Raw genomic sequence first — 53,277 nt, 5'->3', positions numbered from 1 at the left:
TATTCTTAGTAAGAAAAATAGCCCATTAAAAGACCATTGTCCGTATAAAATCTTCCTTGTCCACTTTCCTTCCTTGTCTTCGGTAGTCTTGCCTTCACAGATCATATTAAAAACCTACCCTTGTAAGGAAGGGGGTGGGGTGAAACAATAGTTGATACACTAATCATGACTTATCAAACATCCTCTAAGCGATGTTGGTTGGAAGAATTATTACCATAAAAAAGCAGATTATGTTTTGGCACTCAAGGCCAATCATCCCACCTTTTTCCATGATCCTACCTTATGCTGGTTGCAACCCTGATCAAACCTGCTGTATTTCTAATCATTAAGGTGTGTCAAATAGCGAAAGTTGACCCTGTTTTTTGAGTCTCCAACTGTCTTCCCCTATACGTTCGGCGATATCTTCCAATACACTTAAAATAGTTTGATTTTCCGGTGTATTTCCGTTTTTCAACAATGGTAACAGATGCAGAACTATTGTATCAAAACCTGGATGATTATTTTCTCGTTCCATTCTTCTTAGATAACTAATTAAATAGTATTTAATTCTCAGTTTTACATCAATATGTGACTGGAATTTTGTATCTTTCTTCAAAGTAAATAGTTCAGGTTTTTCGTCATAGTCAAAATTACCTATTAAAATCGGCGTTAAATCTGAATACTCTTTTTTTAACAAATCTAAGAAACCTAACTCTAAACCTTTAATAATTAGTTCATCGTTAATTTGCTCCAATGAAGCCCCATCATTTTTAGCAATAATTCCTTCAATAGTTTCAATGACAATTTCTGCAATATCCATTCCTAAATTAGCTTTCATGATAGTTCTAGGACTACGAACTTTGCGGAAATTAATTATTAATTGTCCTGACAAAACTGTAAAAGGATTTTGTCTTTTCTTAAAACTTGTCTGTCCATTTTTTTGCGGTACTGCTCCAATATATTCAAATCCGCACTTTTCCGCAGTATCAATAATTAAATGCCAAAATTCAGGATCTTTATGGGCGAATACAAATGATAACCAACGGTCAAATTTTAACACTCTATACATTTCTTTAATGCTAGCGGCTATCAGGTTATTATATTCATCTTTAGTTTTTTTATGTTCTCCTCCTTCAATTGCTTCTTGTTCATAGTCTTTTTCTGTGACTTTTAAATCTAGCCACCCATTCCACATGACCGATAAGTCTAAATAGGGTATTTTTTTACCATAGGGAGGGTCAGTGTATATATAATCTACACTTTCAGAAGCAATAAAACTTAAATCTGTGGCTGAATGTTTAATAATTTTTGCATGAGAAATGGTTTTTTCATTAATGTAATATTCCATCTCTTTTTTAGCTGATACTATTTTTTGAAATCGCAGTTCAAAATATTTGATAATATCAAGGTCTAAGGGTTTAGGTGCAATTCTATAGCGATAATAAACAAACAGAGAACAATTACCACCGGGACGAACAAGACGATTTGAAGTATGATATGTGAGATTTAGTCTAGTTATGAGTCCAGAAAACATTAACATCAATGAATCTTTAATGTTTTTGTCTTTCTCTTTTTGAATAATTGACTTTAATAAACCTAGCTGTGCTAAGTGTTTATCACTAAATAACTGTTCTACTGTTTCGACATCTGAACCTTTAGGTAATTTTAAACCTTGAGGATAGGGGTATTTTATCAATGCTTTCTTTATTTCAGTTTCTGTAGTGGGTTCTTTTTTTTGATATTCTTTTTTAACTCTTTCAAAAGCTGCTGAAAGTTCATTAAAATCTACAGGAGCAATTAAGGAATTAACGATAAAGACCGCCATAGGATTAATATCTATGCTAATGGCTTTTCTGTTATTCATTAAAGCTTCAATTGCTGTTACACCACTACCCCCAAAAGGATCAAGAATTAAATCTCCAGGTTGACTAAAATTTTTTATATATTCAGCTACTACATTCCAAGCTTGTTTAGTAAAATATCCATGAACGCCAAAATGTCTTCTTGCAGCTCGTTTGGTTACGGGAATTTCTGCTAATAAAGGACGGGTGTTATAATTAAAATTACCTTGATGTTTAACTGTAGCTGTAGTATTTTCATAACTAAAGTTTTTGCCAGATTGAAAGCTATTATGTGAAAGATATTGATTTAATTTTTCCCAATAAAATTCAATTTCATCAAGGGCAAAAAATAGAATAGGTATGTCAGTTTCGGGAGTTTTAAATAGAGAAAATTCTACGCCATTACAAAGAGCAAAATAATTAGTCCTAATTTCCGGGTGGATAGCATAACTATAAACTTGCTCTATATGCTCACATGATTTGATATTTTGATTGGGTGATTTTGCATCAAGCACCCAAGCAAATTTATTTTCTAACTTCAAAACATAATCAGGAATAAGATTTACCGGGCGTTTTTTACTACCAATTTTTAAAAAAGGATGTTGTAATGTTTTACTACGAACTATATTTATTTCCCTATAACCAAGTGCTTTTAAAATCGGCAAAATAATTACTTCCCTAACACTATCTTCTTTAAAATCTGGGTCGGATTTGAGACGATGAAAGTTCAATTCCGCAAAAAGATTCTGCATTTTGATGTTTCCTCCTCTATCAGGGTAGATGAAATTTTGGATTGCTATACTTCTAAAATTTAAATAGAAGTTATGCTGGATTTTAGCAGCATTCAATTTCTAATTTGAACTCCCCTCCTGGCTCGCAGCGGAGGGGGTGGGGTCCAATGACCCTAACCAATTAAGCGAACTTGAGAGAGCGTAAACTTTCCACAGTAGAAATAACCTGCTGTGCGACTATATCCATCTGTTCAGCAGTATTAAATCGTCCCATCCCAAACCGCAGGGAAGCATAAGCTAATTTTTCCGAGTGTCCCAAAGCTGTCAGCACATGGGAGGGTGCTGTACTGGTGGAGGAACAAGCAGAACCAGAAGAAACCGCCATGACTGGTTGTAACCCTAACAATAACGCCGCACCATCTACCCCCTCAATACTAATATTCAAATTTCCCCCTAGTCGCTGGGTGGGATGTCCGTTGAGGTGAATCCCCGATAACTGTGAGAGCTGTTCCCATAACCTTTGTCGGAGTTCCCCTAGGCGTTGATTTTCTGTTGCTTGGGAGGCGATCGCTATTTCCACAGCTTTACTAAAACCGACAATTTGCGGTGTATATAAAGTTCCCGAACGCATCCCCCGCTCATGTCCACCGCCATGTAGTTGCGGTGCGAGTTTAACTCTAGGGTTACGTCTGCGGACATATAAAGCCCCAATCCCCTTGGGTCCATATACTTTATGTGCGGTCAGGGACATCAAATCAACTTTCATCCCCTGGACATCCAAGGGAATTTTACCAATAGCTTGGGCTGCATCTGTATGAAAAATGATATTTCTTTCCCTACAAATTTCCCCAATTTCTGCCAAGGGTTGTAATACGCCTATTTCGTTATTAGCCGCCATGACTGATACTAAAATTGTATCAGGACGCAAGGCCTTTTCTAACTCAGTTAAATCAATTAAACCATCTGGCTGGACTGGGAGAATGGTAATATCAAATCCCAAAGATTTTAAATAATTACAAGGGTCAAGCACCGCACTATGTTCTGTCGCTACGGTGACAATATGCTGACCCTGTTGAAAGTAAGCCTCAGCTACACCTTTAATGGCTAAATTGTTGGCTTCTGTAGCACCACTGGTAAATACGATTTCTTCGGGTGTAGCATTAATAGCTGTGGCTAAAATTTCCCGTGCTTGTTTGACAGCTGCTTGCGCTTCCCAACCGTAAACATGACTAATACTAGATGGATTGCCAAAGTGTTCTGTAAAATAGGGCATCATGGCTGCTAATACCCGTTCATCTACAGGTGTAGTAGCGTGACAATCAAGATATATAGGACGGATAGACATAAACTAACTGCTTTGACTGAGTTTTTTTCAATAGTTATAATTTTGTCATCTCCTCCTCCTTGGTTAATCCCAAGATCCCCGACTTCTGATGTATACGCTCGCTGAGTTGGGAGTTGATCAAAGAAGTCGGGGATCTCAAACAAGATTTCCTCCTTGGTTAATCCCAAGATCCCCGACTTCTGGTGTATACGCTCGCTGAGTTGGGAGTTGATCAAAGAAGTCGGGGATCTCAAAGCGCTAATTCCCGTAACTTAGTTAATACTGCTTGTCCATGACCTTTAGTTTTAACATTGGGCCAAGTATAAGCAATTATCCCATCTGGTGAGATGAGAAATGTTGACCGGGCTACACCCATATATTCTTTACCCATGAATTTCTTTAACCGCCAAGCGCCATAGGCTTCTATGGCCTGGTGTTCAGGGTCACTTAACAAGGTAATAGCTAAATTATGTTTGTCAATAAACTTACAATGAGCTTTTGTGGAATCTGGACTTACACCTAATATTTTACCTCCCAGTTGGCTGAACTCGGCAGACAATTCCGTAAAGTCCTTGGCTTCGGTGGTACAGCCAGGGGTATCATCTTTGGGGTAAAAATATAATATAACCCATTGACCGGGAAAATCACCCAGGCTAACGGTATGATTATCTTGGTCAGGGATGGAGAAATTAGGCGCGAGTTGTCCGGTTTGGGGAATGTCACTCATTATGTATTTTAGATAGCCATCTGATCAAAATTTTACCTGTATGAGGGGAGGTGAGAAATAGCCACAGGGAATTTTTTCATCTTCTGTGACAATATCTTAGTAAGTGGCTTTGGCGAAAAGAGCGCCTGAGCGTCAGATTTTCCACCCAACTTAAACACCACCATCATCAACAATGCCATCTGAATTTAACTTTTTCCAACAGTGGTATCCCCTCTCACCAGTAGAAGATATTGACCCTCAACGACCAACACCAGTCACTCTGTTAGGAATTCGTTTAGTTATCTGGAAGCCTAAGTCATCTGAGACTTACCGGGTATTTTTAGACCAATGTCCCCACCGCCTCGCTCCTTTGAGTGAAGGACGTGTTGAGGAGAAAACTGGTAATTTAATGTGTAGTTATCATGGTTGGGAATTTGATTCTCAAGGGGTGTGTACTCACATTCCCCAAGCGGAAAACCCAGAAATTGTGACTAAAAATCAAAATAATTACTGTGTAATTTCACTACCAGTTCGCCAGGCTAATGATTTACTTTGGGTTTGGCCTGATGGGAACTCAGCAGCACAAGCAGCCAATACGCCCTTACCCCTGTCACCTCAAATAGATGCTAATAAAGGGTTTGTGTGGTCGTCTTATGTGCGGGATTTAGAATATGATTGGCAAACTTTAGTGGAAAATGTCGCAGATCCTAGTCATGTCCCTTTTACTCATCATGGGGTACAGGGTAAAAGAGAAAATGCCGTACCCATATCTATGGAGGTTGTACAATCCACTTCAAAGTTAATTGAAACAGTGATTAATAGAGGTATGAAAACTACAATCACCTTTGTACCTCCTTGTCGTTTGGAGTATGCCATTACTTTAGGGGACTCTGGGGAGAAAAAACTGGGACTTGTCACCTACTGCATTCCTGTATCTCCGGGTAAGTCCAGAGTTGTCGCCCAATTTACCCGCAACTTTGCCAAAACACTCCACCATATTATACCGCGGTGGTGGACTCATGTCAACACCCGTAATCTGGTACTGGATGGAGATATGATTATTTTACACCAGCAAGAAAAGTTTCTGCAAGACAAACAAGCATCTGCAAGCTGGAAGAGTATCTATAAACTAGCTACAGGTGCAGACCGTTTGGTAATTGAGTTTCGTAATTGGTTTGATCAGTATTGTGGCGGTCAGCTACCTTGGGAAGAAGTAGGAATTAGGATCGCACCTACCCCCATTAATGATCAGCGTGCTGTATTACTTGATCGCTATTCACAACACACTCGGCATTGTCGCAGTTGTCGTAACGCTCTTAAGGTTATACAACGCTTACAAGTGGGATTATTAGTATATAGTATAACTACTATTGCTGGAGTTGCTTTACTTCCTGATGCTTTGAGAATTAAGTTAGGTTTGCCCTTAGTAATCACAGCAGCATTAAGTATGGGAGCTTACTCCTGGCTGAAATTCCAGTTAGTGCCTCAGTTCTACTTTGTAGACTATATCCATCCCCAAAAGCAATAGTTGACCGTAATTATATATAAACTTAACATATGCGACGTGATTTTAGTAACCGCGATGAGTTAATAGCCTACCTGGGGGAACAATTCCCCCATGCAGCCCAAAGGGATGGTCATGTGAGTGAAACCGTGGGAGGGCGTAAAGCTGCACAGAAATTACTAAAACAAGTAAACCCGGTAACCTACGCGAAAACACGTAATTTTTTAAATGGGGCTGTCACCAGACTTTCACCCTATATTCGTTATGGAGTGTTAAGCTTGGGCGAGGTGCGGGATTATGTGTTAGCAAAAGTACAAGACCCCAAAGATGCGACTAAGCTAATTAATGAATTGGCTTGGCGTGACTATTGGCAGAGATTGTATATGAAACTAGGCGATCGCATATGGGAAGACCAAGAAGAATATAAAACTGGGTACACCCCAACAGACTACGCCCCCAACTTACCAGCAGACATCAGCCAAAGCCAAACAGGAATGGTGTGTATAGATAGCTTTAGCCAGGAATTACGCTCAACCGGCTACTTACACAACCATATGCGGATGTGGCTAGCCGCTTATATTGTCCATTGGCGGCGCATTCGTTGGCAAGCCGGAGCCGAATGGTTTTTACAACACTTGTTAGATGGTGACCCAGCTAGTAATAATATGTCATGGCAATGGGTAGCCAGCACCTTTAGCCATAAACCCTATTTTTTCAACCGTGAAAACTTAGAACGCTATACCAAAGGTGTTTATTGTCGCCAGTGTAACCTTCATGGTCATTGTGACTTGGAAGGTAGCTATGAACAATTAGAAAAGAGACTGTTTCCCCGGAGTAAATTTACCAAAAACCCCAATAGTCAAAGTTGGCAACAAGGCAAAAGAAGTAAAAAATGAGTCAAACAATAGTTTGGGTACATGGGGACTCACTGAGTTCACAAACCGGAGCATTACAACAATACCCCCATGCTCCAGCCATCTGGGTATGGGATGATGCCTTAATTGAAGAATGGCAAATCAGCCTCAAACGGATCACATTTATTTATGAATGCCTATTAGAGCTCCCAGTCACCATTCGCCGTGGTAACGTAGCCCAAGAAATTGTAGCATTTGCCCAAGAACATCATGCCGATGTAGTAGCCACAGCAGCCAGTCCCAGCCCCAGATTTAAGCATATTTGCCACCAAATAGAAACATCATTAAATTTAGAAGTCTGGGAAACCGAACCATTCTTAGAATACGATGGCTATATAGACCTGAAAAGATTCTCCCGGTATTGGAAAGTAGCAGAACAACAGCTTTTTGAGTGAACTTAGCCTTTGCGCCCCTTTGCGCCGGACTTTGCGCCCCTTTGCGTTTAAATATTTGCCCCCTCAGAAAAAATGCCAAAAACACTTGCTGAAGCTCAAAATCTACTTTCCGACCTCATCACCCGCTACTCATACCGAGTAGACTATTTACTGATTCGCCTAGAGCAAGCAGAAGGAACCGACATTTTGTTGCGCGGAGACAAAATAGAAACCCTCAGCGAAAGCATTTCTATAGGCGGACATATTCGAGCTTGTTATAAAGGTGGCTGGGGATTCAGTAGTTTTAATGAGTTAGGGACAATTAAAGAACGCATGGAAGAAGCGATCGCAGCGGCTCAGATGATAGGTGATGAACAAACTATACTAGCCCCCATTGAAGCAGTACAAGCAGTATACCAGCTACCCCTGACCGGGAGTGACCCCCGTCAAATTCCCATTGGGCAGAAAAAAGAACTGTGCGATCGCTATACTGATGTATTAAAAAGCTTTGATCATCGCATTACCAACACTTCAGTCCGCTATGCTGACAGCGCGCAAAAAGTGATTATTGCTACCTCTGAAGGAACTCTGATCGAGCAATCTTGGGTAGATATGGAAATGCGGTTTTCCGCCACAGCCAGAAACGGCGCTACCGTGCAAACAGGCAGGGAAACTACCGGTTCTCGCCAGGCTTACGAAGATTTAACTGCTTTCGATGAACAAGTTAAAAGTGCCGCCCAAAGAGCTGTTGCTGCCTTAACTCTACCATCAGTAAAAGCCAATACCTACACAGTGGTCATTGACCCAGTGCTGACAGGTTTATTTGTTCACGAAGCCTTTGGACATCTTTCTGAAGCCGATATGGCTTACGAAAACCCAGACCTATTGGAAGTCATGAGCATGGGACGGCGGTTTGGGCCAGAAGAACTACAAATTTTTGATGGTGCCGCTCCCCTAGGGCATCGTGGTAGCTATTTGTATGATGATGAAGGTACACCTAGTACAACTACGCAACTGATTCAAGATGGTATTTTGGTAGGACGTTTACATTCTCGTGAAACCGCCGGCAAGTTAGAAGAAGCCCCCACCGGTAATGCTCGTTGTCTTAATTATCAGTTTAACCCCATTGTGCGGATGACTAACACCTGGATTGCCCGGGGAAAAACCCCAGTTGCAGATTTATTTACTGATCTCAAACAAGGTGTATATGCCCGTAACTGGCTAGGTGGTATGACCAACGGGGAAATGTTCACCTTTACTGCCGGAGAAGCGTGGATGATTAGAAACGGTAAACTAGCCGAACCCGTCAGGGATGTGACACTTTCGGGTAACGTTTTCCAAACCCTGGCGGATATTGAATCCGTGGGTGATGACTTTTATTGGGATGAGTCTGGTGGTTGCGGTAAAGGTGGACAGAATGGCTTACCTGTTGGTTGTGGTGGTCCGAGTCTGCGAATTCGTGATGTGGTAGTTGGAGGGGAAACCTGAAGCTCCACCTCCGCTAAACTCGCCACTGTTAATTTGATTCTTCTAAATTTGATTCTTCTAAATTAGAGTTCGTTCTTTCCTCTCGCACTTGGCGCAACTGTTGTATTAATTTTTCACTAGATTCTAGAGTGGAAGACAGCGAACTATTATTAGGTTCGGGTGTAGTCTTGGCAGTAACAGCCTGTGCAGGTGCTGACTGCTCATTGGGGACTCGCAGTTCCGGTAATGGTTTGACGGTAGTTGCAGCAGTGTTACCGTCTTTTTTGAAACTGAGATTGAATGGATAAATGCTGACTTGTTGATCTCCTCGAGGAGACTTAGTAGCAAAATATTCTCTGGCCTTTGATTGCAACTCAGTAGAAACTAATCCCTTGGGGAATTTAATATCTAAAACCTGCCCTTCAGTACCCACCACTAAGAAACCCCACACTCTGCCTTCAAGCCGGGGCTGATTGACGGCAATGGTGTCGCGGATAACTGGTTTTTGTTGGGAATTGGGGTAGTCTTGCTGAATTTCCTCTCTGATATCCTGATGTGAGTTCAAGTGGGCGATCGCGCCTCGCGCAGTGCCGGAGTCCATCGTTCCCCGGGCTGCATTTACTTTCTCGACAGGGGTCTCTGGTTTTGTGTCCCTAGATTCCGACTGCAAGGGAGTGCTTTGATGACTCGGTTGCTCAGGTTGTTGTCGGCTTTCCTGAAGACGAGCTATGAGGGCTTGATTTCGACGACTTTCACCGGCATTATTCACTGCTGCGGTGGTAGGGCGGGTATTTGGTAAATCCCCTGGTACTGGAGATGGAGTTAGTTTTGGCAATCCTTCTACAGGTATTGGTTTCACTGCCACTTGTATTTCGCTGTGATTAAAAGTTCGCGTAGAAGGGGTGAATTTTTGAGCGGCAGCATTAAAATTAGAGGTAAATCGATATTGCTCTCCAGGAACCTCAGATTCAACCCTAGGGGCTGGTATAGGTGTAGCAGTCCTCTGGGGCGAGGAAACATTCCGATTAGGAGGAGGAACAACCTGATAATTCAGTGTTGTCCTCATTGGCGGCAAGACAGGTTGGGTATAAGCAGATGATGGTAACGGCGGTCTACTTCTAGGCATATCCAGATTCGGAGGCGGAAGTGGCGGTCTTGGAGGTAGTGACCATTCTGCAGGTAGTGACGGTAGGGATGTTTCAGGCGGTATTTTGGGATTTTCTGGCAGACGCGCTTGATCAGCTTGGCTTAATTCCAAGATACCAACTGATTTGGCTACTTCTGATGGTTGAGATGAATTAGAATCTACAGGCATCAATGGTACAATCAACGCAATAGCACCGTGGATGCCAAGAGAGGCTATTACTGCTATCCCAGTTGGTCGGCTGAGAATTTCCGGTATATTTTTTAGCAGGGAGACGTAGGACATAGCTGTTATCGTTCACTCGGCTGGGTTGCGGTTGACTAGCAAAGCAATTTTATCTTAACTACAAGAGATGCATCCTGCTCAAAATCATGACTTCCTATGCCGGGACTCAAAATGTCGCAATAGGGTGGTTTTCAAGTTTCTAACTTTTCCATGAGACCGGGGACAATCACCATTATTGAACTGCAATTTTTATGAGGAGTTGCACAATATGGACACTGAATCTAAGGTAGTTGCCACTGGTCGCTATGGCATCAGGCTAAATATATAACTATATCTATTGCAGTTGCTGCTCTGATTAGCCAACTATCTTAGCTTGATTTACGTTCTTTTGGCAGGGGAATTTATAAATTACGCCTAGGCTTTGTCATTATACCACATTAAGCCAAGGGTACTTCCTCCACCTCCGGTAAAGTTTCCAGAGACAGGCGAGTTGAAGGGCTACCACCGGATAAACGCTTTAATAAGTTGGGTCTGGGGTCGTGTAACAAGTATATAATGCGATCGCCTACTAACCATTCTTGACTAGCTGGCACTACCTGTAGACGGTTTTCTCTTTCCAGCAACAACGGAATCAAATCTCCGCTCTTAATCTTGTCTTGGATACGCTCTTGTTGTTTGGTAAATTCGGGAGCATTGAGTGTAGTTGTCCCCAACTTCACTCTGCCATCGTTGAGATACTCATTCCAAGTCTTAATGGCTAACTCCGTGCTAAAAGCTTGGTTAACCTTGTGACTAGAACTAGAATTAGCTTGGGGTTTCCGGGGAAACACTGCCAAAACACGCGGCGGGCTAAATTCTTCAGCCGCCCGTTGAGCCAAGACAAAGTTCACCTCACCATTATTGGTCATAGCCAGGAAAGTTCCCACAGAAGCCAGTCCAGCTTCCTCCAAAACAGAAACATCCAATCCACTGCTAGAAATCACCGGAATATCTTCCGCCGCTGCTTTGGCACAACGTTCTTGGTCAGTATCAATCATGACTACTTTTTCTCCCCGTTCATGAAAGAAACGCGCAACCAACAAGCTCAAGGGATTACAACCCACAATCACCGCCCCTGTGGCATCCTTAGAGGTGATACGCAGCCATTTAGCAATTGTTCCGGCTGTTAACCCTTGGCAAACCACCGTCATGATAATTGTCAAGAACACCAGAGCTTTGATAGCATCACCACCATTAATACCCCGCTGTGTCAACGCAATGGCAAACAAAGACGCCACAGAAGCACTGACAATACCCCTAGGAGCCACCCAACTTAAAAATACTTTCTGTCGCCAATTCAGGTTACTGTTCCAAGTACAGCAAAGAATGTTAACGGGGCGAACCACGAACATAAGCACTAAAACAGTCAATACACTGCCCCAACCCAAAGCAAACACACTGGCAATGGAAAGGTCTGCCGCCAGGAGAATAAATAGCACCGACACCCCCAGAATTGTCAGCTGACCTTTAAAGCTGCGTAATAGACGCTCTTCTGGCACTGAGGAGTTAGCAAATACCGCACCAGCGATGACCGTAGTCATAATTCCTGATTCACTCCTAATCGTCTGTGCCAAGGTAAATAGACCCCACAGAATCGCCAGCACCACTAGGTTTTTTAACTCTGATGAGAGAAAATTAGCGCGTTTGAAAATCAAGCTCATCAAGTAGCCCCCGGCTCCACCAATTGCCGCACCAATTCCCAGACGCATCAGTAAGCCGATGATGGCATTTATGGGGTCAGCATCGCCGTTAGTAATGGTGTCGAGGACGACGAATGCCAGAATAGCCCCTACAGGGTCGATTAAAACTCCTTCTCCTTCTAAAATAGTTGCCACTTGACGATCTACGTTGATTTGTTTGAGCAGGGGACTGATGACAGTTGGCCCTGTGACTACAATGATGGAGCCGTAGAGAAAGGCTATATTCCAAGGAAATTCCCCCAGCCAGTGGGCTGCCATACTACCGCCAATTAATGTAATCAGTGTTCCCAGGGTGACCAGCAATTGTAGGCTAACTGACACTCTCCCCAGTTCCTCTATATCCAAATTGAGTCCGCCTTCAAATAAAATTATTGCCGTTGCTAGGGCAACAATCACTTCCAGACCAGCACCAAGGACATGAGGATGCAACAATCCCAGCCCATCGGAGCCTAGCAGAATGCCTAGTAGTAATAACAAGACAATACTCGGTAAGCGGAAGTATGCAGCCAAGACCTGGGCGGTAATGCCTGCAACAACCACGCTGACCATTTGTAGGGTGATTTCAAAAGATGCTTCCATGTTGTAGATTTTGAGCTATGTATTTCAAAATCTTTTGTAAAGAATGGTAAATATTACTTCTACAGCGTACAACATCCCATCCTTTGTCCCCAGCGAAATCCAGAGTTTTTTCATACTTAGTCGTCTATCTGACTTGAATGGCTGACTGCTAGGGCAAAAATTCCACAGTCCTCTAGTTAGTATCAAACACTGGTGAAAAATCAACAGCTACATTCATCGCTGCTCATCCTATGGCTTTGTGTTCTGGATGCACAAACTCCAATATCAGCTATGTATTGTCGTCCATCTTAGCCGGGAAAATTTTTTTTGCAAAACCTATTGACATCCACTAGAAAAGTAATTAGTATATATAAAGTCTGAGTCTTAAGCCCCCATCGTCTAGAGGCCTAGGACACCTCCCTTTCACGGAGGCGACGGGGATTCGAATTCCCCTGGGGGTATTCCACAAATATAAACCAAAATAATCTTGTTGATATTTAATCAGCCTTTTCTGCGAAAAGGCTGATTATTTTTGAGGCAGAAAAATACTGAATGAATGCTCAGGGTCTATTCAGCAGTTTGCCATAACTCCTCTACACGCTGGTGAATAGCTAAAAGATTTAACCGCAAATCATCGCTGAGGCGACGTTCCAGGATTGTGATTGGCATCGTTAGTTTGGGGCAAACTTGAATGGTATAACACAAGGTAGTTCCAAATTCCTCACCCCGGGAATCAGGCTCTAAACACCAGATACCAGAAAAGTCCTTAAAATCTCCCTCTACCATCGAGAAATTAATCTGTTTAGGGAACTGTTCTTCCAAATCCAAAACCACACGGGCGCAAAAATTGAACTTGAGTAAGCGCACAGAGCCGATTTGTTCTAGTCGAATACCACCGTGAGGATGCTCTAACAAGCAACTTTGAGCCAGATTGGGAATGAATTCAGACAAGGCTTCATAGTCTGTTAGCACTTTCCAAATCCGTTCAACAGGGTGAGGAATTTGGATCTTAGCCGCAATTTTTCGCTTTCTTTCGGCTATTTTCTCAATTTTAACTGCCACCTCTGGTAAAGTAACTGGCTCAACAGCCAAATTGTTTTCTAGACCTGTTTCATCTCCAGCAGGGCACAGAGCAAGGTTTTCTCGGATTTTTGATTTTTCAGTCACTTTCGGAATTTGGTTGGCTTTGATCGGGAAATTTGGCCACATTCAGGATGAAACAAATTTCCCACAAGAGGGAAATTTGATCTGGGAAGACACTCTCAACGGCGATCGCCCCATTCCACACAAAGTCATGGGACTCACCAGCTTTAAGGATAAGACAATTTTAACAAAATATGTGCCCATGAAATTTATGCTCTTATTCTGAATGCAGCCTCCCGGAAATGGGCTGCATCCACGGAAATTTCCCACTAAGTGGCTAAACTTTCTACACTCAAGGGAACCATATCACCATTTCTAGTTAGTCCTAAAAACATCGATTCTTGGGGATGAATTAATTGACCCGTCAGTACACAATGTTCTTCTTTCTCAGCTGTAGCAGGTACACTAGCTCGAATATCGGAGCGGGAAAATCCTGGTTTCCACTCACCTGATTTTTGTTGTACATAGTTCCAGAGGATCTCTCTAATCAAGGCTTGATATCCCTGGTTATGGGCTATTTCTTTAAGTTTATCTTTGAGTTCCCTTTCTAGGCGGATACTGGTAACTTCCATTTCAGTAGTGGGAGTGCGAGCGATCGCATGCATAACTTTTGCTCCTTCCATTTGTGGACAGTCTAGTAATACAAGTGTAGTATCTTTAGAGAAATGTTAAAATAGATAAAAGCTGTTAAAGTAGTGTACTTATCTTTCACACCACTCCCTTGTCACAACCAATCAACATTAATGAGTCAGTAATAATACATCACAAGCTGGATTTAGGGACACTGACAGGGGGATCTTGAGCGTCTACTTTAGGAAGATACAGGTGAGATAATATATTGAATTTTCCAGATCATACCTGCAACCAAAACACAGCTAAATTGGTTTGAAGTTCGTCTACCTCAAGATTGATTAACGGACAAATATAGACCAATATAAATCAAATAAATTCAAATAAATTCAAATAAATTCAAATAAATTTCATTCTCCGGGTTGATACAAGTGTGAGTGATTTACTCATAAAATAGTACTGAGACATAAAAAAGGAGAATTTACTAAGTAAGTCAAGCTATTTCATAACGTAACCAATCAAAGAGCACATATTAATAAATAAAGCCTTTTTCAGGCTCATGAAGTACACACCAATTCCCTATTCCCTATTCCCTGTTCCCTCAAACTAAAAAAATTGTACCTCACGAGCATGGGAAATGCTATAAATAATTTCACACCCATTCTTTACTACTAAAGGTATTCATTGCTCATTAGTATGTGCAACCATCACGGTGTTAAAGCTGTTATTGAGGATTGAAGATGAAGAATTATCATGTGATTTTATCCATTTTACACCCAGTGCGTTTTATAATTGTGGCTTCTGCCTGTGTCCTGCTATTTTTCTCCAGCGCCTCAGCTGCTTTTGCCATCAGTAGTTATCAAAGTGATCCTCAAGAAGGCCCGACACAGCTTCTGGAAACGCAACGCCAAACTGACGAGGTAGCTAAATCCAAACCATTGGGACTCAAAGAAACTCAAGAAAAGTCAATCAAAGGACTCAATGAAGTTCAGGGAGACGCTGACATAGACAAGATGAAGACCCCTGAAAATTCACAGAGTTCAACTTCAGTAGAACAGAATGTTAAGAACCTTCTGGAAAAAGTGACAGGTAATTAGAAATACATTAGCGTTTGTACCCCGGTTGTTTGAATTAATCGGGGGTTTTAAATATGAATTTTTTATCTGTTTGTCTACTTACCATGTAGAGAAGATACAAGTGAGCAAAATAGCAAAATAGAGTTTTGTGGGACTTGTACACAGTGAGATTATATTATAATATAATCAATATAAAATCAGGAATTTTCTGGCTCTTGTAGTTTTCGGTGCAAACGGAAAAATGGGTGAGCATTTACCAAAACTTACTATATAAGTAAATCCCCAATCCCAATTCAGTGTTTTCTACCATGATTGAGCGAGAGCCAATGTTAATTAAGGGAAGTTTCGGGGCTAACTTAACATTATTTATTGTGCAGTCGCGCCTGTCAGATGATGATCTGCTGCTTAAATCCCGATTGCCCAAATCCCCTCAATCCCGACACACAGAAGTTATGCCAAAGTTGTAGTACCCCCTTGGTACCACTTTTGCGAAATCGCTTCCGTGTGATTCGGTTGCTTTCCGATCAGGGGGGATTTGGCAGAACCTATTTATCCGAGGATACAGATAAACTAAATGAACGTTGTGTGGTCAAGCAATTAGCGCCGAAGTTTCAAGGAACTTGGTCGCAAAACAAAGCAGTAGAATTATTTGCTCAGGAAGCAAAGCGTCTGCAAGAGCTAGGAGAACACCCACAAATACCAACTCTTTTAGCTTATTTTGAGCAAGACGACTGTTTGTATTTAGTACAGCAGTTTGTCAATGGGCAAAATTTGTTAACCGAGTTGCAACGGCGAAAACTATATAGACCGGCGGAAATTAAAGCAATTTTGCTGCATTTATTGCCTGTCCTCAAGTTTATCCATGACCGTGGTGTGATTCACCGGGACATCAAACCAGAAAATATTATTCGACGACATGGTGACGGAAGATTAAGCCTCATAGATTTTGGTTCCTCGAAGCAGTTAACCACCAGAGCACCGAAGAACATGGGGACATCAATTGGTTCCCATGGTTATTCGCCATTGGAGCAAATTAGAGATGGTAAGGCTTACCCTGCTAGTGATTTGTTTGGTTTGGGGGCTACCTGCTTTCATTTACTAACTGGAATTGCTCCCTTTCAGTTGTGGCTGGAATATGGCTATGGTTGGGTGACTAATTGGCGACAATATTTGCGAAGTCCATTGAGTACTGAATTGGATTATGTTCTCGATAAGCTGTTGAGAAAAGATATCGAGCAGCGTTACCAATCAGCCGATGAAGTCATGAAAGACTTGAACCCAAAACAACCACTAGCACTAGCAAAAGTAAGTAAATCTTCGGAAAAAATACCGGTAACTCAGATTTCATCTTTACCAATCCAATATAGCTTACTGAAAAATATAGTTTTAGTCAGTGCCTTGATGATGTTATTTGGGATTGAAGATTCTTGGTATCAGCAATATCAGCGCTTTCAGACTGTGTTATTGTCTACATTGACTCAAGATCATAGTAGTGGTGGCGGGTCAGTTACCGAAGGGTCTCCCAATTCAAGTTTCAAGAATATTACCTTAGCTAAAGCTCTGGAAGGTCATGAAGATGTGGTTTTATCTGTGGCTATTAGTCCCGATAGCCAGATTTTTGCCAGCAGTGGGGAAGGGAGTATTAAAGTTTGGAATTTAGTTACAGGCGAGGTAATTACGACGGTCAATAGCCGACAAAGGGTGAATGTCGTAGCTATCAGCCCGGATGGAAGTACTTTAGTTAGTGGTGGCGATGATCAAACTATCAAAATTTGGAATCTTCCTACTGGTGAGTTACTTCGCACCCTCAGGGGACATTCCGATTCAATTCACGCCTTAGCCTTTAGCCCAGATGCCAGCACTTTAGTTAGTGGTAGTGATGATGGTACTATTAAACTGTGGAATATGGCCACGGGAAGGTTAAGAGGTACGCTCAGAGGTCATACATCTTGGGTGCGTTCACTAGCTATGAGTGCAGATGGTGTAACTCTAGTCAGTGGTAGTTTTGACAAAACTATTAAAATTTGGGATCTGCACAGAGCAGTTTTGCTCCGCACAGTTGAGCAAGATGGGGAAATAGTTACAGGTGTGGCTTTGAGTCCAGATGGTCAGACCCTAGCTATTGCTAGTCGCGATGACTCCGGCGGTAAGCTACGCACGATGACACTTGGGGATTTAGGGACAGAAGGGAAAACCCAGACACTAGCAGAGAATATCGAAACTGTAACATCCATTGCTTTTAGTCCCGATAATACCACTCTTGTTAGTGGTGGGCGCGATCGCGAAGCGCAGCTGGAAGCAGGTCGCACAATTAGACTTTGGGATTTAGCCACAGGTCAACAAATGCGTACACTTGTGGGACACGCGGATACTGTCACCGCCTTGGCTATCAGTCCTGATGGTCAGACTCTGGTCACTGGTGGTGAAGACAATACTATCATCCTTTGGCGAGTCCCTCAGTAAGAGATGTTGCATATAGCTTGCAATTGAGTATCTCGTTTGCTTAATATGAGTTCCAAGAAACACCCAACACCGACGAGATAGTAAACTGTGGAAAACAACTGGCTAGATTGACTTTGTACATTGTTGCCCAGTCATAAGTTCCCATATATCAAAACCATCTGCCTTTAGCAGTTGTAGCAGACTTTCTTAGTTTTAGAAAAGACCCTTTCTATATACCTTGAGTTGCAAGTATATGGCTCGCTTGATATGGGTATCCATCAAAATTAGACCTGATGGGCTGAGGATGTCTATTTTGCAGTTAATTGTATAATTAGACACTAACACTATTACTTTGGTTCGATGTCGCTATCATGGAAAGAATGATCTATAACCTATTGAGATTGGGAGATACCAGCCATACCTGACAACAAAGTATTTTACTGTTAATTGCGACGGTTATGGTATAAAAGCCAGCAATCAAATATTAGGTTACGGAAGATGAATGGTAAATTATTGACACCATTTCAACGCCAATTATTACTCAAAAAGTTGGCAGAAGATATACCAGAATTATACCGCCAACGGATTTCAATTATGCTGTTGGCAGATGAAGGAAAATCACAAAGGGAAATATGTCGTACTTTAGGATGCTGTTCAGCTACCGCCAGACACTGGATACATATAGCCCGTAGTGGGAAAGCCCACGAATGGGAAACATCACCAGTTGGTCGTCCGAAGGCTATCAATGAGGAATATATAGCACGCCTTGAAGAACTTGTCAACCATCATCCCCACGACTATGGTTATGGTTTTCGGCGTTGGACAGCTAACTGGTTAAGTAAACACTTAGCTAAAGAGTTTGGACTGCAATTGAGTGAATGTCATATCAAACGCTTACTCAAACAAATGGGACTATCCACTAAAGGTAAATCTGAAACTGCATCAGAAAATACCCATGAAGGTGTGACTTGCCAAATATCTATTACTGATATCACAGGAAAATCTAGGGGAAATACTAATGCATTTGTACCGATTCAATTGCTGAAATTTCATAAAAATTAAATAGCTATCATCCCCTAATTTAGAAACCCTTGGGGGGTGAGTTAAGACGATGCTCCTCATCAACCCAGGGGTAACAGATGATTGTGTCCGGTGTTACAAGGGGGAACCTATCAAGTACTTACGCAATTGCAGAAAATCAGATCATCATCTTCTAAATTCTCTAAATTTATGGTCCAAGAATCAGTTAAAACACAAATTTCCCAGGAATTATTCAATCAAACCCTAGGATATTCCTTTTCTGTCGCAGAATTTCAAATCTATGGACAGCAACTAAAATACAGAGAACCGAAAATAGGGAAATTTTGGTCAGGTACAGGAGTTGAACCCGGTATTTATGTTGTACTTAGCAGCAAAGTGAGGTTAATTGATGACAGTGGAGAAGTAATTACCACGGTCAGAAAAGGTGAGTCCTTCGGACATCATACATTGTTTCCTAATCTTAACTGTCAGGTTTATGGTGCGCGAGCCAGTGAAAGTCTGCGTTTGTGTTTTTTCCCTGGTGAACTGCTCAAAAACTTAATGGATAAATATCCACAAATTCAAGAGCACCTGAAAACAAAAACCCATATTCTCCATTCTCCATCTCAGCAGCCATTACCAAGAGTCACTACCGGGGAAAATCACCACCAAACCAGAGAAAAAATTAGTCAAGCTTACCTTCCCACTCCTACCCAAAAAGTTCGTCATCTATTACAAAGAATTACTCGGCGTTATCCCTTTTTTGCTCAACACAGCGCTTCTGATTGCGGTGCTGCTTGTTTAGTGATGGTTTCTCTCTATTGGGGGAAACAATTTAACCTCAACCGGTTAAGGGAGATGGCTAATGTTGATCGTAATGGTGTATCGTTGCGTGGGTTAACCACCAGCGCGGAAAGCCTGGGTTTTAATACCCGTCCGGTGAAAGCTAATATCCAGCAGTTAGGACAACAGAAACTACCGGCGATTGTCCATTGGGAAGGAAAACACTATATTGTTGTCTATGAAATTACCCCTCAAAATGTGATAGTTGCTGACCCTGGGGTTGGTCAACTGACTCTTTCTTACTCAGAATTCCAGGCTGGTTGGACTGGGTATACACTCCTGCTAGAACCAACGGCTTTATTTAAGAATGCACAAGAAAGTACAACCCCTTTTTGGCAATTTTTTGAACTGGTCAAGCCTCATGGTGTGGTCATAGGGGAAGTATTTATTGCTTCCATCTTTATTCAAATATTTGGACTGATTACACCCTTATTTACACAACTGATTTTAGACCGTGTGATAGTACAACGGTCTCATTTAACCTTAATGGCTGTGGGGTTGGGTTTGATGATGTTTAGCCTGTTCCGTGTGGCCATGACAGGTTTAAGGCAATATCTGATTGACCACACGGGTAATAAGATTAATGTGGCTTTGGTGGTGGCGTTTATTCGTCACACTTTCCGATTACCTTTAAGCTATTTTGAAAATCGTTATGTGGGTGATATTGTCTCTCGGTTACAGGAAAATAGCAAAATTAAAAGCTTTATTTCTGGGGAAGCATTATCAATCGTTCTAGATTTTCTGACTGTATTTATTTATCTGGGTTTGATGTTTTGGTACAGTTGGCAAATGGCTTTGATATCTTTAGTAATTGTGCCGCCATTTTTGGGTCTGGCTTTGATTGCTACACCTTTTTTACAGCGAATTTCCCGACAAATATTTAAGGCTTCAGTTCAGGAAAATAGTTATATTATTGAGGCTTTAACTGGTATCAGAACTATCAAATCAACGGCGGTAGAACAAACAGTCCGTTGGCATTGGGAAGAGTTATTAAACAAGGAGATAAAGACTAACTTTTCTGGGCAAGTAATTGGCAATCGGTTACAGATTTTTAGTAATACAATTGAGGCTGGTGTATCTACGGCTTTATTGTGGTATGGGGCATATTTGGTAATTGAAAATCAATTATCTATTGGGCAGTTGGTGGCATTTAATATGCTTTTAGGCAATATTATTAACCCTTTTAAAAGATTAGCTGTGCTGTGGAACCAGTTACAAGAGGTAATCATTGCTGTGGAAAGGATTAATGATGTGTTAGATGCTAAACCGGAGGAGGATATACAAGAGCAACAACGGCAAAATTTACCGGAAATTCAGGGTAATATTGATTTTCAACAGGTGACCTTTCGTTATCATGAGGATGCTAATGTTAATATTCTGCAAAATGTCAATTTTTCAATTAAATCAGGACAAACAGTGGCTTTAGTGGGGCGTAGTGGGTCTGGTAAAACTACAATTTCTAAGCTGGTTTTAGGTTTGTATCCACCTACTAACGGTAAAATCTTAATTGATGGACATGATATTACTACCATCTGTTTAGATTCTCTGCGCCAACAAGTGGGTGTGGTTGATCAGGATACTTTTTTGTTTGGTAATACTATCCGGGAAAATATCTGTTTAGCACATCCTGATGCAAGTTTAGAGGAAATTATCACCGCTGCTCAATTAGCAGGTGCTGATGAGTTTATCCAAAAATTACCTATGGGTTATGAAACTCAAATTGGTGAAGGGGGCGGTTTATTATCTGGGGGACAAAGACAAAGAATTGCGATCGCCCGCGCTTTATTAGGTAACCCCAAACTCTTGATTTTTGATGAAGCTACTTCTCACCTTGATACGGAATCAGAACGGATAATTCAGCAGAATTTGCAGACAATTCTCAAGGGGAGAACTGCTTTAATTATTGCTCATCGTCTGTCTACTATCAAGAATGCTGATTTAATTTTGGTTTTAGATCAAGGTATGTTGATTGAATGTGGTAGTCATGAGCAATTAATCGACAAACGTGGACACTATTTCTACCTCAATCAACAGCAATTAGGTAACAAGGATTATTCCTAAATATAGGAGATGGTTGGGCGATATTTTCTGAGGTAAATTAAGGTAAATTTATGTCATATACAATCAATGAAAATGGAAAAGTCACAACGGAAGAGATTTTATCTATAACTCCTGAGACTATGGGGAAATCTCCGCAGGTTCCAGTACAGGTAAAATCTCACGCTCATTGGTCTTTTGCAACTCAAGAATTATTAGATGCTTTACCCCAAGTGTGGACTAGGGGATTACTGTACTTTTTAGTCATATTTGTGGCAATTATTTTACCTTGGGCGATGTTGTCTAAGGTGGATGAAACAGGTACAGCTAGGGGGAAAATTGAACCGGAAGGTAAAACTATGAGGTTAGATAGTCCGGTATCTGGAACTGTCAGAGAAATTCTGATTCAGGAAGGCCAGGAAGTCAAAGATGGACAACCTCTATTACTGTTAGATTCAGATTTAGTGACTGCTGAATTAGCTCAGGTGAAGGAGAGGTTAGAAGGACAATTAAATAGGCGATCGCAATTAACTACTCTGCAAAATCAGTTAGTAGTGACTTTCAGCACTCAACAACAACAAAATCAATCCCAGCAGTTAGAAAAACAATCGCAAATCGACCAAGCTAGACAACAATTAATAGCATTAACAAATAACTGGGAGTTACAGAAGTCGGAAAAATTATCTCAAGTCAACCAGGCTAAACAAAATTTAGCCCATAGTATCACTGCTCATAAGTTAACTGCAAGCAGCATGGCGATCGCCCAACGAGAAGAAACCAGATACAGGGAATTATATCAAGAAGGGGTCATCCCTGAAATTAACCTTGTAGAAAAGCAAGAACAAACAAAACAAAGACAACAGCTATATGAACAAAGTCAGTCAGATATTCAACAAGCTGAATTACGTTTAGCAGAACAGCAAAGCAGTTATGAACGAGTGATCAAACAGGGAAAAGCTGATATTACCCAAGCAGAACTCAGAGCGAGGGAACAAGAACGCAGTTATGAAACCCTCAAGCGTTCCGGTGAATTAGCTTTACTACGTATTCAAGAACAACAAAACAATTTAGCCACAGAAATCACCGCACTAGCAGCAGAAATCGCTCAAACTCAAAAACAGATTGAATCTCTGAATATTCAACTAGCACAAAGGGAAGTCACAGCACCCATGACTGGGACTATATTTCAATTACCCATTCAAAAAGCTGGCGCTGTGGTTCAAGCGGGAACAATGGTCGCAGAAATTGCGCCGCTTAATTCACCTTTAGTGATGAGAGCGCAAATAGCAACCGCACAAAGTGGTTCTCTCAATGAGAAATTACCAGTCAAGCTGAAATTTGATGCTTATCCTTTCCAAGATTATGGAGTTATAGAAGGAGAGTTAATGAGTATTTCTCCCACAACTATAGATATAGATACACCCCAGGGGAAGGTATCAGCTTATAACTTAGAAATCAGTTTACCAGACAACTGTATCCCACACAGAAATCAATGTATTCCCCTACGTCCGGGAGATACTGCTACAGCGGAAGTGATTTTACGTCAGCGGCGAATTATTGATTTTATCATTGACCCCTTTAAGCAATTACAAGCAGGGGATTTTAAGTTATAGCAGTCAATTCCACAATTACCAATTAAGCAGGACAAGATTATGTCATACCCCATGGTAGTCACTCAAGAAGATATTTTACGTCAAATCAAACTATCTGGAAAAATTCCTGAAACAGTTGAGCAGATTATTCAGCGCAAAATCATTAAAAATAGGGCGGATGAAGTGGGGATAAAGGTAGAAGTTGCAGAATTACAACAAACAGCAGACCAAATGCGGTTAGTTAACCAACTCACTACCACTGATGAAACTTGGAGATGGTTAAAAAAACATGGTTTATCTTTAGAGGATTTTGAGGAAATTATCTATATAACCCTCCTAAACGCTAAATTAAGTCATCATTTGTTTGCTGCTGAAGTTGAACCATACTTTTATAACCATCAAGTAGATTACCTACAGGTGATCATGTATGAAGTTATTTTAGATGATGAGGATTTAGCCTGGGAATTGTTTTATGCAGTTAAAGAAGGGGAGAAAAGTTTTTATGATGTCGCTCATCAATATATTCAAGATGTAGAACTACGTCGCCAATGTGGATATCGAGGGGTGATGGGTCGTCAAAATTTACATCCAGATATTTCTGCTGCTGTATTTGCAGCTAAACCACCACAGCTGCTGAAACCGATTGTGACAGCTAAAGGTATACATTTAATTTTTGTGGAGGAGATGATTCGACCCCGATTAGATGAGCAGCTAAGTTATCAGATCATCGGCCATTTATTTGCTGAGTGGTTAAAGCAGCAGGTTGAGCAGACGGATTTTCAAATATAACACTCAGATTTAATCTTTAAATTAGGGTGGGTTAGGAATTTCTAACCCACCCATTATTTACAGCAGTTTCTACCTAGATAAAATACAGATATTAATTGTAAAACTATTGTGGGGTGGGCATCCTGCCCGCCCTAGTTTACCTCACTCAGGCTTCTTCGCCCCACCCTGTAGATAATAAAGAGAAGATCGTGTTAATAAAAATCACCATAAAAGTTATAGCCATAAGTCTATTTATCATCTGGGAGAATTGTCCGAGTAACATAAATCCGCCCATGATTTTCTCCATTTCTTCTGGAGAAAGTTGCTGCAATTGAGTAGATTCAACTTCTAAGTTTTTAATGGTGATGTTAGCCATGATTGAATTTCTCTTAGTAAATGCGGTGCTTTGGTTTTGGTAACTTATGTATGTCCTGCGCTTCACTCACCTTCAGAAGTGAAATGTCTAGTTAATAAATAATACAGGGTGTAATTTTTACACCCTGTTTTATTAATCAAAATTAGCTAATTTGAGTTAGCTTTTATATGACTTTTAACCATTGTAACCATTGTAACCATTGTGACCATTGTAACCATTGTAATTATTGTAATTATTGTAACCATTGTGACAAGGTGTCGGAGGCTGTACAATTTCTTGAAACATGTCTCCCATAACCCCAACGACAAAACGGAATAACTCTGCATTTGTGATCGCTTGTATAGCACCAATATAAGTCCATCCACCAACAACTTTTTCCATTTCGCCGGGGGAAACTTGATTCAATGCAGTAGATTCAACTTCTAGGTTTTGAATTGTGATGTTAACCATGATTTACTTTCTCCTAGTAAATGCTACGTTTGTGTTTGTTTTTGGAATCAGGCTCTTGCCTGTTTCTGTAACTATAATCCCTGATTTATTTAGGCTTTTCAAGCTGATGAAACATGAATAACGTACATAAATAATGCTATTTATCATCATTTTAATAACGGAGAATCAAGGTTTACTGTCCTACTAATAACTAACTGATACCATAAACCTATTATTTCGGTTCATAATTATTGCTATTAAGATACTTTTTGTATATAAGCAGGGAAAAATCCCTAGATTGACTGCTAACAGTTAACTTTCAACCCCCATGAGTGGAGATTGCACTAATCATTATTAAGGTCTGGTGGGATGAATATCAACAAATAAAAGCAGGGCGTAGAAATTACACCCTGCTGTTTGGAGAATATCTTGGTTTTTAGTTACTGTACTATATTGAATAAGTAATAATTTAGGTGAGTAAATGCGGTATGGTAGGGGAATCAGGTGTTTACCTGTTTCTGTAACTATCATCTCTGATTTATTGATGATTTTCCAGATGATGAAACATGAATAACGGACATAAATCATGCTATTTATGATGATTGTAATCCCTGGTTTAATGCACTACTAAGAACTAACTGATACTATCAAGCCATGATTTCGGCTCATAATTATTGCTGTTAAGAGGTTGTTTGATAAGTTTTCAACAGGTAATTTTTATCTTAGGGAACAGGGAATAGGGAACAGGGAACAGGGAACAGGGAATAGGGAATAGGGAATAGGGAATAGGAAATAGGGAACACCGAAGGATTGGGGAATGGGGAACACCGAAATCATAACTTTTCAGACTCTAACTACTAATAGCGCCTCTGACTAAAATTACTGTACAGTCTACCCCAGAGGCGATCGCCTCTGGGATATTACCTTGTACTGCTTGCTGTAATAACCCCTCACGGGAAGCTCCTAAAACCACTACATCATAATCGTCGTCTTTTACCAGGTTAATCACTCCTTCGGCCACGGAGTCAGCTTGTAGGGGGATAGCAACCACATGACTGGATAACTGACGACGACCCATTAAGACGCGGATGGCTTGTTCTAAAACCGTCATGTCTGGTTGTAACTGGGAGGGTTTAAACACCTGTGTCAGGCGAATATATGGATGTTCCCCCAAGGTGGCTAAAGCGGGTAAGAGTTTAATCGCTGCTGTCGCATTGGGACCGCCAGCCATTGTCACCAACCAACGGTTAAATTGAGGAGAGGTAGAGGGGGTTAATTGTGGTTCGGTCAGGAGTTGAACAGATGGGGGAAATGGGGAAGGGGAAATTTTACCCAGTTTGACTAACATCACATCACAGGTTGCTTGGCGAATGATGGTATCTACAACATTGCCAAAAATCCGACCGGGGGTAGAAGTTTCACCTTTCCACCCCATTAAAATCAGGTTGATGTGTCGTTCGTTGATGGTTTCTAATATGGCTTGGGCGGGGTCGTGGGCGACTCTAATTTGGGTGTGTAGGGGAATTTTCCACTTTTTGGCTAAAACTTCCGCTTGGCGTAGTAGGCGGCGACTGTGAACTGTTCTGACTGGTGTTTCTGATGGCGAAGTGTGACGGGATACTAAAATGATTTGTACACATTCTATTTCATAGTGGCGATCGCGGGCAATAGCGGCGGCCATTTCTAAGAGGATACCGGCGGTGTGGGGATTGGCTATTGGTATCAATAATCTACCTCTGCCAATATTGGGCGATCGCGTTTGATAAACTAAGTAAGAAGGTTCCGTATGTGCTTTACTCACGTTCCCATGGTTGAGGTGTTCAGCTTGGGCGCGGATAATATCTGCACGGGTAATAATTCCAATTAACTTTCTCCCTTCTACTACTGGTAGGCGGCTAATTTGATACCTATCCAGCAAATACAACACATGACTGAGGTTATCCTTGGGTTGTACTGTCATGGGGGAGGGCTGCATAATAGACTTTAATAGTACCTTCTGTGGGGGTTGGCTCTGGTCTAGGATGTAGGAGTCACTATCGCGCTTAGTCACTAAATCCGATTGTGTAATCATTCCTACCAGTTTACCCTCCTCTACCACTGGAAAACCGCGATGATGGGAACGAGAAAATACTTGCATTGTTGCTTCTAATGTCATGTCTGCATCCAGGGTTTCTACTCGATGCTGCATGACATCATTGGCTGTTAATTTCCCTAATATCCCCTCGTTGGAAACTGCTTTGGTAATAGTGATCCCTTTTAGCCGTAATAGTTTGTCGTAGAGTGACCCCGGAATTACTTTGTCGGAAACCAAGTAAGCAGCTACAGAGACAATCATTAAGGGTAATACCAGATTGAAATCTGTAGTCATTTCAAACACAATGACAATGGCTGTAATGGGTACTTTAGAAACTGCACAAAAAAACCCTCCCATACCGGCTAAAGCGTAGGTGGTGGGTGAGTCCACGGCTAAGAAATAAGAGGCGGATACACCTACCAGATGTCCTAAACAAGAACCCAAAATCAGACTAGGCGCAAATAACCCCCCAGGCGCACCGGAACCGAACGCAATGAGAGTGAGGAGAAATTGAGATAAAAAGGCGATCGCGGCAAAAGGTATATTAGGTTCGCTAATAATCATATACTCCCTTAAACCCGCATAATTACGGAAAGATTCTGGAAGTATTGCCACTACTAAACCGGAAATAAAACCAGCTATAGCCATTTTCAACGGTAAGCTGAGATGGAGATTTTGATAAATTCTAATACTAGTGATAATGCCACGGTTAAATAATGCACCCAGTAACCCGGCTAAAATTCCCAATACCAAAAAAAAGGGAATTTCTGGTAAGGAGAAGTTACTAGAGTATTGCAGCAATTCTAGGTTGAGTTGTAAACTCCCCCCACCCAACAACCGGGAGACTACACCACCAATAAAGGAAGCAATAATGGCGGTTCCTAAAGTCAGCCCTGATAAATCCTGGAGTAATTCCTCGACAATAAATAATACACCAGCAATGGGGGCATTAAAAGCCGCAGCTAAACCAGCACCCGCACCAGCTGCAATCATCTGGCGGCGATGGTCTGGGGAAGTGGGAACCCAGTTACTCATCCCTGCTGCTAAACCCGCGCCTACGTGAACTGTGGGCCCTTGTCGCCCTAAACTCAACCCGGAACCAAGGGTAATGATGGCAGTAACTAACTTGATAATTGCGACTTGCCAGGATAGTCTAATTGGTACATTAGCAAGGGTGGCTTTAACTTGCGGGATACCGCTACCTGAAGCTTCTGGCGCAAATCTATTGACTAAATACCCGGCTATCAACCCAAAGCTCATACCAATGGTAGGTAAGAACAACCATGGTGGCACAATTTGAGTGGTCTGTACCCGCCAAGTACCCAACCATCCCGCTCCCATTTTCAAGCATACCGCACCAAAGGCCGCTACAAGACCAATAATACAAGCTTCGGCGATCGCTAAACCTCTTGTGGGTTGCAACCAGATACGAAGGCGCTGAGTCAGAATAGAAAGGCCCATATGAAAATATCAATATCAGCAGATGCTTAGTCATTAGACACTAGACGCAGAAAATCTAGTCTCTAATCAAATATTGTGGACTTGTTTTTCTATTATGGACTGATAAACACTGATAAACCTATTCAGGTTGAGAATCGGTGGTTTCTCCTTGCCAGGAGAGTGGAACCCCTGGCTAAATCTAATCATGGTTTTTCAATACACTTTACCAATTGTAGATAATCCTTCTACTATCAAGGATGGGGTATAACAAGACCCATTCCAATCTGCGTCACTACCTAATGCTACTAGTTGTTTGAGAACTGTGTAAACGTTACCTGCCACCATGGTATCCTTAACACGCCCAATGATCTCACCGTTTTTGACCCGATAGCCCAAATCAACATTAATGGAAAAGTCACCAGAAATACCGTTGCCACCACCGAGCATTTGATCTACAATTAATCCCTCATCCATTTGATGAATTAGTTCTTGTAGCGATGCCGAACCAGGTTGAATCAAGAAATTAAATAAGCCAGGACTAGGATAACTGCCAAAACTAGGACGAAACCCATTACCGGTGGTATTAATACCCAGTTTGTTGGCTGTGGTGCGATCGCAATAGAAATTCTGTAAAATTCCGTTTTGGATAAAAACTACAGTACTAGTGGGAATACCCTCATCATCAAAAGGACAACTATAGGGACCTGCTTGGGGATCTTGGTAGAGGGTGAGACTAGGGGAGATGACTTGTTGACCTAGGCGTTCTACCCAGGGGGAAGCTAATTCTAAAATCCGCTTACCATTCAAAGCCGCTTGTACGGTTCCCCAAAGCATATCAGCAGCCTTAGAGGTAAACAAGACGGGAACCCTACCCATGGGGGGTGGGACGTTGTTTATAGACCAATCTAATCTTTGTAAAATTTGATCAGCTAATTTTTGCGGGTGCAGAATATCCCTCTGGGTTTCTCCATCAGCCACACTCAAAAAATCATCGCCCTTGACCCATTCCGCAGCCATGTAGGAGCTGAGAGTAGTGTCAGTGTAGTAACAATCTAAACCTGCACTATTACAAAGTCTGGTAGTTTCCACATCACATTCCCAGTCACTGTTGCAAAGCACATCGGGATAGACATCACGGATGAGAGCGATCGCCTCTCTCCCCCAATTTACTAATACTTCTAAGGATACAGAGTGACCTATATCTGGGTAATTTGGCCGATAATTATTGACTAAATCTACTGGTTCCGGTATACTGATACGACTTAAGGCTAGAGCGCGTTCTACCATTGCTTGTGGAGAGACACAACCATAAGCTACGGTTAGTCCCGGTCGCCCATCGCGCCATAGTCGTAGTGCTGTACCTTCAGATTCGCTGGTTTCTACCTGTTTGAGACGGTTAGCTTCAAAAAAGACAGGACGAGAAAGCGATCGCGACTGATAGACCTCTGCTGCTTCCGCTCCCGATTTAATAGCTAGTTCTAGCAGATGTTCTGCTAGGGTGTCTTGTGAGAAATTTTCAGAACCCATGACCCTCGATCAATTGTCGTGTTTGGATTTGTCAGCGAGCAAATGAATCAACGCAGATAATTATCCCAAATCATTGGTACCTATCCGCGTTGTCTGCACCGAGAAAATTTTGCTAAAATTATCTGGTTGTATGAATATATACTGATATTATGTTTTTTCGTTGGTCAAAAATCCCCCCCCCAATTAGCCCAGATTTAAATTAGCCCAAATTTAAATTTTGCAGCAGCCAAAATCCGGTAAAAGATTCTGCTTGAGGATCAGACTGGACACCAATAAAATGCACTCCATTAGCTTCTTGTTTGGCTTTTTCGTAACCTTTGGCTTCTGCTAAAGTTTGGGGGTTGTTGATATTAGCCAAAATCCAACTTTCAGTAGCACCAGTTTCTAAAATTAATCTTTGCCCTTGTTTAGTGTCAAAGTTCAAGCAAGCCAGCTCTAAACCGGACATCCACCCCGCTATAGGTAAGGCTCTGGGTGAAAAAATTAACACACCGGGAATGCGAGTTTCTGGGGAGACATTGGCCAGTTCTAAGGGAAAAGCCTCACCAAAACCAATATCCCACTCTGGCATATCAGCAAATTCAGCAGCTTGTAGGCTAACAAATGCCCATTGTTCGCCCTCTAAAGCATCGGGTAACCGTTGGGGTAAAGGGCTGTCTAAACGCACCGATGCATTGGTTCCCTGTTGATATCCGGGTTCTTGAGGATAAACCTCCTCCATTCGCTGTTTCAACCATTGATTGAGAACTAAAATCCGGCGGCTAGCTTGAGCGGGGATACCCGCATCCTGACAAGCTTTAGTGATCATATTGTTCATTTGACGGCGAAAGAAGCGGATTTTGATTGGTGCTTCCCCAGCCTTGTCAATGGCCTCCTGTAACGCAGTCCGCAACCAAACCGAATTTACCTGAGTACTGGGACAATACTTGGCATAACGAAATAAAGATTCCGGTTTGGTGCGAATATCCGACGGACTTTCGCATATTAAGACTTCCCAAACTTTTTTCTGCTTTTCATCTAAAATTGGACGAGAGTAAAAATCAATTTCCCAAATACTACTCATGTTTGGTTCCGTAAAATTCTGGCGACTTGATATTTTTTGATATTTTTATCTTAAGAGGGAATGGGGTGCAAACCAGTCGAGTAATTAGTGATCACGTCCAAGGGAAAAACTTTACAGGATACCTGCTTTGACGCAATACCTGGGCTGCAAAACTTGAAACTAACCACTCTTGGAGTTTACCAATGGTTCCCGAAGAAACTGCGATCGCGCTAATGTCAGTCATGACCCCGATCTCTAAAACCTCGGTAAAGTTTTTTGTTGGGCAAACAGGGGATTTTCCCGGATCTCCGATTACTAGTAACTCAGTAACGTTAAAATAGGTCTGATTTATTCGTGAATAGAAAAACTATGACAATCTATCCCCATTCTACTCTCCAAAGTGCCTTTGCTGACCGCCGTGTACTCAAAGTTATTAGCGGCTTGAATAACTTTGATCGCGATCGCGTAGCTGCTACTATCAAAGCAGCTGAACTGGGTGGTGCGACTTTTGTCGATATCGCCGCCGATGCTGATTTAGTCCAGATGGCTAAAAACTTGATTAATTTACCGGTTTGTGTATCAGCAGTTGAACCAGAAAAATTTGTCTTAGCGGTCAACGCTGGTGCTGATTTAATTGAAATTGGTAATTTTGATAGTTTTTACGCCCAAGGACGGAAATTTACCGCTGAGGAAGTTTTAGCACTGACTCACCAAACCCGCGCCCTGTTACCAGAAATTACCCTATCTGTGACAGTTCCCCACATCCTAGAACTAGATCAACAAGTACATCTAGCAGAGGAACTAGTCAAGGCGGGCGCAGATATTATCCAAACCGAAGGCGGTACCAGCAGTCAACCTACACACCCTGGAACTTTGGGGTTAATTGAAAAAGCCGCCCCCACTTTAGCCGCAGCTTATGAAATTTCCCGCGCTGTTTGTGTACCTGTACTGTGTGCTTCCGGTATTTCCAGCGTCACCGCACCTTTAGCTATAGCTTCTGGTGCTGCTGGGGTTGGTGTTGGTTCTGCAATTAATCAACTTAACAGTGAAGTGGCGATGATTGCTGCGGTGCGGGGTTTAGTTGAAGCTTTAGCTAGTGCTAACACCAGAGCAATTATTTAATTTCAGATCTGATTCTCAGGGAATAATTGCATCTGTACCCATGCGTTGCTGCTAAAGCAGCAGCGCTGAGGCCATGGACTAGGTAGGACTCAAATAAGTTCTACAATTCACCGAGGTGATTGTAACATGGAAAAAATAGAACAATATCGTACATATATCCAAACTTTATTAACTGAATATGCTCAGGGAAGTCCATCGGATCATGAGGTAGAAACGCAACTGATTTTTGACAAGGAACGGGATCATTATCAGGTTGTTTATACAGGAAAGAAGTCGGGGATCTAGTTTAAATTTCTCACATATTCCCGAAAAACGGAAGATAATGAAAACATGACTTTATCTTCTTTCTGTTTACGTACTAAATACCGTTGTTGTAAAGATTGTAAACCGTTATTAAAATCAACTGAGGATAAATTTAAGTTTTGCGTTAAACTTTTTTGTATTAAACTTTGTCTTAATTCTTCTCGGGAAATAGGTTTTTCAAATTTACTCAGTTGTAATACTATTTGTTGTTCTATAGGTGATAAACGGTTAAAAGTCTCTTGAAAATAAGACTGCATTTGTTGGGTAATATGTAAAGTATTCTCTGCTAAAAATTCAGCTACTTCACCATCATAATTTTTAGCGATTAAGACGGTAATACTTTTTAAAAGCATTAGATTACCTGCATATAATTTGATTAAATTTAACCAAATATCCTGATTTTTTAATCCCGTATTTTGGAGAATATCGGGATGATATAAACCTGAAAGTTCTAAAGATTTTATGGGATATAATTCTGGATCTAAAGATTCCATTTCTGGACATTGTTCTTGACTAATTAATATAATATTACTTTGATGTTGGGTTTCTGTAACAAGTTTGAATAGGGTTTGATAATCTTGATATTCTGGTTGATATTTTCCCGCAAGTTTACCAGGAATAAAGAGGTTTTGGATATCATCAAGGATGATTAAACATTTGTTGTTGGTGAGAATATTAAATAGTTGTTTGATTTTATCGTCTAGATTTTTTTCAGGTTCTTGTTTACAGACTTGCAATAAATCATCAATCAGTAAATTTAGAGATTTGGGATATTTTAAACTTTTCCAGATAATGATTTCAAATTTATCGATGTTTAAATCTATGAATCTTTTTACTAGGGTGGTTTTACCTATTCCTGATGTTCCTAAGATGGAGGTTAAGCGGGTGTTTTGGTTTAATATCCATTGGGTTAGGGTTTGCAGTTCGGTTTCTCGGTTGTGAAATTTGATGATTTGGGGTGCTAGGGTGAGATCATGGTAAGATAATTTAGGTTGATTATTTGTATTAGGTTCTTGATTTTGTCTATTAGGATGAGTTAGTGTTTGTGGATGATAAAAATAATTATTACTACCATTTATATTATAGATATTAGAATTTTCAGATGATTTAATATATACTCTTTCTAATGTAGAACGAAAATTATTTTTTTTAATATCTTCACCTAATGCTTTAGATAAAAGTTGCCATAGTTCAGAACCTACATCACCTATATGATTTTTAGTAACATTGTGTTTTTGTGCAATATCATCATAGGTTTGTCTTTCCCATGTTCCTGCAATTACAGCAGTTTGAATATCATCTAGATGCTTTCCAGTTTTATCAAAGACTATCTGATCAACAAATTTTACAACTTCGTTTACAGTCATAAAAGCTATACATGGTATGGTTTTTAACCATTATAGCTAAATGTGATCCCCTTTTTTCCGAACTATTCCGGTTTTTTTCTTAGTATTTTGTAATAGAAATACCGATTAAATCAGATTTTATCAGATTGTTGAAAATACTTAAATTCTGGCATTGTGTATTTTAGTCAAATGCAATAAGTTTGAATATGAAGTATGAAATTGTCAAACAGAGCGACAAGTCAAAGAAGCAAGAAAAAGCGCAGACTTTAGTAGAGCAGCCGAAGTGGACACTTGAAGAAGTGGCACTATCCAAAAGCACCCTTGAGCAAATAGACCAGATGGTTGCTTACATAAAAAACAGAGATAAACTTTTGAATGATTGGGAGTTTAATCGGTTTCTGAAAACAGGAAGTGCTTTGAGCATTAACTTTTTTGGCATACCAGGTACAGGTAAAAGTATAACTGCCGAGGCAATTGCTCGTAAACTTGAAATGCCAATCATTAAAGTTAACTATGGTGAACTGGAATCTTCTTTTGTAGGAGGAACATCTGATAACTTAGCATCAGTTTTCAAACTGGCAGAAGAAACAAAAAGCTTACTATTTTTTGATGAAGCTGATGCTGTTCTCAGTAGAAGAATCTCTAATCTATCACAAGCTGCTGATCATGGTGTGAACTCAGCCAAAAGTACCTTGCTTACTCTCCTTGATAAATTCAATGGGATTATTGTGTTTGCAACAAATCTTTTTGATAACTATGATGAGGCTTTTTTGAGAAGGATACTTTTCAATATACAGTTTTTAGCTCCAGATTTAGCAATGAGAGAACAGTTATGGAGATTTCATCTATCGCAAAAAGTACCCAAAGAAGTAAGTTATGAGGATCTCGCAAATATTAGTGATGGTCTTTGTGGTGGTGATATCAAAAATATCACTATTAAATTAGGCTTGAAACTACTGACTGGAAAGGTAAAAAGCATTGATGAGGCTTTAGTAAGAGAAGAGATTGAAACTTACAATGAAATAAAAAATAGGCACAAGAGAAAAGTATTGTTACGCGAAGCTAATTAATGTTAGTTGCTTGTATCAAAATTAGAAAATCATGGAGAAAAAATTTTATGCCAATTGGTCCAATTACTTGGGGAATCATTATAGGAAGCTTTTTGGCTCGATCGACTGTTGGTTATTTTTGGGATGAAATAAAGGAATGGGCTAGTCGAATGCTAGGCTATATCCTTGATGCCATAAATTATGCAATTGAAGTTACATCAGATGCAGTTGTTTATCTTGTAAAAGAAAAAACTCTTATTTATAGGGAAATAGAAGTTTTGTCTCGAAATATTTACACTGGTGCTACAACTCGTCATGTCAAACGGCAAGAAATTACTCGTGATCAAATTCCTTCTGACCTGGATAATCAACTTGACGAAAAGATGAGACTTAAACTTATGCAACAGCAAACTAAAGATGAGACTTAAACTTATGCAACAGCAAACTTAGGAGATAGTTAATCATGGATAAACAAGAAATTCTTCAAGAGAAGTTTAGTAAGCTATGCAACAATATTACAAGCATCCTTAAGCAACTTGCAGACGCAGTTAAGGAAGGATCAAACGAAACTTTTAGCTTAGTCTGTGTTAAAAACGGATTGTTAAATTTTGAATTAATTGAAGAAGATGTAAAACAGATACACAGAGATATGAAATCCAGGGGTGATAAAGTTCTTGGCAGTCGTCTTATCTTGGATGATGAACGTAACTTAATGGAAATTCGGACATATACTGAGAAAGATGATAAGACTTTTTTCAACACAATTGATGCAAAAGTTAAACGAGTAATTAATATTCCCTCTGACATTTTAGAAGAACTACAAAAGGAAGGGCGTGTTGAACTGAGGATGTTTGTCAAGTCATGATTAGTGTATCAACTATTGTTTGACCCCACCCTCACCTTTCCCTTGATAAGGGAAAGGTGACTGGATTTAATGAATTAAATGGGGTAATGATGTGATAAAAATTACCTGTTGAAAACTTATCAAACAACCTCTGAGTAATACTTCTCTACCCCAAGCTGTCTTTCAGAGCATAAATCACCTGGTCTTGCTGTAACTGGGTGAGTTCTGGGAACATGGGTAAAGATAACACCTGATTACAAGCTAACTCAGCTACTGGTAATTGTCCCGGCTGATAGCCTAAATATTGATATACTGGCTGTAAATGTAAAGGATGGGGATAATAAACCATGGAATTTACCCCCCGTTCTTGGAGTTGACCCCGCACCCAGTCTCGGTAGTTGGGGCGCACTATTCCCCCAGTGCTGGAAATGCGAATAGTATACTGATTCCATACACTCAACCCCCTGGGTAGTTCTTGGGGGACAATAATATCTGGAATTTGACTGAGAAACTGCTGGTAATAAGCGGCGATCGCCCGTCGTTGGTGATTCCAAGTATCAAGATAACGGAGTTTAATTTGCAAAATAGCCGCTTGCAGACTATCTAAGCGACTATTTATACCAATTTCTTCGTAGTAATAGCGATTTTTCTGCCCATGTTCTTTGAGTATCCGTAATTTTGCTGCTAGTTGAGGATCATTGGTAGTAATGGCTCCACCGTCACCGCACCCGCCGAGATTCTTAGTAGGGTAGAAACTAAAGCAGCCAATATCTCCTATGCTACCAACTTTTTGATGATCCCAGGTTGCACCTGTGGCTTGAGCGCAATCTTCAATCACTGCTAAATTGTGAGACTTAGCGATGGCCATGAGTGCTGTCATATCTACCGGTTGACCAAATAAGTGCACTGGGATAATGGCTTTGGTTTTAGGTGTAATGGCTGCTGCTACTTGCTGCAAGTCAATATTTAAAGTATTACTGTCAATATCCACAAAAATTGGTGTTGCACCCACTGCGCTAATAACTTCAGCCGTGGCCACAAAGGTAAAAGGTGTGGTAATCACTTCATCACCTGTACCAATTTCCAGAGCTCGTAAAGCTAAGTAGAGAGCATCAGTACCTGAGTTGCACGCTATACAATGATTAGTCCCATGATAGGTAGCAAACTGTTGCTCAAAGCTTTCTACTACAGGGCCACCAATATAACGCCCAGAAGTTAAAACTTCTAAAACCGCAGCACTCACTTCTGCTGCAATGGTAGCGTATTGGTGCTGAATATCAAAGGCAGGGACGGAATTTAGGCTCTGGATCATAAGTTTTCATTTGCTCTGAAAATACAAAGGATGCACTGGGACAGCCAATTTTTACGCTTGTTCAATTTTATCAAACAACTTGGTCAAGATGTCGCCACGGATACCCATCAAAGCTGGGTTTTTACTGGAATTATTGTATGGTTAAGAATACCATTATTAAGCAGTCAGGCTGTGGGAGATGAATAACCTATGCAGGATTTAATTAAGCTGGATTTGGTTGATTTAGTGATTGCGGTGGGATTGATGGCTATAGCTATCGGTTTATCTACCTGGGAAAGGTTAGGACTAGAGTTAAACTTAGCCATGGCTACCGGTAGAACTATCTTACAACTACTCGTATTAGGATACGTTTTAGACTTCATCTTTGCTTTGGATAATGTTTGGGGAGTTTTGGCGATTTTAGCAGTAATCTTGACTATTACAGCTATGGTGGCCAGAAATCGCATCAGTGTGAAAATTCCCCTGGTTTTACCTTTGGTATGGGGCGCAATTTTAATTAGTACAGCTTTGACGGTTATTTATACTAACTTCTTGATTATTCAACCGGACAGATGGTATGAACCCCGTTATGTAATTCCTCTAGCAGGGATAGTATTAGGTAATGCGATGAATGCAGCGGCGATCGCCGGGGAACGTCTTGTTAGCACTCTGAACTCACAGTATGTGGAAATAGAAACACACTTGAGCTTAGGTGCGACTCCCCACCAAGCAGTTAGCCAATACCGGAAACAAGCCATCAGAAGCGCATTTTTACCAACTCTCAATCAAATGATGCTCATGGGTATGGTGGCTATTCCGGGAATCACCACGGGACAGTTAATCGCCGGAATTAGTCCCCTTGATGCTGTATACTACGAAATTGTAATTATCTTTATGGTGGCCATGGCTAACTTGCTGACAAGTATTTTAGTCACCAGAGGATTATATCGTCAGTTCTTTAATTCTGCTGCCCAGTTGGTGACCCCTGGGGATTGATGGCGATTTTGTTAGAATAGGGGTTTACCTTCCCCAGGAGCTAAAGTGTCTGAATCTGTGCCAATACGGGATAGCTATCTCGCTTTAATTGATGAAATTGTGGAATCTACCCTCCAGGGCAAAATTAGCTCTGTAGAAATGGTATATCAAATATTGCAGAAAAAAATTAAGGCGGGAACCGGAGAAATATTTGAACTAGTATTGAGCGATCGCCTCAGTAGCATTCAAAGCCAAGTGGATACTCAAACAGATGAACTCAAAAAAGCCAAAGCCAACCGCAAATTGAGAGCGGTGAAAACTATTCAAACTCAATGGCAAAGATATTCCCAGCACTATCAAACCACAGAAGCGATCGCAAGCGCAATTAAAGAAATTACCACGGCCGCTACAGATGAACGTCTGACGATTTTTTTACGTGTTATCGACCCCAATCAAAAGCAACCACTAAATATACAGTCAACAAAGCAGTTAGCCAGCGGTTTACAACAATTTGCTCAGGTAGATACTGACTTACAGGAAATATCCCAGGGAATTACCTGCGGTTTAGCTAACTGGGAACGACTGCAAGATCACCTAGTTAGCTGGATGTATGAAAGCAATCAACAATTAGGTTTTGGTGGGGTTCCCACAGAAAGTGGTCCTTGGGCAACTTGGGCAAAGCAGGTTAATAGTAATGTATGTCAAGCACTGTTTCGCGCCCTAGCAAGGGAACAATCTGTGTGGGAATTTGCACAACAGCAAGGGCGTATCAGCCTGAGTGACTGGGTAGAACTAGGATTAATTTTACAATACCTGCAACGAGGTTTAGTCAACTGGTTTGACCAACAGGCTTACAACGTCCAAGCAGGATCAAAGTTATCGATTTCTACATTTTTAACCTTTGCAGTCATTTGGAGCCAGTTAGCAACTGGTTTTAATCATCAACCCATATACAGTCATGGCTGCTCTCAAGTTATGCTCCAGATCCTGCGCCACTTTGCCCAGCGTCCCTATTTTCCCCTGTATGGTGGCATTTTTGCCTCTTTTTCTGGTGGTTACTTACGGGATGCTTTGGATTATCTCGATGAACCACTGCGACGAGTAGAGGGAAATCAGCAAAAAGCTAGAATTATCACCCTTTTAGGCTATTCACAACGGGCTTTAGGACAATATGAGCGTTCTATTGCGTTTCACCAGCAAGCACTGGAGATCGCTAGAAACGCCGGCGACCTCCCCTGTGAACTGGCCAATCTCAACCACCTGAGTCGTACCTATGTACAACAGAAAAATTATGCTCAGGCCATTAACTACAGTCAACGAGCATTAATGCTGAGTCGCCAAGGAGGGGAAAGGACAGCACAAGCCAATGCGCTGGTAAATTTAGGTTACAGCCAAGTTATGGAGGCGCAACAGCTAGAACAAAGAGAAACAGAGGTTTATGAAACAGCTATTAATTATTTAGAACAAGGGTTAAAGTTATCAGAACAATTGGGCGATATTCAAAGTAAAGCCCTATGTTTTAGTAGCTTAGGTATTGCCTATTTAGTTATCGGTCAATCATCCGCGGCAATTCCCTATTTAGAAAATGGGTTTAAGACAGCCCAAGTTGCTGGAGATTTATATCTCCAGGGTCGGAATTTAGCTTACTTATCTGAAGCTTATTATAACTTACAAAACTCAGAAAAAGCTATTTATACTGGTAGCTTAGGAATGTATCTGTTAGAGCAAATTGCTTCTAGTGAATGGAGACAACCAGCAGGGTTACTGGCAATTTTACGGGGTCAAATAGGAGACGAAGCTTTCCAACATCTACTACAGCAAAATCGCACCAAAATGATTGCGATTATTGGTGTGGATGGATATGATTACATCCGCCAATTGTTAGGAAGGTACGAGGAAACTATGTGATATTTACTCAATCAAGACTTCATCGCCTTTTTAACCAATTCTGGAATCAGAGAAAGACGTTCAGCAACAGTCACTTTTGCGGCTTCAAAAGCAGCTAATTTACTTTGTGCGGTGCCAAAATTAGGCTCACGTCCAATAACTGTAGCCAAGGTGCCACTTTGTCGCCAATTTTTTGGTCTTGGTGCGTGTCTACCTGCAATATAAGCAATGACTGGTTTATCAATGGCTTCAGCAATATACTTTGCTGCTGCTTCTTCACTATCGCCACCGGGTTGACCGACTAAAACGATCGCTTGTGTGGTTTCATCTTCATCGAGAATTTGCAGCCATTGCAGAAAGGATGAACCGACGATCGCATCACTACCAATACTCACACTAATGGATTGCCCTAAACCAGCTTTAGTTAGTTCCCAAGCAACCTCGTATGTGAGGGTACTGCTGCGGCTAACGATACCAACCGGTCCTGGTCTATATAATTCACTGGGTTGAGTACCCAAAAGAATTTTACCCGGTACGATAATTCCCGGACTGTTGGGACCTACTATCAAGGTTTCACCCGCTTCTGAATGACGGAGTAATTGCACCATATCCAAAGGTGGTACCCCACCTGAAATGATAATTATCTGACTGATATGAGAGGCGATCGCTTCTAAGGCTGCATCTAAAACTTGGTACGGATGTACGCAGATAATTGCTGTATCAATTGCGCCGAATTCTTCCACCACCTCTTCCACTAAATCGAAGATTGGCAGATTGTACAGTTGCTGTCCACCACATCCGGGATTGACACCAGCAACCAAATTTGTACCATAAGCTTGCATTTGAGCAATATGATTTGCTGAAATAAATTCAGAAAAGCCCTCAATTAATACCTTACTATCTGGTGTTAAGTTCATAAAACATTTTAGTAGCTTTAGCAATTATCTGTGTTCATCTGTGTACCCTACAGGAGCTTCTACATCTGTGGTGAAAAAATTCTGACCTCATGAGTAAGTAAACCAGAAAAAACCAAAGGCTTTACCCATCACGTTTGGTAAAACTCACAGATGTTGCCACTGCCTCATCTAAATTTTCCAGTACTATCAGAGCATCAGGTTTAGTATTTAATCGCCCTAACAATTTTTGAGCCGCAGCGAACTCAGATCCAGCAATGCGGACAACCAAACGCGGAAAATGATGTCCTCGGCGAGTTTTGGTGCTACAAGCTACACTTGCTGATTGAACTTCGCGGTTGTCCTGCTGCATAAAATTGCTAATGATTTGCGCTACTTCCTTGGTCTCAGTTACACCACCGATTAGGTTTAGTAGTATAACTTGAACACTCTTGTCAGCGGCTAAAAAATTTAAGCCTTTAGCAAGGCGATCGCAGAAAGTTGTCGGTGAAACATCTGTGAGCAAAGCATGGCGCAGGTTCAGACAACTACCAGGTTTACCACCTGCACTAGTGACTAAATCCAAGGTAGCCATCATGGAACCAGTACCATTAGCCAAAATGCCAATTTTACCATGCAGTTCTAAACCATCCCAATTACCTAACTGAGGGTTGATGGTACTTCTACCATGACGGTTAGCTGTTTTTACGGCTATTTCCTCCAAATCTGGATGGCGGCCGATGGCCCGTTCATTGATACTGACTTTACCATTGAGAGCCATAACTTCACCTGAAGCATTTACGGCTAAGGGACTAATTTCCACCAAATCCAAGTCTTTTTGGATAAATAACTGATACATTTTGTCAACTACAGAGCTGACAGACTGGATTAATTTTCCGCGTAAACCCATTTTTAACGCCAGTCGCCGCGCATAGAAAGCAGAAAATTCCTGTTCAACCACAACGTGATGCATTTTTTGCCCTGGGGATTCCCAGTCGATATCCGCTTCCGTGCCGCCTAAAAGCACTGGTCGGCACACAGCAGTATCTAAGACTACTGCTAGATAAAATTCTTTTTCCCCTATATACTGGGATTCTCCTAGTATAACTTCCGGTAACTCGCCCCAAATTGGCAAATTAAATATAGTCTGTGCCGCTGCGATCGCGTCAATTGTTGTTTCTACAAACCTCACCCCACCAGCTTTCGCCCTTTCTCCCGTGTATACTTGGGACTTCAGTACAATCGGGTAGGGAATTTTTAACCTTTTCAAATCTGTAGGATGGTCAATTCGTTGGGAAGGCAATACGGGAATGCCTATTTTCCCAAACCACTCTTTAACTTGGTACTCCAATAGCTCCATATACTTGCACCCTATATTTACACTTCCAAAAGCATTTTCTCGGTGCTGGTTTTAACTGTTCATAGCACTAGAATTACATAATTAAGCTGCTTTCGTGTTATTTAAAGTAATTTATTCATTATGTATTAATTCTATCGGATTATATCCAGAATGCCAATGTATTTTTTTAGATGGGAATATGAATACTGTACTATAAAAAGTTATTATTTACTCATTAATTTAGTAAGTAAGTAAAAAACTCTGGTGTTGCCGTTGCCAAAAAGACTGAAACAATGGAAGTAGAAGCTAGATTCATATATAAACTATGCCTGAACTTCCCAAAAGTCTGGAAGAAGCCATCGCTCAATCTCGCATGGCCACCCAAGCCGCCCTTACAGACGGGTACACTCGCTTACAAGTTGATTTTCTGTTCCCAGAACTAAAACTGATGCCCGTGGCGGCGGAATTTTTGCCGGTGTTTGCCAAATATGATTCCCGTCTGAAAGTTTTCTTTGCCGATGCTGGTGCTGCGGCCCTGGCTAACCGTGATTGGCAGGATACACCATTTACAATTTTGGATATCGGTACAGGTAGGGCGGCCTCCCTACAATCGAAAATTCACCCAGATGATCAAATTTTCTTATTTATTTCCCCCTCCTCTGTAGAAGTTCCCCAGGTGGAAAAGTTATGCGAAGAGATAGGCGATCGACCTTTTGTGATGTTAAATCCCCGCCTGGAAGATTCAGGGGTTGTGGGTATTGGTTATACAGCTAGGCAAACCCGCCAGCGTTTTATTAGTACCATTGAATCTTGTTACTACCTGCGTCCTGTGGATGATACCACTGCTGTATTTCGCTGCTATCCTGGACTATGGGAGGTCTGGGTAGAAACAAATGGCGAGTATGAAAAAGTGGCGGAATTACCCAAAAGACCAACAGGTGATGAGTTGGATATGATTGTCATCCAAGGACAACCACAAACACTTCAGGATGGTGTACCGCCGAAAAAGCCGAGTGTGTTGAAGAGTTTACAACGCTTCTTGAAGGCTTTGAGTAGTTAATCTGAAATCAGAAAAATCAACCACAGATGTAGATTGTCTGTATCTGTGGTTGAAATTCAATGTAGTAACTCTTCTACCTGGTGCTGATGCCACAATTTTTTGTAAAGACCATCTGTTTGCAATAGTTCTGAGTGATTGCCTATTTGGACAATTTTGCCCTTATCCATCACAAAAATCCGGTCAGCCGTCGCCGCCGCCGATAGCTGATGAGTGATGAAAATTATGGTTTTGCGACTGCCTTTACTGGTAAGATTACGTATAATTTTTGTAGCAGTTTGATTATCTACACTGGAAAGGGCATCATCTAAAATTAGGATTGGAGCCTCCACCAACATCGCCCTAGCTAAGGCGGTACGTTGTCGTTGACCTCCAGAAAGAGTTATACCCCGCTCCCCCACAATGGTTTCATATTCCTGGGGAAAATTCCTAATTTCGCCATCAATTTGGGCTATTTTAGCAACATCCTCTATGAGTTGTAATTCACCGACTGGGTCACCGTAGCGGATATTATTCTTAATTGTAGTGCTAAACAAAAAACTATCTTGAGGAACATAGGCGATGGACTGACGTAAATCCGCCAATGATATCTTAGTAATATCGACATCATCGAGGAACAATTGCCCCGGTGGAATATCTAACAAACGCGGTAAGGCATTAGCTAAAGTTGATTTACCAGAACCAATGGCCCCCACAATGGCCAGTGTTTCCCCAGGAAAAATAGTAAAGCTGATATTATCTAAAGCCGCAGTACTGGCACCAGGGTAGGTATAGCTGAGATTAATGGCCCTGATTTCTCCTTTAATCTCATTCTTGGGCAAATGTACAGTATCCGGTGCGTCTTGAATTTTCGGTGTTACAGACAGAATAGACTCCAGGCGGTCAATACTCACTTCACCACGTTGATAAGCTGTAATCGTAAAACCTAATAAAGCTGTGGGAAACACTAAACGTTCTACATAAATCAGCAGGGCCAAAAAATCTCCTACAGCCAGAGTTCCCGTAGAGATTTGTAAGCTTCCCAGCCAGATGATTACCAGAGAACTGAGATTAGCTAAACCACCAATTAAAGGAAACAGTATATTGCGGCTTTTAGCCAGTTGTAGGTTAGCCGCCAATAGCTGCTGGTTCTTTTGACCAAAAGCTCGACGCTCATTGTCTTCTTGGGCGTAGATTTTAATTAGAGCAATACCGCTAATGTCCTCTTGAATTAGTTCACTGATGTCGGATAGTTCTTCTTGTACTACAGCTTGCTCCTTACGGAGACGATTGCTAAATAGATGTACTAACCAGAACATGAAAGGATACACAGCCAAAGAAGCCAGTGTAAGATTGACACTAATTCTTAACATTACTGGTAGGGTGAGAGCATAGGCAAAGATAGTATTTGCTAAACTCAGTACAGCAAAACCCACCAACCTCCTCACGTTGTCTACATCACTGGTGGCCCGATTAATTAAATCTCCAGCAGTATTAGTGACAAAATAAGCGGGTTCCAGCTTGAGTAGGTGTTCAAAAATGCGTTGTTTCAGGTCAAATTCTACCTGTCGCCCCACCCCAAACAGCCAAATCCGCGAAGCCATACGGATGAGCCACATGGCGGAAGTGAGCAAGACAATTGGGACTACATAATATAATATTTGGTTGAAATTAAAGCTAGCCGAAAGTTGGTCAATGGCTGAACGAATCAACCAGGGAATATAAACACCCAGCCCATTGACAGATAATAAAGCAAGAATGCCTAATGTAGTTTCCCGCCAATGGGGACGTAAATAAGCACCGATTTTAGCCAGTCGTCGAGATTCTGCCATTAAAGCGATATTGCAACTTAATTATCCTGGGGATCAACTGCTGATAAATCTCTGATGTTATGGGAATTTCAGCAATCCGCCCTATCCTACTTTAGCGAATAGAGAAGCCAATCAAGCAGCAAGTCAATATTTTTCAGATTAAACCACAGATGCTGACGGATAAATATGATCAAATATCTGTGGTTCATTATTCGGTGATTCCTATTTTTGCACTTTCAGCTTTAGCGAGGTGCTTGGTCACCACGCAAGAAAAAGTAAATCTGGTTGAGATAACTTTCCCATACTTGGGTTGTCAGTTGCAGGGTTTCCGCACTGGGTACAAAGTCCTCAATTCGCAAGCCGCGAGTGCTGTCTGGACGAGTTTGGGCTAGGTAAGGTGAAACATTCACACCCAAAGAATTAAAGGCTATATTTGTATGACTTTGTTCTTGATTGAACAAGATATTATTCCCCACCACATCAGAAATTATCGGGGGTGCAGTTGCTGGTCGCAATGCCACCAGAGCCTCTACAGAATTAGTATTGGGTCTCATGGATGAAACTACTCTAGAATCCTGAATAAATTCCTGTGTTGCTAAGTTGGTATATCCTAATGTTGCTATGGGTACCCTGACCAAAAAGTAGGCGATCGCTGGTGTACTTGCCAACAGTAAAATTGTCAGCGACCAACCGAGCAAATAACCGCCTGGTTTTTCTATCCCGCCCCCCTTAATCTTCTGGGCGGCAAACATCATTAGTAAAATAGAAGCGCCCAAAGGCTTGAGGGGAAATGATACTACCTTCCACAAAGATGCCACAGCTGGTTCGTTAGGGTTAATAAACGACAAGGCTATGACAATCAAAACAACGACTAAAACTAATCTCCCGATAAAGGTTCCCGAAGGATAAAACCTCTGAAACAAGGAGTATACAACAGTGCCAATCAGCAGCCATAGCAGTACTCGGCTTAGTAATAGAAACATAGATTAACTCTCAAATTTTTTGGGGCTGTAAGCCAGTTTCAAATAGGAGTTTCCCCCATGAGTAACTGACATACACGTAATGATCAGTCTAGAGATTCACCGACAGAAGATGTATTTTATCGTCAAATTGTAATCGTACTATTACTTGAGAGCAAATACACCCAGCCTAAGACCTCGTAGTGATTTTAGTCCAATTTTTTCATACTGCCTCTATTATTTGTCATTTTTCGGATGGGTAATGTGGCATCAGTAAACTAAATTAATTGAATGGTTGTCAATTCCCAAGGAAAAACTATGTCTTCTGCAAGGCCGAGCATCTTAGTAACGGGGGGAGCTGGATATATTGGTTCTCATACTGTATTGGCTCTTAAGCAAGCGGGTTATGAAGTTGTCATACTTGATAATCTGGTTTATGGGCATCAAGATTTGGTGGAAAAGGTGTTGCAGGTAGAACTCGTAGTGGGGGATACAGGCGATCGCCCTTTGTTGGATGCCTTATTTAAAACCCGCAATATTACTGCTGTTATGCACTTCTCCGCCTATGCCTACGTAGGTGAGTCTGTGACTGACCCGGCTAAATATTACCGTAACAATGTTATGGGTACTTTGACGCTGTTAGAGGCGATGCTGGCTGCATCTGTTAAAAAATTTGTCTTCTCTTCCACCTGTGCGACCTATGGAGTCCCGGAAATCGTACCTATACCGGAAAACCACCCCCAAAACCCCATTAACCCCTATGGGGCTAGTAAGCTGATGGTAGAGCGGATTCTTTCTGACTTTGATGTGGCTTATGGTTTGAAGTCAGTACGGTTTCGCTACTTTAATGCAGCTGGTGCTCATCCGAGTGGCTTACTAGGGGAGGATCATCAACCAGAAACCCACTTAATCCCCTTGGTGCTGCTCACAGCTTTGGGTAAAAGAAATTCTATTTCTATTTTTGGCACGGATTACCCCACCCCTGATGGTACTTGTATTCGTGATTATATTCACGTCAGTGATTTGGCAGATGCCCATGTTTTGGGTTTGCAATATCTCTTAGAGGGTGGGGAGAGCGAAGTTTTTAACTTGGGTAATGGTAATGGCTTCTCCGTCAGAGAAGTGATTGCAGCCGCAGCAGAAGTTACTGGTATGAGTATACCAGTGGCAGAATGCGATCGCCGCCCCGGTGATCCCCCTTCTCTGATTGGTAGTGGTGAGAAAGCCAGAAAAATGCTCAATTGGCAACCTCAATACCCTGGGATTAAAGATATTGTCACTCATGCTTGGCAGTGGCATCAACAGCGACATATGTATATGTAATTACAGGGTTTTCGGAATATTCTAGGAGGTATTGCAATACCTCCTCTTGAGGTTACCTTACCCGAAGTATCATAAATCCAATAGCCAAAGTCATAACAATTACCAGGCCTAGCACGGTAATACTTAACCGTGACCTGACATTCACATCTTGAGTGGGTGTATTATTGGTTTGTTTGACTGCATTTATAGCTGTTCCCCTAGCTACAGTCACGTCAAACTCAAATTTAAATGGTTTAAAACTGCCCTCAGTGGTAGGTTTACCGATTAGCTGTAGCTGATACCGTCCTGGCTTAGGGAACATAATTTCAGCACCGGGAATACCTTGATAACGTTCAGCCGTCACCGGTTCTAAATCGGGTGCTATGAGGGCTGGTTCTCCGGGTACATAAGGTTGAGCATAAATCAATAATTCACAATCACACTCTGTCAAAGGAAGCACCTGACCACCTTTACGAGTCAAAGCAAACCAAGCTTGGGTAAGTTCCCCAGCACGAGGCTGGTCATTTGGTTCCATGTGGAGAGTAGCACCCACATCTTCAGCTATTTGCACTTGATGAGCAAACAGAGGATGACCTGTAATTATTGATATAACTAAGCAAGTCAAAAATAACAAGTAATAGATAATTCTTGGTTTGTTACCATACCAGTAACTAGGATTTGCTTGGGGGTACATAAAACTTTTGTATATTTAACTTTGACCAAAACCAACTTGAGCGCACCAATAACACGCCCACGGTAACAGTTCCTAGTAATACTACCGCTAATTGATTGCCCCATGTTAACTGCAAGGAACCTAAATAATGGGAACCAATCAATACAGCATGAATAGAACTTAAAAGTAAAGCTGGTAAACTCAATAGATGAATCTGTCGCCAAAGTTTACCCAAATATTTTTGCAGTGATTCAAAACTTGTCAAGGCGGCGGGGGTAATTAACACTAAAGCTGCAGCACCCGCAGCCATACCCCAGCGAAAATCCGGCGGTAAGAACCAGAACGCTGCCAATTGCCACTGCAATGAATGTGCCATCATGTGGGTGGTATGCACCACAGCCAGGACAAAAGCACCCACACCCAAACCGCGACGGTAACGCAAGGGTGAAGCCCACAGGCGGCTTATAGGACGGGCAATTAGTGCCAAGATTAAGCAGAGTAAGGCGGCGTGTCCAGTATAATCTACCATGGTGTCGCCAGTCCGTAACAAAGTTAGTACGCCAATGGTGAGTGTTACCCAGCCGCCTAAGCGAAATAATTGACTGCGCTGGTCTTTATTTACCAAGGAGGTGGAAACACCCACACCTAGCATAGTGGGTAGGGTTCCCAGGCCAAAAGCTAGCATGGTGGCAGCACCCATCCATAAATTGCCTGTTTCCGCAGCTTTAATCTGAGCAGCATATAAGAAACCACAGGGCATTAAACCCCAGGTCATGCCTAAAAGTATGGGTGTCCACCATCTGTTTTGATGGGAAAGTTGCAGCATCCCTAGACTCAGACGCTCATGTAAACTTCCTTTGAGTAACGGATGTAATACGGGGATGCGCGGTAGTAAATCCGGTGTTACTTGTCCTAAACCAAACCAAATCAGCATTAATCCGGTAATAATTGCCATCCAACGCCGGAAATCACTACCTACACCGGCAAACTGACCACCTTGGAGTAAGACAGAACCCAGAGACCCTATACCAGCACCAACTAGGGCATAGCTGAACATTCGCCCTAAGTTTAACAGGAAATGAAATTTTAATTGTTGTCGCCAGGTATTGGGTATTTTTTTTTCTGGTGTCAGTTGGGGGGAAACTGTTGCTCCTGTTCTTGGCTGCTGAGATAGGGAAAAGGCCACGGTTAAAGGGCCACACATCCCAAAGCAATGCCCAAAACTGCCCAGTAACCCCAGGATGGTGATCAGTGACAAATCTAGCATTATGATAAATTCCGCAGGCACTCTTCTAGTGCGGAAACTTACCGTAAGTTCTGGGATTTGTCAAAAGACGAGCTGTCAAACTTGGCTGACGGGGTGAGAGAATATATTAGGTTGGTTGGTGCTATGGGGTATCTTTGGAGGGGGCGTAAGATCCCCGACTTCTTACATAATTGAAATAATCTCATATAATTTGTCCAGAAGTCGGGGATCTGTGTGACTCGAAGATCATGTATTTGATTATGTTGACGATTAGGCAGATCCTTCCCTGGAATATCAACAAGCTCACGGAACTAGAAAAGCTAGGCTGAGATTTTCGTAAAGAATCCCGTATTTGTGGCTGTCTTGATTAACCCAGCCATCCAAGTAACTCCTCTTATGACCCGTCTAATTTGTGCTAGTACCGGTAAATCAATTAATCTCCTGACTGAACTGGCTAATAGTGGTGAGGCTAAAGTTTGGCGGACTGATCACAGTGGTTATTTAGCTAAAATTTATCACCAGTCCACACCGGAACGAATGCAAAAGTTAGCGGTGATGCTCGACTATCCACCCCCTGATCCAAATCGCCACATTAATCATATTTCTTTCGCTTGGCCTCGGTCAGTCCTCAAAAATGCTCAGGGTGATTTGGTGGGGTTCTTAATGGGGGAAATTCGGGGGGGAAAAGAAATTTATGATGTGTACAACCCCACACGTCGCAACAAAATATGTAAACTACCCGCTGATTGGCGGTTTCTCCATTACACAGCCCGGAATATTGCCTCAATTATAGGGGCATTACACGAAAAAGGGTATGTATTAGGTGATATTAAGCCGCAAAATATTTTAGTCAATGATCAGGCTTTACCTTCAATTATTGATACAGATTCTTTTCAGGTGCGTCATCCTGAAACTGGTAAAGTTTACCGTTGTTTGGTGGGAACCCCTGAGTACACACCACCGGAGTTAATTGGTCAGGACTTTGCAACCATTGAGCAAACGGAAATCCATGACCGATTTCGCTTGGGGATGATTGATTATATATCAGTTATTATTCAGTGGTCAAAGTCTGTATGCAGGGAGGTGGAAAGGTGCAGGGGAACCGCCAGAACCCGGTGAATATATCCGTCGGGGTATATGGCTATATTCTCACCATCAGTTACTAGAACCCGTAGATAGAACCATACCCCTAGAAATTCTCCATCCACAGGTAAAAAGTTGTTTTCTCAGATGCTTTAATGATGGGTATAAAAATCCTGATTTACGCCCCAGTGCCGAGGAATGGTTCCAGGCCTTAAGAGTTGCTAGTCAAAGTTTAATACTCTGTAAGCAGATTGACAGTCATTACTATAGCCAAAGTTATGGTAGCTGCTATTGGTGCGATCGCGTTAGTAAAATTGGCGTTGAGATTTTTCCGGGGAGGGTGAGAGTCCAGCCCCCTCCTCCTAATTATGCACCCCAGCGCCAACCTGTAACCAGTGGAACGACTCAAACATCCCCATCAGTAAAAGTTACAACTTCACCCAGTGGTAACTTTTCACCCAGAACCCTCACCGGTCATTCTAGCTATGTTTATTCTGTAAGATTCAGCCCCGATGGTCAAACCCTAGCTAGTGGGAGTTATGACAAGACTATCAAACTGTGGGATGTGAGGACAGGTAGAGAGCTACACACCCTCACTGGTCATTCTAACTGGGTTAGGTCTGTAGCATTCAGCCCAGATGGTCAAACCCTGGCTAGTGGGAGTGGGGACAACACTATCAAACTCTGGGATGTGCAGACAGGTAAGGTTCGCCGCACCTTCACTGGTCATTCTGACTGGGTTCGGTCTGTAGGATTCAGCCAGGATGGTCAAACCCTGGCTAGTGGGAGTGATGACAAGACTATCAAACTGTGGGATGTGAACACAGGTAAGGTTCGCCACACCTTCACCGGTCATTCTAGCCTGGTTAGGTCTGTAGGATTCAGCCCAGATGGTCAAACCCTGGCTAGTGGGAGTGATGACAACACTATCAAACTCTGGGATGTGACCACAGGTAAGGTTCGCCACACCTTCACCGGTCATTCTAACTCGGTTAATTCTGTAGGATTCAGCCAGGATGGTCAAACCCTGGCTAGTGGGAGTGATGACAACACAATCAAACTGTGGGATGTGACCACAGGTAAGGTTCGCCACACCCTCACCGGTCATTCTGACTGGGTTTGGTCTGTAGGATTCAGCCCGGATGGTCAAACCCTCGCTAGTGGGAGTAATGACAAGACTATCAAACTGTGGGATGTGACCACAGGTAAGGTTCGCCACACCCTCACCGGTCATTCTAGCTCGGTTTGGTCTGTAGCATTCAGCCCGGATGGTCAAACCCTGGCTAGTGGGAGTAAGGACAAGACTATCAAACTGTGGCTTGGGGCATTTTCTACTACTTCGGTGAAGACAACTGCACCCCAGAGCCAACCTGTAACCACTCCCGCACCTAATCCCCATAGGGTAAAAATATTATTAGCTACTAGCGCCATAGTGGGATTAATAGCAACTCAGATTTATGCTTATACGCGTTATGGTTTATTTCTCACTAATCCCAACAGCATTATCAAACTGTGGCGATCGCCCAATGACCTAGAAGAAACCTTGACCTTTGAAGCTTATATCAATCGCGGTCTTGTTTACCGTAACCAGCAGAAATGGGATTTAGCTCTGGCTGATTATAACCAAGCTATTGCAATTAATCCTAATTATGCTGAGGCTTACTACAATCGCGGTCTTGTTTACCATAACCAGCAGAAATGGGATTTAGCGCTGGATGATTATAACCAAGCTATTAGACTTAATCCTAATTATGCTGAGGCTTACAACAATCGCGGTATTCTTTACCATTACCAACAGAAACGGGATTTAGCTCTGGCTGATTACACCAAAGCCATTGCGATTGATCCTAATTATGCTGAAGCTTACTACAATCGCGGTATTCTTTACCATGGGGATTTAGCTCTGGCTGATTACACCCAAGCTATTAAACTTAATCCTAATTATGCTGAAGCTTACTACAATCGCGGTCTTGTTTACTATAACCAGCAGAAATGGGATTTAGCGCTGGCTGATTATAACAAAGCCATTGCGATTGATCCTAATTATGCTAATGCTTACTACAATCGCGCTATTCGTGCTCTTGTCTTTCACCGTCAACCGTCAACCGTCAACCGTCAACCGTCAACCGTCAACGGTATGGCTAACGCCACGCTATCGCTATCGACTCCGCTCACCGACCACCGTCAACAAATCTAAACCTACCCCCGAATGACTGTAATATTTCTCCCCTTGGGACTTAGAGCTATTTCGGTGGTAGTGCGATCGCTGATGGGGGGTAAATCGGGGCGACGGTCAAATATGATTAACCATCCCGTATCTAGATTGAGTCCTGATAAATACTTATCTAATTGTACCAATCCTTGCTGTAAGGGGTCGGGTTTACCCTGTTTCCATACTTTTAATTCCATCCCTAAGACTACATCCCCATAACGCAGACATATATCCATCCTCCCGGAGCCAATGGCGTATTCCCGCTCTAAGCTACCACCACCATTAACCACGCGGTGTAAAAATGCCATTAATACTAAATGTGGCGCAATTTCTGGGTAAGGGGTACTTTTAAATAATGGTTCTCCGTGTTGTCGCCAAAAGTCTAAAAAGGTTTCTAATAGGATTTGGGGGTTTAACTCCCCTGTGGGTGTTAACCAACTAGGTTGAATCATGGGTAAACTATCTTGAGTACCCTGGGATAACACCTTGGGGATGACCTCTTGATAGATGGGGTTAGCTACCTTTAACCCACCTTCTTTACTGCGAATCACTAAACCTAAATCTAACAGATAACGGCGATCGTCTTCTGGGGTGTTGGGTAATTCTTCCCCAGATAAAATAGGTTCTATAATGGCTTTTACCCTATCTTCCCGCAGTCGCTCTGCTAAACTGTCTAAGTGGGTGTCTTGCCTTTGAATTAGTATATCTTTGGCTTGATTGATTAAGTCTACTGTGATGGGGATATTTACGTCTTCTGCTAAATACTCTGTAACTTCCTGAGCTAAAGCATTGACTAACCAAGGTTGACCCTGGGTTAAATCGTAGGCGTGGTTAATGGCTTCGGGGGTAAATATTTGTTCTGTGGCTTGGGTGTGTTGCTCATACAGACTTTTCACATCTTCTAAAGTGAAATTATTTAAAGTCAGAGACCGCACCTTGATATTAAAGGCGCTAGAGGTATTTAATCTATCACTACCGCCAGAAGCTACCTTGTAATCACGTACATCTCGCATCCCAATTA

46 protein-coding genes and 1 tRNA gene are annotated in these 53,277 nt (G+C 41.7%); 24 read left to right on the top strand and 23 right to left on the bottom strand.

The annotated features are described in order from the left end of the window. Positions 1-325 precede the first annotated feature (325 nt). The 3 genes from PN457_RS01080 to bcp all read right to left on the bottom strand — a co-directional run bounded on the left by PN457_RS01080 (position 326) and on the right by bcp (position 4,602). On the bottom strand, positions 326-2,572 hold the full coding sequence (locus tag PN457_RS01080; protein WP_271730737.1) for a DNA methyltransferase: 2,247 nt from the start codon (positions 2,570-2,572) through the stop codon (positions 326-328). Between the two features lie 160 nt (positions 2,573-2,732). After that, on the bottom strand, positions 2,733-3,896 hold the full coding sequence (locus PN457_RS01075; protein WP_271730736.1) for a cysteine desulfurase family protein: 1,164 nt from the start codon (positions 3,894-3,896) through the stop codon (positions 2,733-2,735). 229 nt (positions 3,897-4,125) lie between these two features. After that, positions 4,126-4,602 (bottom strand): thioredoxin-dependent thiol peroxidase, encoded by a 477-nt coding sequence (gene bcp / locus PN457_RS01070; protein ID WP_271730735.1) that lies wholly within the window; start codon positions 4,600-4,602, stop codon positions 4,126-4,128. A 172-nt stretch (positions 4,603-4,774) separates the two neighbouring features. Between bcp and PN457_RS01065 the strand changes: the two genes are divergently transcribed. The 4 genes from PN457_RS01065 to PN457_RS01050 all read left to right on the top strand — a co-directional run bounded on the left by PN457_RS01065 (position 4,775) and on the right by PN457_RS01050 (position 8,861). Further along, positions 4,775-6,109: an aromatic ring-hydroxylating dioxygenase subunit alpha gene (locus tag PN457_RS01065; protein WP_271730734.1), complete on the top strand. Its 1,335-nt coding sequence runs from the start codon at positions 4,775-4,777 to the stop codon at positions 6,107-6,109. 29 nt (positions 6,110-6,138) lie between these two features. After that, entirely contained in the window at positions 6,139-6,981 is an 843-nt protein-coding gene (locus tag PN457_RS01060; protein ID WP_271730733.1) for an FAD-binding domain-containing protein, read from the top strand. Further along, entirely contained in the window at positions 6,978-7,394 is a 417-nt protein-coding gene (locus tag PN457_RS01055) for a hypothetical protein (RefSeq protein ID WP_271730732.1), read from the top strand. The genes PN457_RS01060 and PN457_RS01055 overlap by 4 nt, the downstream gene beginning before the upstream one ends. 72 nt (positions 7,395-7,466) lie before the next feature. After that, on the top strand, positions 7,467-8,861 hold the full coding sequence (locus PN457_RS01050; protein WP_271730731.1) for a TldD/PmbA family protein: 1,395 nt from the start codon (positions 7,467-7,469) through the stop codon (positions 8,859-8,861). A 28-nt stretch (positions 8,862-8,889) separates the two neighbouring features. Here the strand turns inward: PN457_RS01050 and PN457_RS01045 are convergent, their stop codons facing one another. Both PN457_RS01045 and PN457_RS01040 read right to left on the bottom strand, forming a co-directional pair. Next, positions 8,890-10,269, bottom strand: coding sequence for a hypothetical protein (locus PN457_RS01045; protein WP_271730730.1), 1,380 nt, complete (start codon positions 10,267-10,269; stop codon positions 8,890-8,892). A gap of 377 nt (positions 10,270-10,646) precedes the next feature. Further along, on the bottom strand, positions 10,647-12,527 hold the full coding sequence (locus tag PN457_RS01040) for a cation:proton antiporter (RefSeq protein WP_271730729.1): 1,881 nt from the start codon (positions 12,525-12,527) through the stop codon (positions 10,647-10,649). 367 nt (positions 12,528-12,894) lie between these two features. Between PN457_RS01040 and PN457_RS01035 the strand changes: the two genes are divergently transcribed. Continuing rightward, a tRNA-Glu gene (locus PN457_RS01035) sits at positions 12,895-12,967 on the top strand. Between the two features lie 106 nt (positions 12,968-13,073). Here the strand turns inward: PN457_RS01035 and PN457_RS01030 are convergent. Beyond that, complete coding sequence (locus PN457_RS01030; RefSeq protein ID WP_271730728.1) at positions 13,074-13,673, bottom strand: SRPBCC family protein; 600 nt, start codon at positions 13,671-13,673, stop codon at positions 13,074-13,076. Between the two features lie 76 nt (positions 13,674-13,749). Between PN457_RS01030 and PN457_RS01025 the strand changes: the two genes are divergently transcribed. Then, positions 13,750-13,875: a hypothetical protein gene (locus PN457_RS01025; protein ID WP_271730727.1), complete on the top strand. Its 126-nt coding sequence runs from the start codon at positions 13,750-13,752 to the stop codon at positions 13,873-13,875. Between the two features lie 43 nt (positions 13,876-13,918). Here the strand turns inward: PN457_RS01025 and PN457_RS01020 are convergent, their stop codons facing one another. Next, on the bottom strand, positions 13,919-14,254 hold the full coding sequence (locus PN457_RS01020; protein WP_271730742.1) for a ribbon-helix-helix domain-containing protein: 336 nt from the start codon (positions 14,252-14,254) through the stop codon (positions 13,919-13,921). Between the two features lie 705 nt (positions 14,255-14,959). Between PN457_RS01020 and PN457_RS01015 the strand changes: the two genes are divergently transcribed. The 6 genes from PN457_RS01015 (at position 14,960) to PN457_RS00990 (ending at position 24,018) form a co-directional block, all read left to right on the top strand. Beyond that, entirely contained in the window at positions 14,960-15,316 is a 357-nt protein-coding gene (locus PN457_RS01015) for a hypothetical protein (protein WP_271730726.1), read from the top strand. Positions 15,317-15,688: 372 nt separating this feature from the next. Further along, on the top strand, positions 15,689-17,758 hold the full coding sequence (locus PN457_RS01010; protein WP_271730741.1) for a serine/threonine-protein kinase: 2,070 nt from the start codon (positions 15,689-15,691) through the stop codon (positions 17,756-17,758). Positions 17,759-18,235: 477 nt separating this feature from the next. Continuing rightward, a complete protein-coding gene (locus tag PN457_RS01005) occupies positions 18,236-18,799 on the top strand; it encodes a helix-turn-helix domain-containing protein (RefSeq protein WP_271730724.1) in 564 nt (187 codons plus the stop codon). A 168-nt stretch (positions 18,800-18,967) separates the two neighbouring features. Beyond that, a complete protein-coding gene (locus PN457_RS01000) occupies positions 18,968-21,661 on the top strand; it encodes a peptidase domain-containing ABC transporter (protein WP_271730722.1) in 2,694 nt (897 codons plus the stop codon). 119 nt (positions 21,662-21,780) lie between these two features. Further along, a complete protein-coding gene (locus PN457_RS00995; protein ID WP_271730740.1) occupies positions 21,781-23,250 on the top strand; it encodes a biotin/lipoyl-containing protein in 1,470 nt (489 codons plus the stop codon). Between the two features lie 39 nt (positions 23,251-23,289). After that, positions 23,290-24,018 carry a foldase protein PrsA gene (locus tag PN457_RS00990; protein ID WP_271730721.1) on the top strand — a complete coding sequence of 243 codons (729 nt, stop codon included), beginning with the start codon at positions 23,290-23,292 and terminating at the stop codon, positions 24,016-24,018. A 145-nt stretch (positions 24,019-24,163) separates the two neighbouring features. Here the strand turns inward: PN457_RS00990 and PN457_RS00985 are convergent, their stop codons facing one another. The 7 genes from PN457_RS00985 to PN457_RS00955 all read right to left on the bottom strand — a co-directional run bounded on the left by PN457_RS00985 (position 24,164) and on the right by PN457_RS00955 (position 31,129). After that, positions 24,164-24,373 (bottom strand): hypothetical protein, encoded by a 210-nt coding sequence (locus tag PN457_RS00985; RefSeq protein WP_271730720.1) that lies wholly within the window; start codon positions 24,371-24,373, stop codon positions 24,164-24,166. A 174-nt stretch (positions 24,374-24,547) separates the two neighbouring features. Next, positions 24,548-24,823 (bottom strand): hypothetical protein, encoded by a 276-nt coding sequence (locus tag PN457_RS00980; protein ID WP_271730719.1) that lies wholly within the window; start codon positions 24,821-24,823, stop codon positions 24,548-24,550. Positions 24,824-25,156: 333 nt separating this feature from the next. Then, positions 25,157-25,333, bottom strand: coding sequence for a hypothetical protein (locus PN457_RS00975; RefSeq protein WP_271730718.1), 177 nt, complete (start codon positions 25,331-25,333; stop codon positions 25,157-25,159). Between the two features lie 319 nt (positions 25,334-25,652). Then, positions 25,653-28,337: a chloride channel protein gene (locus PN457_RS00970; protein WP_271730716.1), complete on the bottom strand. Its 2,685-nt coding sequence runs from the start codon at positions 28,335-28,337 to the stop codon at positions 25,653-25,655. A 192-nt stretch (positions 28,338-28,529) separates the two neighbouring features. Further along, positions 28,530-29,843: a TldD/PmbA family protein gene (locus PN457_RS00965; protein WP_271730714.1), complete on the bottom strand. Its 1,314-nt coding sequence runs from the start codon at positions 29,841-29,843 to the stop codon at positions 28,530-28,532. A 199-nt stretch (positions 29,844-30,042) separates the two neighbouring features. Continuing rightward, positions 30,043-30,906 carry a Tab2/Atab2 family RNA-binding protein gene (locus PN457_RS00960; RefSeq protein ID WP_271730713.1) on the bottom strand — a complete coding sequence of 288 codons (864 nt, stop codon included), beginning with the start codon at positions 30,904-30,906 and terminating at the stop codon, positions 30,043-30,045. Positions 30,907-30,997: 91 nt separating this feature from the next. Beyond that, complete coding sequence (locus PN457_RS00955; RefSeq protein ID WP_271730712.1) at positions 30,998-31,129, bottom strand: hypothetical protein; 132 nt, start codon at positions 31,127-31,129, stop codon at positions 30,998-31,000. Between the two features lie 125 nt (positions 31,130-31,254). Between PN457_RS00955 and PN457_RS00950 the strand changes: the two genes are divergently transcribed. Both PN457_RS00950 and PN457_RS00945 read left to right on the top strand, forming a co-directional pair. Next, entirely contained in the window at positions 31,255-32,007 is a 753-nt protein-coding gene (locus PN457_RS00950; RefSeq protein WP_271730739.1) for a DUF561 domain-containing protein, read from the top strand. Between the two features lie 126 nt (positions 32,008-32,133). Then, entirely contained in the window at positions 32,134-32,292 is a 159-nt protein-coding gene (locus tag PN457_RS00945; RefSeq protein ID WP_271730711.1) for an element excision factor XisI family protein, read from the top strand. Here PN457_RS00945 and PN457_RS00940 read toward each other — a convergent pair. After that, a complete protein-coding gene (locus tag PN457_RS00940; protein WP_271730710.1) occupies positions 32,289-33,677 on the bottom strand; it encodes an NB-ARC domain-containing protein in 1,389 nt (462 codons plus the stop codon). The genes PN457_RS00945 and PN457_RS00940 overlap by 4 nt on opposite strands. A 185-nt stretch (positions 33,678-33,862) precedes the next feature. Here PN457_RS00940 and PN457_RS00935 point away from each other — a divergent pair, with 185 nt between their 5' ends. From PN457_RS00935 to PN457_RS00925, 3 genes are read left to right on the top strand one after another with little or no spacing between them, the layout of a single operon-like run. Next, positions 33,863-34,726 (top strand): ATP-binding protein, encoded by an 864-nt coding sequence (locus tag PN457_RS00935; protein WP_271730708.1) that lies wholly within the window; start codon positions 33,863-33,865, stop codon positions 34,724-34,726. Positions 34,727-34,773: 47 nt separating this feature from the next. Beyond that, the gene (locus PN457_RS00930) at positions 34,774-35,133 is read left to right on the top strand and encodes a hypothetical protein (RefSeq protein WP_271730707.1); all 360 of its coding nucleotides are present in this window, start codon (positions 34,774-34,776) and stop codon (positions 35,131-35,133) included. A 35-nt stretch (positions 35,134-35,168) separates the two neighbouring features. After that, on the top strand, positions 35,169-35,570 hold the full coding sequence (locus PN457_RS00925) for a hypothetical protein (protein WP_271730706.1): 402 nt from the start codon (positions 35,169-35,171) through the stop codon (positions 35,568-35,570). Positions 35,571-35,715: 145 nt separating this feature from the next. Here PN457_RS00925 and PN457_RS00920 read toward each other — a convergent pair whose 3' ends face one another. Further along, the gene (locus PN457_RS00920) at positions 35,716-36,861 is read right to left on the bottom strand and encodes a DegT/DnrJ/EryC1/StrS family aminotransferase (RefSeq protein WP_271730705.1); all 1,146 of its coding nucleotides are present in this window, start codon (positions 36,859-36,861) and stop codon (positions 35,716-35,718) included. Between the two features lie 30 nt (positions 36,862-36,891). Here PN457_RS00920 and PN457_RS00915 point away from each other — a divergent pair, with 30 nt between their 5' ends. From PN457_RS00915 to PN457_RS00905, 3 genes are read left to right on the top strand one after another with little or no spacing between them, the layout of a single operon-like run. Then, positions 36,892-37,047, top strand: a complete 156-nt coding sequence (locus tag PN457_RS00915; RefSeq protein ID WP_271730704.1) for a hypothetical protein — start codon at positions 36,892-36,894, stop codon at positions 37,045-37,047. A 3-nt stretch (positions 37,048-37,050) separates the two neighbouring features. Next, the gene (locus tag PN457_RS00910) at positions 37,051-37,836 is read left to right on the top strand and encodes an ABC transporter permease (RefSeq protein ID WP_271730703.1); all 786 of its coding nucleotides are present in this window, start codon (positions 37,051-37,053) and stop codon (positions 37,834-37,836) included. Positions 37,837-37,881: 45 nt separating this feature from the next. Continuing rightward, entirely contained in the window at positions 37,882-39,723 is a 1,842-nt protein-coding gene (locus tag PN457_RS00905; RefSeq protein WP_271730702.1) for a tetratricopeptide repeat protein, read from the top strand. An 11-nt stretch (positions 39,724-39,734) separates the two neighbouring features. Here the strand turns inward: PN457_RS00905 and PN457_RS00900 are convergent, their stop codons facing one another. Together PN457_RS00900 and PN457_RS00895 are read right to left on the bottom strand one after the other, a co-directional pair. Beyond that, on the bottom strand, positions 39,735-40,619 hold the full coding sequence (locus PN457_RS00900) for a succinate--CoA ligase subunit alpha (RefSeq protein WP_271730701.1): 885 nt from the start codon (positions 40,617-40,619) through the stop codon (positions 39,735-39,737). Positions 40,620-40,740: 121 nt separating this feature from the next. Further along, entirely contained in the window at positions 40,741-41,955 is a 1,215-nt protein-coding gene (locus tag PN457_RS00895; RefSeq protein ID WP_271730700.1) for a succinate--CoA ligase subunit beta, read from the bottom strand. A gap of 304 nt (positions 41,956-42,259) precedes the next feature. Here PN457_RS00895 and PN457_RS00890 point away from each other — a divergent pair, with 304 nt between their 5' ends. Beyond that, on the top strand, positions 42,260-42,994 hold the full coding sequence (locus PN457_RS00890; RefSeq protein ID WP_271730699.1) for a DUF1995 family protein: 735 nt from the start codon (positions 42,260-42,262) through the stop codon (positions 42,992-42,994). A 56-nt stretch (positions 42,995-43,050) separates the two neighbouring features. On the opposite strand, the gene PN457_RS00885 is transcribed toward PN457_RS00890, so the two are convergent. Continuing rightward, the gene (locus tag PN457_RS00885) at positions 43,051-44,802 is read right to left on the bottom strand and encodes an ABC transporter ATP-binding protein (protein ID WP_271730698.1); all 1,752 of its coding nucleotides are present in this window, start codon (positions 44,800-44,802) and stop codon (positions 43,051-43,053) included. A 221-nt stretch (positions 44,803-45,023) separates the two neighbouring features. Next, positions 45,024-45,764, bottom strand: coding sequence for a septal nanopore formation protein FraI (fraI, locus tag PN457_RS00880; protein ID WP_271730697.1), 741 nt, complete (start codon positions 45,762-45,764; stop codon positions 45,024-45,026). Between the two features lie 294 nt (positions 45,765-46,058). Here fraI and galE point away from each other — a divergent pair, with 294 nt between their 5' ends. Continuing rightward, complete coding sequence (gene galE, locus PN457_RS00875) at positions 46,059-47,063, top strand: UDP-glucose 4-epimerase GalE (protein ID WP_271730696.1); 1,005 nt, start codon at positions 46,059-46,061, stop codon at positions 47,061-47,063. 52 nt (positions 47,064-47,115) lie between these two features. On the opposite strand, the gene PN457_RS00870 is transcribed toward galE, so the two are convergent. Together PN457_RS00870 and PN457_RS00865 are read right to left on the bottom strand one after the other, a co-directional pair. Further along, the gene (locus tag PN457_RS00870) at positions 47,116-47,736 is read right to left on the bottom strand and encodes a hypothetical protein (RefSeq protein WP_271730695.1); all 621 of its coding nucleotides are present in this window, start codon (positions 47,734-47,736) and stop codon (positions 47,116-47,118) included. After that, the gene (locus PN457_RS00865) at positions 47,714-48,982 is read right to left on the bottom strand and encodes an urease accessory protein UreH domain-containing protein (protein ID WP_271730694.1); all 1,269 of its coding nucleotides are present in this window, start codon (positions 48,980-48,982) and stop codon (positions 47,714-47,716) included. The genes PN457_RS00870 and PN457_RS00865 overlap by 23 nt, the downstream gene beginning before the upstream one ends. A 375-nt stretch (positions 48,983-49,357) precedes the next feature. On the opposite strand from PN457_RS00865, the gene PN457_RS18365 reads away from it, so the two are divergent. Beyond that, the gene (locus tag PN457_RS18365; RefSeq protein WP_271730693.1) at positions 49,358-50,080 is read left to right on the top strand and encodes a protein kinase domain-containing protein; all 723 of its coding nucleotides are present in this window, start codon (positions 49,358-49,360) and stop codon (positions 50,078-50,080) included. Beyond that, positions 49,995-52,241, top strand: a complete 2,247-nt coding sequence (locus PN457_RS18360; RefSeq protein WP_271730692.1) for a tetratricopeptide repeat protein — start codon at positions 49,995-49,997, stop codon at positions 52,239-52,241. The genes PN457_RS18365 and PN457_RS18360 overlap by 86 nt, the downstream gene beginning before the upstream one ends. A 2-nt stretch (positions 52,242-52,243) precedes the next feature. Here the strand turns inward: PN457_RS18360 and PN457_RS00850 are convergent. Then, positions 52,244-53,277: ATP-binding protein (locus tag PN457_RS00850; RefSeq protein ID WP_271730691.1), on the bottom strand; the 1,034-nt coding region annotated here is incomplete at its 5' end.

It is taken from the genome of Anabaenopsis arnoldii (genome assembly GCF_028331025.1).
In the GTDB taxonomy this organism is placed as follows: domain Bacteria; phylum Cyanobacteriota; class Cyanobacteriia; order Cyanobacteriales; family Nostocaceae; genus Anabaenopsis; species Anabaenopsis arnoldii.
The sequence above is the reverse complement of the archived record's forward strand: the minus strand, read 5'-3'. Positions and strand labels throughout refer to the sequence as shown.

Bases quoted from the DNA above. Each gene is read 5' to 3' on its own strand.
- PN457_RS01050 (WP_271730731.1), top strand. From the start codon at position 7,467: ATGCCAAAAACACTTGCTGAAGCTCAAAATCTACTTTCCGACCTCATC.
- PN457_RS00895 (WP_271730700.1), bottom strand. From the start codon at position 41,955: ATGGAGCTATTGGAGTACCAAGTTAAAGAGTGGTTTGGGAAAATAGGC.
- PN457_RS00870 (WP_271730695.1), bottom strand. From the start codon at position 47,736: ATGTACCCCCAAGCAAATCCTAGTTACTGGTATGGTAACAAACCAAGA.
- PN457_RS01060 (WP_271730733.1), top strand. From the start codon at position 6,139: ATGCGACGTGATTTTAGTAACCGCGATGAGTTAATAGCCTACCTGGGG.
- PN457_RS00990 (WP_271730721.1), top strand. From the start codon at position 23,290: ATGTCATACCCCATGGTAGTCACTCAAGAAGATATTTTACGTCAAATC.
- fraI (WP_271730697.1), bottom strand. From the start codon at position 45,764: ATGTTTCTATTACTAAGCCGAGTACTGCTATGGCTGCTGATTGGCACT.
- galE (WP_271730696.1), top strand. From the start codon at position 46,059: ATGTCTTCTGCAAGGCCGAGCATCTTAGTAACGGGGGGAGCTGGATAT.
- PN457_RS00865 (WP_271730694.1), bottom strand. From the start codon at position 48,982: ATGCTAGATTTGTCACTGATCACCATCCTGGGGTTACTGGGCAGTTTT.
- PN457_RS01075 (WP_271730736.1), bottom strand. From the start codon at position 3,896: ATGTCTATCCGTCCTATATATCTTGATTGTCACGCTACTACACCTGTA.
- PN457_RS00965 (WP_271730714.1), bottom strand. From the start codon at position 29,843: ATGGGTTCTGAAAATTTCTCACAAGACACCCTAGCAGAACATCTGCTA.
- bcp (WP_271730735.1), bottom strand. From the start codon at position 4,602: ATGAGTGACATTCCCCAAACCGGACAACTCGCGCCTAATTTCTCCATC.
- PN457_RS00915 (WP_271730704.1), top strand. From the start codon at position 36,892: ATGCACTGGGACAGCCAATTTTTACGCTTGTTCAATTTTATCAAACAA.
- PN457_RS00920 (WP_271730705.1), bottom strand. From the start codon at position 36,861: ATGATCCAGAGCCTAAATTCCGTCCCTGCCTTTGATATTCAGCACCAA.
- PN457_RS01055 (WP_271730732.1), top strand. From the start codon at position 6,978: ATGAGTCAAACAATAGTTTGGGTACATGGGGACTCACTGAGTTCACAA.
- PN457_RS00975 (WP_271730718.1), bottom strand. From the start codon at position 25,333: ATGATAGTTACAGAAACAGGTAAACACCTGATTCCCCTACCATACCGC.
- PN457_RS01040 (WP_271730729.1), bottom strand. From the start codon at position 12,527: ATGGAAGCATCTTTTGAAATCACCCTACAAATGGTCAGCGTGGTTGTT.
- PN457_RS00930 (WP_271730707.1), top strand. From the start codon at position 34,774: ATGCCAATTGGTCCAATTACTTGGGGAATCATTATAGGAAGCTTTTTG.
- PN457_RS18365 (WP_271730693.1), top strand. From the start codon at position 49,358: ATGACCCGTCTAATTTGTGCTAGTACCGGTAAATCAATTAATCTCCTG.
- PN457_RS00910 (WP_271730703.1), top strand. From the start codon at position 37,051: ATGCAGGATTTAATTAAGCTGGATTTGGTTGATTTAGTGATTGCGGTG.
- PN457_RS00980 (WP_271730719.1), bottom strand. From the start codon at position 24,823: ATGGTTAACATCACAATTCAAAACCTAGAAGTTGAATCTACTGCATTG.
- PN457_RS01015 (WP_271730726.1), top strand. From the start codon at position 14,960: ATGAAGAATTATCATGTGATTTTATCCATTTTACACCCAGTGCGTTTT.
- PN457_RS00925 (WP_271730706.1), top strand. From the start codon at position 35,169: ATGGATAAACAAGAAATTCTTCAAGAGAAGTTTAGTAAGCTATGCAAC.
- PN457_RS00970 (WP_271730716.1), bottom strand. From the start codon at position 28,337: ATGGGCCTTTCTATTCTGACTCAGCGCCTTCGTATCTGGTTGCAACCC.
- PN457_RS00955 (WP_271730712.1), bottom strand. From the start codon at position 31,129: ATGACTGACATTAGCGCGATCGCAGTTTCTTCGGGAACCATTGGTAAA.
- PN457_RS00890 (WP_271730699.1), top strand. From the start codon at position 42,260: ATGCCTGAACTTCCCAAAAGTCTGGAAGAAGCCATCGCTCAATCTCGC.
- PN457_RS00985 (WP_271730720.1), bottom strand. From the start codon at position 24,373: ATGGCTAACATCACCATTAAAAACTTAGAAGTTGAATCTACTCAATTG.
- PN457_RS01020 (WP_271730742.1), bottom strand. From the start codon at position 14,254: ATGCATGCGATCGCTCGCACTCCCACTACTGAAATGGAAGTTACCAGT.
- PN457_RS01045 (WP_271730730.1), bottom strand. From the start codon at position 10,269: ATGTCCTACGTCTCCCTGCTAAAAAATATACCGGAAATTCTCAGCCGA.
- PN457_RS01000 (WP_271730722.1), top strand. From the start codon at position 18,968: ATGGTCCAAGAATCAGTTAAAACACAAATTTCCCAGGAATTATTCAAT.
- PN457_RS01080 (WP_271730737.1), bottom strand. From the start codon at position 2,572: ATGCAGAATCTTTTTGCGGAATTGAACTTTCATCGTCTCAAATCCGAC.
- PN457_RS00950 (WP_271730739.1), top strand. From the start codon at position 31,255: ATGACAATCTATCCCCATTCTACTCTCCAAAGTGCCTTTGCTGACCGC.
- PN457_RS00885 (WP_271730698.1), bottom strand. From the start codon at position 44,802: ATGGCAGAATCTCGACGACTGGCTAAAATCGGTGCTTATTTACGTCCC.
- PN457_RS01005 (WP_271730724.1), top strand. From the start codon at position 18,236: ATGAATGGTAAATTATTGACACCATTTCAACGCCAATTATTACTCAAA.
- PN457_RS00940 (WP_271730710.1), bottom strand. From the start codon at position 33,677: ATGACTGTAAACGAAGTTGTAAAATTTGTTGATCAGATAGTCTTTGAT.
- PN457_RS00995 (WP_271730740.1), top strand. From the start codon at position 21,781: ATGGGGAAATCTCCGCAGGTTCCAGTACAGGTAAAATCTCACGCTCAT.
- PN457_RS00900 (WP_271730701.1), bottom strand. From the start codon at position 40,619: ATGAACTTAACACCAGATAGTAAGGTATTAATTGAGGGCTTTTCTGAA.
- PN457_RS01010 (WP_271730741.1), top strand. From the start codon at position 15,689: ATGATCTGCTGCTTAAATCCCGATTGCCCAAATCCCCTCAATCCCGAC.
- PN457_RS00960 (WP_271730713.1), bottom strand. From the start codon at position 30,906: ATGAGTAGTATTTGGGAAATTGATTTTTACTCTCGTCCAATTTTAGAT.
- PN457_RS00935 (WP_271730708.1), top strand. From the start codon at position 33,863: ATGAAGTATGAAATTGTCAAACAGAGCGACAAGTCAAAGAAGCAAGAA.
- PN457_RS00945 (WP_271730711.1), top strand. From the start codon at position 32,134: ATGGAAAAAATAGAACAATATCGTACATATATCCAAACTTTATTAACT.
- PN457_RS01065 (WP_271730734.1), top strand. From the start codon at position 4,775: ATGCCATCTGAATTTAACTTTTTCCAACAGTGGTATCCCCTCTCACCA.